Origin of the sequence: Streptomyces sp. NPDC015125, from assembly GCF_043080045.1 — a bacterium.
Classification (GTDB): Bacteria; Actinomycetota; Actinomycetes; order Streptomycetales; family Streptomycetaceae; genus Streptomyces.
On sequence record NZ_JBIBVF010000028.1, the window covers coordinates 57,068 to 114,738 of the forward strand.

42 protein-coding genes and 3 pseudogenes (1 of these 45 cut by a window edge) are annotated in these 57,671 nt (G+C 71.2%); 18 read left to right on the forward strand and 27 right to left on the reverse strand.

The features are described 5' to 3' along the window. Positions 1 to 83: 83 nt before the first annotated feature. The 4 genes from ACF088_RS36905 to ACF088_RS36920 form a co-directional block, all read right to left on the reverse strand. Positions 84 to 1,046 carry a hypothetical protein gene (locus ACF088_RS36905; protein WP_392380306.1) on the reverse strand — a complete coding sequence of 321 codons (963 nt, stop codon included), beginning with the start codon at positions 1,044 to 1,046 and terminating at the stop codon, positions 84 to 86. 152 nt (positions 1,047 to 1,198) lie between these two features. Further along, a complete protein-coding gene (locus tag ACF088_RS36910) occupies positions 1,199 to 2,026 on the reverse strand; it encodes an enoyl-CoA hydratase/isomerase family protein (protein ID WP_392380307.1) in 828 nt (275 codons plus the stop codon). Continuing rightward, positions 2,023 to 2,517, reverse strand: coding sequence for a Zn-ribbon domain-containing OB-fold protein (locus tag ACF088_RS36915; RefSeq protein WP_392380385.1), 495 nt, complete (start codon positions 2,515 to 2,517; stop codon positions 2,023 to 2,025). Before ACF088_RS36915 ends, ACF088_RS36910 begins: the two co-directional genes overlap by 4 nt. Before the next feature lie 117 nt (positions 2,518 to 2,634). Next, positions 2,635 to 3,786, reverse strand: coding sequence for a lipid-transfer protein (locus ACF088_RS36920; protein ID WP_392380308.1), 1,152 nt, complete (start codon positions 3,784 to 3,786; stop codon positions 2,635 to 2,637). 105 nt (positions 3,787 to 3,891) lie between these two features. Between ACF088_RS36920 and ACF088_RS36925 the strand changes: the two genes are divergently transcribed. Then, positions 3,892 to 5,565 carry a FadD3 family acyl-CoA ligase gene (locus ACF088_RS36925; protein ID WP_392380309.1) on the forward strand — a complete coding sequence of 558 codons (1,674 nt, stop codon included), beginning with the start codon at positions 3,892 to 3,894 and terminating at the stop codon, positions 5,563 to 5,565. A 259-nt stretch (positions 5,566 to 5,824) separates the two neighbouring features. On the opposite strand, the gene ACF088_RS36930 is transcribed toward ACF088_RS36925, so the two are convergent. From ACF088_RS36930 to ACF088_RS36950, 5 genes are all read right to left on the reverse strand, one after another. Next, positions 5,825 to 6,415 (reverse strand): TIGR03086 family metal-binding protein, encoded by a 591-nt coding sequence (locus ACF088_RS36930; RefSeq protein ID WP_392380310.1) that lies wholly within the window; start codon positions 6,413 to 6,415, stop codon positions 5,825 to 5,827. Between the two features lie 213 nt (positions 6,416 to 6,628). Continuing rightward, a complete protein-coding gene (locus ACF088_RS36935; RefSeq protein WP_392380311.1) occupies positions 6,629 to 8,179 on the reverse strand; it encodes a class I adenylate-forming enzyme family protein in 1,551 nt (516 codons plus the stop codon). Positions 8,180 to 8,387: 208 nt separating this feature from the next. Continuing rightward, positions 8,388 to 8,591 (reverse strand): hypothetical protein, encoded by a 204-nt coding sequence (locus ACF088_RS36940; protein ID WP_392380312.1) that lies wholly within the window; start codon positions 8,589 to 8,591, stop codon positions 8,388 to 8,390. 340 nt (positions 8,592 to 8,931) lie between these two features. Beyond that, positions 8,932 to 9,195, reverse strand: a complete 264-nt coding sequence (locus ACF088_RS36945) for a laminin G (protein WP_392380313.1) — start codon at positions 9,193 to 9,195, stop codon at positions 8,932 to 8,934. Positions 9,196 to 9,392: 197 nt separating this feature from the next. Continuing rightward, positions 9,393 to 12,335, reverse strand: a complete 2,943-nt coding sequence (locus tag ACF088_RS36950) for a BTAD domain-containing putative transcriptional regulator (protein WP_392380314.1) — start codon at positions 12,333 to 12,335, stop codon at positions 9,393 to 9,395. Positions 12,336 to 12,694: 359 nt separating this feature from the next. Between ACF088_RS36950 and ACF088_RS36955 the strand changes: the two genes are divergently transcribed. The 6 genes from ACF088_RS36955 to ACF088_RS36980 all read left to right on the forward strand — a co-directional run bounded on the left by ACF088_RS36955 (position 12,695) and on the right by ACF088_RS36980 (position 21,313). After that, positions 12,695 to 13,927, forward strand: coding sequence for an amidohydrolase family protein (locus ACF088_RS36955; RefSeq protein ID WP_392380315.1), 1,233 nt, complete (start codon positions 12,695 to 12,697; stop codon positions 13,925 to 13,927). A gap of 520 nt (positions 13,928 to 14,447) precedes the next feature. Beyond that, complete coding sequence (locus ACF088_RS36960; RefSeq protein WP_392380316.1) at positions 14,448 to 15,434, forward strand: TIGR03619 family F420-dependent LLM class oxidoreductase; 987 nt, start codon at positions 14,448 to 14,450, stop codon at positions 15,432 to 15,434. A gap of 282 nt (positions 15,435 to 15,716) precedes the next feature. Continuing rightward, positions 15,717 to 16,502 (forward strand): SDR family NAD(P)-dependent oxidoreductase, encoded by a 786-nt coding sequence (locus ACF088_RS36965; RefSeq protein WP_392380317.1) that lies wholly within the window; start codon positions 15,717 to 15,719, stop codon positions 16,500 to 16,502. A 122-nt stretch (positions 16,503 to 16,624) separates the two neighbouring features. Further along, positions 16,625 to 17,749: an LLM class flavin-dependent oxidoreductase gene (locus ACF088_RS36970; protein ID WP_392380318.1), complete on the forward strand. Its 1,125-nt coding sequence runs from the start codon at positions 16,625 to 16,627 to the stop codon at positions 17,747 to 17,749. Between the two features lie 41 nt (positions 17,750 to 17,790). After that, positions 17,791 to 19,614, forward strand: coding sequence for an amidohydrolase family protein (locus ACF088_RS36975; protein ID WP_392380320.1), 1,824 nt, complete (start codon positions 17,791 to 17,793; stop codon positions 19,612 to 19,614). A gap of 208 nt (positions 19,615 to 19,822) precedes the next feature. Beyond that, a complete protein-coding gene (locus ACF088_RS36980) occupies positions 19,823 to 21,313 on the forward strand; it encodes an aldehyde dehydrogenase family protein (protein WP_392380386.1) in 1,491 nt (496 codons plus the stop codon). A gap of 104 nt (positions 21,314 to 21,417) precedes the next feature. On the opposite strand, the gene ACF088_RS36985 is transcribed toward ACF088_RS36980, so the two are convergent. The 3 genes from ACF088_RS36985 to ACF088_RS36995 form a co-directional block, all read right to left on the reverse strand. Then, positions 21,418 to 22,380 (reverse strand): zinc-binding alcohol dehydrogenase family protein, encoded by a 963-nt coding sequence (locus ACF088_RS36985; protein ID WP_392380321.1) that lies wholly within the window; start codon positions 22,378 to 22,380, stop codon positions 21,418 to 21,420. A 179-nt stretch (positions 22,381 to 22,559) separates the two neighbouring features. Further along, the gene (locus ACF088_RS36990) at positions 22,560 to 23,465 is read right to left on the reverse strand and encodes a zinc-binding dehydrogenase (protein WP_392380322.1); all 906 of its coding nucleotides are present in this window, start codon (positions 23,463 to 23,465) and stop codon (positions 22,560 to 22,562) included. Positions 23,466 to 23,833: 368 nt separating this feature from the next. Next, positions 23,834 to 25,354 (reverse strand): CehA/McbA family metallohydrolase, encoded by a 1,521-nt coding sequence (locus ACF088_RS36995; RefSeq protein ID WP_392380323.1) that lies wholly within the window; start codon positions 25,352 to 25,354, stop codon positions 23,834 to 23,836. A 214-nt stretch (positions 25,355 to 25,568) separates the two neighbouring features. Here ACF088_RS36995 and ACF088_RS37000 point away from each other — a divergent pair, with 214 nt between their 5' ends. From ACF088_RS37000 to ACF088_RS37010, 3 genes are all read left to right on the forward strand, one after another. Next, a complete protein-coding gene (locus ACF088_RS37000; protein ID WP_392380324.1) occupies positions 25,569 to 26,393 on the forward strand; it encodes a TIGR03619 family F420-dependent LLM class oxidoreductase in 825 nt (274 codons plus the stop codon). Between the two features lie 594 nt (positions 26,394 to 26,987). Next, the gene (locus ACF088_RS37005; RefSeq protein WP_392380325.1) at positions 26,988 to 27,386 is read left to right on the forward strand and encodes a VOC family protein; all 399 of its coding nucleotides are present in this window, start codon (positions 26,988 to 26,990) and stop codon (positions 27,384 to 27,386) included. Positions 27,387 to 27,525: 139 nt separating this feature from the next. Then, the gene (locus ACF088_RS37010; RefSeq protein ID WP_392380326.1) at positions 27,526 to 30,174 is read left to right on the forward strand and encodes a bifunctional FO biosynthesis protein CofGH; all 2,649 of its coding nucleotides are present in this window, start codon (positions 27,526 to 27,528) and stop codon (positions 30,172 to 30,174) included. Positions 30,175 to 30,272: 98 nt separating this feature from the next. Here ACF088_RS37010 and ACF088_RS37015 read toward each other — a convergent pair whose 3' ends face one another. Next, positions 30,273 to 30,527 carry a hypothetical protein gene (locus ACF088_RS37015; protein WP_086720495.1) on the reverse strand — a complete coding sequence of 85 codons (255 nt, stop codon included), beginning with the start codon at positions 30,525 to 30,527 and terminating at the stop codon, positions 30,273 to 30,275. Between the two features lie 48 nt (positions 30,528 to 30,575). Then, positions 30,576 to 31,054: pseudogene (locus tag ACF088_RS37020) on the reverse strand (NAD(P)-dependent oxidoreductase); the annotation flags it as partial. Between the two features lie 240 nt (positions 31,055 to 31,294). Between ACF088_RS37020 and ACF088_RS37025 the strand changes: the two are divergent. Next, positions 31,295 to 32,416: an ADP-ribosylglycohydrolase family protein gene (locus tag ACF088_RS37025; protein WP_392380327.1), complete on the forward strand. Its 1,122-nt coding sequence runs from the start codon at positions 31,295 to 31,297 to the stop codon at positions 32,414 to 32,416. A gap of 291 nt (positions 32,417 to 32,707) precedes the next feature. Here the strand turns inward: ACF088_RS37025 and ACF088_RS37030 are convergent, their stop codons facing one another. Continuing rightward, positions 32,708 to 33,493, reverse strand: a complete 786-nt coding sequence (locus ACF088_RS37030; RefSeq protein WP_392380328.1) for an SDR family oxidoreductase — start codon at positions 33,491 to 33,493, stop codon at positions 32,708 to 32,710. A 145-nt stretch (positions 33,494 to 33,638) separates the two neighbouring features. On the opposite strand from ACF088_RS37030, the gene ACF088_RS37035 reads away from it, so the two are divergent. Beyond that, positions 33,639 to 34,568 (forward strand): hypothetical protein, encoded by a 930-nt coding sequence (locus tag ACF088_RS37035; protein ID WP_392380329.1) that lies wholly within the window; start codon positions 33,639 to 33,641, stop codon positions 34,566 to 34,568. A 216-nt stretch (positions 34,569 to 34,784) separates the two neighbouring features. Here the strand turns inward: ACF088_RS37035 and ACF088_RS37040 are convergent, their stop codons facing one another. The 3 genes from ACF088_RS37040 to ACF088_RS37050 all read right to left on the reverse strand — a co-directional run bounded on the left by ACF088_RS37040 (position 34,785) and on the right by ACF088_RS37050 (position 37,116). After that, positions 34,785 to 34,994: a DUF397 domain-containing protein gene (locus tag ACF088_RS37040; RefSeq protein ID WP_392380330.1), complete on the reverse strand. Its 210-nt coding sequence runs from the start codon at positions 34,992 to 34,994 to the stop codon at positions 34,785 to 34,787. 195 nt (positions 34,995 to 35,189) lie between these two features. Next, positions 35,190 to 36,056, reverse strand: a complete 867-nt coding sequence (locus tag ACF088_RS37045) for a helix-turn-helix domain-containing protein (RefSeq protein ID WP_392380332.1) — start codon at positions 36,054 to 36,056, stop codon at positions 35,190 to 35,192. Positions 36,057 to 36,354: 298 nt separating this feature from the next. Continuing rightward, the gene (locus tag ACF088_RS37050; RefSeq protein WP_392380333.1) at positions 36,355 to 37,116 is read right to left on the reverse strand and encodes a GPP34 family phosphoprotein; all 762 of its coding nucleotides are present in this window, start codon (positions 37,114 to 37,116) and stop codon (positions 36,355 to 36,357) included. A 225-nt stretch (positions 37,117 to 37,341) separates the two neighbouring features. Between ACF088_RS37050 and ACF088_RS37055 the strand changes: the two genes are divergently transcribed. Together ACF088_RS37055 and ACF088_RS37060 are read left to right on the forward strand one after the other, a co-directional pair. After that, positions 37,342 to 40,458 (forward strand): D-alanyl-D-alanine carboxypeptidase, encoded by a 3,117-nt coding sequence (locus tag ACF088_RS37055; RefSeq protein ID WP_392380334.1) that lies wholly within the window; start codon positions 37,342 to 37,344, stop codon positions 40,456 to 40,458. 453 nt (positions 40,459 to 40,911) lie between these two features. Then, a complete protein-coding gene (locus tag ACF088_RS37060; RefSeq protein WP_392380387.1) occupies positions 40,912 to 42,324 on the forward strand; it encodes a glycosyltransferase family 39 protein in 1,413 nt (470 codons plus the stop codon). A gap of 169 nt (positions 42,325 to 42,493) precedes the next feature. Here ACF088_RS37060 and ACF088_RS37065 read toward each other — a convergent pair whose 3' ends face one another. The 3 genes and pseudogenes from ACF088_RS37065 to ACF088_RS37075 all read right to left on the reverse strand — a co-directional run bounded on the left by ACF088_RS37065 (position 42,494) and on the right by ACF088_RS37075 (position 44,640). Beyond that, positions 42,494 to 43,318, reverse strand: a complete 825-nt coding sequence (locus ACF088_RS37065) for an ATP-grasp domain-containing protein (protein WP_392380336.1) — start codon at positions 43,316 to 43,318, stop codon at positions 42,494 to 42,496. Further along, a complete protein-coding gene (locus tag ACF088_RS37070) occupies positions 43,315 to 43,704 on the reverse strand; it encodes an ADP-ribosylation/crystallin J1 (protein ID WP_392380338.1) in 390 nt (129 codons plus the stop codon). The genes ACF088_RS37065 and ACF088_RS37070 overlap by 4 nt, the downstream gene beginning before the upstream one ends. A gap of 198 nt (positions 43,705 to 43,902) precedes the next feature. Beyond that, a pseudogene (locus ACF088_RS37075) lies at positions 43,903 to 44,640 on the reverse strand (ArsR/SmtB family transcription factor). Positions 44,641 to 44,703: 63 nt separating this feature from the next. On the opposite strand from ACF088_RS37075, the gene ACF088_RS37080 reads away from it, so the two are divergent. Then, a complete protein-coding gene (locus ACF088_RS37080) occupies positions 44,704 to 45,537 on the forward strand; it encodes an isocitrate lyase/phosphoenolpyruvate mutase family protein (protein WP_392380339.1) in 834 nt (277 codons plus the stop codon). 141 nt (positions 45,538 to 45,678) lie between these two features. On the opposite strand, the gene ACF088_RS37085 is transcribed toward ACF088_RS37080, so the two are convergent. Then, positions 45,679 to 45,963 carry a hypothetical protein gene (locus ACF088_RS37085; RefSeq protein WP_392380341.1) on the reverse strand — a complete coding sequence of 95 codons (285 nt, stop codon included), beginning with the start codon at positions 45,961 to 45,963 and terminating at the stop codon, positions 45,679 to 45,681. A gap of 298 nt (positions 45,964 to 46,261) precedes the next feature. On the opposite strand from ACF088_RS37085, the gene ACF088_RS37090 reads away from it, so the two are divergent. Both ACF088_RS37090 and ACF088_RS37095 read left to right on the forward strand, forming a co-directional pair. Then, positions 46,262 to 47,152, forward strand: coding sequence for a hypothetical protein (locus ACF088_RS37090; protein ID WP_392380342.1), 891 nt, complete (start codon positions 46,262 to 46,264; stop codon positions 47,150 to 47,152). Then, positions 47,149 to 48,423: a sensor histidine kinase gene (locus tag ACF088_RS37095; protein ID WP_392380343.1), complete on the forward strand. Its 1,275-nt coding sequence runs from the start codon at positions 47,149 to 47,151 to the stop codon at positions 48,421 to 48,423. The genes ACF088_RS37090 and ACF088_RS37095 overlap by 4 nt, the downstream gene beginning before the upstream one ends. 87 nt (positions 48,424 to 48,510) lie before the next feature. Here ACF088_RS37095 and recQ read toward each other — a convergent pair whose 3' ends face one another. Then, positions 48,511 to 50,658 carry a DNA helicase RecQ gene (gene recQ / locus ACF088_RS37100; RefSeq protein ID WP_392380345.1) on the reverse strand — a complete coding sequence of 716 codons (2,148 nt, stop codon included), beginning with the start codon at positions 50,656 to 50,658 and terminating at the stop codon, positions 48,511 to 48,513. A gap of 270 nt (positions 50,659 to 50,928) precedes the next feature. Here recQ and ACF088_RS37105 point away from each other — a divergent pair, with 270 nt between their 5' ends. Then, positions 50,929 to 53,028, forward strand: coding sequence for a SpoIIE family protein phosphatase (locus tag ACF088_RS37105; protein ID WP_392380347.1), 2,100 nt, complete (start codon positions 50,929 to 50,931; stop codon positions 53,026 to 53,028). A gap of 204 nt (positions 53,029 to 53,232) precedes the next feature. On the opposite strand, the gene ACF088_RS37110 is transcribed toward ACF088_RS37105, so the two are convergent. The 4 genes and pseudogenes from ACF088_RS37110 to ACF088_RS37125 form a co-directional block, all read right to left on the reverse strand. Continuing rightward, positions 53,233 to 53,550: a hypothetical protein gene (locus tag ACF088_RS37110; protein ID WP_392380349.1), complete on the reverse strand. Its 318-nt coding sequence runs from the start codon at positions 53,548 to 53,550 to the stop codon at positions 53,233 to 53,235. Positions 53,551 to 54,248: 698 nt separating this feature from the next. After that, a pseudogene (locus tag ACF088_RS37115) lies at positions 54,249 to 54,428 on the reverse strand (aldo/keto reductase); the annotation flags it as partial. Between the two features lie 149 nt (positions 54,429 to 54,577). Further along, on the reverse strand, positions 54,578 to 56,692 hold the full coding sequence (locus ACF088_RS37120) for a TIR domain-containing protein (protein WP_392380350.1): 2,115 nt from the start codon (positions 56,690 to 56,692) through the stop codon (positions 54,578 to 54,580). Positions 56,693 to 57,555: 863 nt separating this feature from the next. After that, positions 57,556 to 57,671, reverse strand: partial view of a GYD domain-containing protein gene (locus ACF088_RS37125; RefSeq protein WP_392380352.1) — the final stretch only. It continues 205 nt past the right edge of the window; 116 of the gene's 321 nt are visible here — the last part of the coding sequence; its start codon lies beyond the right edge, outside the window — the gene reads right to left on this strand; it ends in the stop codon at positions 57,556 to 57,558.

The window sequence follows — 57,671 nt, forward strand, 5'->3', positions numbered from 1 at the left end:
GTCGTGACCTGGCTTGGCGGTTGTGACCTGGCTTGGCGGGCGTGACGTGGCTTGGCTGTTGTGAGATCGCCGTGTCCGGCTCTCTACTCCCGGTCCTCCGGGGGCTGTTCGGTTCCCTCGGATGGTGCGGGCTGACCGGGCCGGCCGGGCTGGGAGGGGCGCGGTTGCCGGTGTTCCTTGGCCCACTCCACCGGAGGCGTGGGGGGCTGCTGATGGGCCGGCATGGTCGGCGGGTTTGGTTGCTGTTGCTGTTGCTGTTGCTGTTGCTGTTGCTGTTGCTGTTGCTGCGGCGGGGGCGGGGGCGGCTGCTGGTGCTGCGCGGGCGGTGGTGGCGTGACCGGCAGGGGAGCGGTGGGGGTGTCCTCGTACGGGCCGTGGGGGCCGTGGGCGCCGCGGTCGGGTCCGCCGGGCGCCGCGGGGCCTGCCGGGGGGCCGGTGGGGCCCGGGTCGGTCGGGTACGGCTCGGGGTTCCACTCCTCGGCCCCCGGGCGGCCCGCGTCCCAGGGCTCGGGTGTCCCCGGGGGGTAGGGCGTGTACGGGTCGTAGGGCGCGCGCCGGCCGTAGCGGTCGTCGTGCGCGGAGGGGCCGTAGCGCCCGTCGTCGTACTGCCGCTCGTCATAGCCGCGGTCACGGACCCGTCGGCCGCGGCCGCGCATGACCAGGGCGCCGAGCAGCAGCAGTGCGCCGCCGCCCAGTGCGCTGGCCACGCCCGCCCCGAGGCCGCGGGCACCGGCCGTCAGCTCGCTGGTGGCCTGCCCCTGGCGGACCATCCACAGGATCGTGAAACCGAGTACCACCAACCCCGCGACGGTGATCAGCGCCCGGGAGCGCAGGGCAACTCCGATCAGGGTCAGCAGGGCGGCGAACGCCATGGGCAGGAGAACGGAGCCGAAGAGCGCGGCGCCGTTGTGGGTGATGCCGTTGAAGAGGTCTTCGATCCGCACATCGCTGCCGTGACGGCCGTCGTACCAGGGACGGAAGGGGCTCCATACGGCGGCCGCCGCTCCGGCGAGGGCGATCAGCGACCCGAGAACGTTGCGCACCACGGGCGTAGCCTCGCTTCGAGTCGTCCGGTCATCCTCCGTGACCGACGCTACGCCGGACCCTCGGAGCTCGCGAGAGAAGTGCGTCTGAGAGAAGTACGCCCGAGAAGTAGGCCCGAGAAGTACGCCCGAGAAGTGCGCCCTCGGCGTAGGGGTCATCTGACCAGTGGCCCGCCGCCGCGGTCGCCATCCCGCCCGCCGTCCTGGCCGCCCCGCGCGCCATCCCGCCCGCCGTGGCGCGTGCGGGCGGCGAACAGTCCGGCCTGGCGTTCCGGGGGCAGATTGCCCAGCGCGATCAGTTGGGGGGCGTGTGCCAGGGCCTGCGCCCGGGCCGCCTCCTTGGCCGCCCACAGGGCACGTACGGTGCCCTGGACCGGCTCGGTCGGCTGGGCGGCGAGCACGGCCGCGCGGCGCAGCGCCACCTCGGCCGCGGCGCCGGGTGCGGTCAGCTCGGAGACCAGGCCGATCGCGTAGGCGCGGGGTGCGCCCAGCCGCTCCGCCGTTCCCATCAGGGCCAGCCGGGCGATCTCCCCGAAGGGCATCCGCTGGGCCATGGAGATGGACTCGTACGCGCTGACCATCCCGTAGGTGGTGTGCGGGTCGAAGAAGGTGGAGTTCTCGGAGGCGATGAGGAACTCGGCCTCGCCCAGAAGATAGAAGGCGCCGCCGCAGGCCATCCCGTCGACGGCGGCGATGACCGGCTTCCACAGGTCGTTGGCCTTCGGGCCGATGTGGAGCAGCGGGTCGTCGAGAGAGTAGGGCGAGGGCGGCTGGGGGACGTCGGCGGAGCGGTCGAGGCCGGTGCAGAAGGCCCGGCCGCCGGCGCCGGTGACCACCGCGGCCCGTACGGCGTCGTCGAAGCGGAGCGCCCGCCAGGTGGCGGCGAGTTCGGCGGCCGTGTCGAGGTCGATGGCGTTGTGCCGCCCGGGCCGGTCGAGGGTGACCAGGGCGACCCCGTCCTTGATCTCCGTGCGGATCGTCATGGGCGCTCCAGGAGCCAGCGGGGTACGGTCACGCCTCCCGGCATGGTGTGGAAGGCGGCCTTCACCGGGGCGCCGATGCGCAGCCGTGCCGGATCGATGGAGTTGAGGGCGGCATCGGCGTCGGCGACGAGATTGCCGACGAGGCGGATATGCGGGGCGTCGGCCAGTTCCACGACGATCGCGTTGTAGCCCGGCAGGGCGGCGTACGCGGGCAGCAGCGGCGGATGCGGCAGCACATAGGACCAGATGCGGCCGCGGCCGCTCATCCGCTGCCAGTGCGCGGCGAACGACTGGCAGTGCGGACAGCAGGGCCGGGGCGGGAAGCGCAGTTCGTCGCAGCCGGAGCAGGCCTGGATGCGCAGCTCACCTCTGGCGGCGTACTCCCAGAAGGGTGCCCCGTCGTCATCGGCGACGGGAAGCAGCAGGTCGGCCCCGCTGTCGGCCCCGCTGTCGGGCCGGTTGTCAGTGGCGGGTGTCACGATCGGGGTCATGGCATCGCGAACGGACTCGACGGACTCGACGGACTCGACGGACGCGGCGGGCTGGACGGCCTCGGCCGACTGGACGGACCCGGCGGACTCGACGGCTTCACGGGCGCTCATGGCGTCTCAACTCCTCAGCAGCAGGGCCGAGGTGGGGACTCCCTCGCCCGCGGTGACCAGGCAGGTTGCGGCGCCGGGGACCTGCGCGGTGCTGGTGCCGCGCAGTTGTTTGACGCCTTCGGTGATGAGGTTGAAACCGTGGACGTACGCCTCGGAGAGGCCGCCGCCACCGGTGTTGAGGGGGAGCCGGCCGCCGGTCTCCAGCGCGCCGCCCTCGGTGAAGGCCGCTCCCTCGCCGCGCCCGCAGAAGCCGTAGCCCTCCAGGGAGAGGGGGATCAGGGGGGTGAAGGCGTCATAGATCTGTGCCACGTCGACGTCCTGCGGTCCGAGGTCGGCGCCCTTCCACAGCTGCCGGGCGGCGGTCCAGGCGGGGCCGGTGAGCGGGTCGTCGTTCCAGTAGTTGACCATGCCGTGGTGCTGGGCGGGCAGGCCCTGGGCGGCGGAGTGGACATAGACGGGCCGCTGCCGGCAGTCGCGGGCCCGTTCGGCGGAGACCACGACACAGGCCAGCGCGCCATCGGTCTCCAGGCAGTTGTCGAAGAGGCAGAGCGGCTCGCTGATCCAGCGGGCGGTCATATACATCTCACGGGTCAGCGGGCGCTCGTACATCATCGCGGCCGGGTTCTGGTTGGCGCGGTTGCGGCAGGCGAGCGCGACGTTGAAGAGGTGGTCGCGGGTGGCGCCGTATTCGTGCATATAGCGGCGGGCCAGCATGCCGATCTCGTCGGCGGGGCGCAGCAGTCCGAAGGGGCGGGTCCACTGTCCCGGGGTGGGCAGCTGGACCTGGGTGTTCTTCCAGGGGCGCGGTCCCGAACCGCGCTTGCGGGACCGCCAGGCCACGCCGACGCTCGCCTGGCCGGTGGCGATGGCGGCGGCCAGATGGGCCACCGTGGCGCAGGAACCGCCGCCGCCGTAGCCGACCTTGGAGAAGTGGGTGACGTCTCCGGCGCCGATGGCCTTGGCTATCTCGACCTCGTCGGTCTCCTCCATGGTGTAGGAGGCGAAGGCGTCCACCTCCGAGGGGGCGATGCCGGCGTCGTCCAGCGCCGCGACGATCGCCCGGCAGGCCAAGGTCTTCTCGGAGGCGGGGAGTTGTCTGGCGAACGGGGTCTGCCCGATGCCGGCTATCGCCGTAGCGTCCTTGAGGGTCGCCCCCATCGCCACCTCCGCGGTCGGTCGTCAGTGCTGACAGCGGAGGAGGCTACCGCTAATCTGACGACCAGTCAGCTAGTGGCGCAGGGCTCTTCGGCGGGAGGCGACGCGATGCGCGACGACCTGGAGGCGCGGGCGGACCTGGAGGCGCGGGCCGGTCTGGAGACGCGGGCTGATCTGGAGTACGGCGCCATTCCCCGGCTGGTGCGTACCGCCGCCCGGCGGTACGCCTCCCGGGAGGCCGTGGTCGAGGGCCGCACCCGGGTCTCGTACGCCGAGCTGGGCGCGCGGGTGGAGGAGGCCGCGGCCGCCTGTATCGCCTCCGGGGTCGCACCCGGAGACCGCGTCGCCGTATGGGCGCCCAACACCCTCGACTGGATCGTCTCCGCCCTCGGGGCCGTCACCGCCGGAGCCGTCCTCGTCCCCGTCAACACCCGCTTCAAGGGCACCGAGGCCGCCTATGTCCTGCGCCGCACCCGCGCCAAGCTCCTCTTCGTCACCGGCACCTTCCTCGGCACGTCCTACGTCGCCTCGCTCCGCCGCGCCGCCCAGGAGGGCCCCGGCCGCGGCCCGCTGCCCGGGCTGCCGCGGCTGGAAAAGGTCGTGGTGCTCTCCGAGGACGCCCCCGCCGACTTCGCCACCTGGCCGGACTTCCTCGCCGGCGGCGCGGCGGTGTCCCCGGAGACGGTCCGCAGCCGGGCCGATGCCCTGCACCCCGACGCCCCCTCGGACATCATCTTCACCTCCGGCACCACCGGCCGCCCCAAAGGCGCGGTGATCACGCACGCCCAGACCCTGCGCGCCTACGCCGTGTGGAGCGAACTGGCCGGCCTCCGCGAGGGCGACCGCTATCTGATCGTCAACCCGTTCTTCCACACCTTCGGCTACAAGGCCGGGATCATCGCCTGTCTGCTGCGCGGCGCGACGATGGTGCCGCAGCCGGTCTTCGGCGTCGAGACCGCGCTCGCCAATATCGCCGCCGAGCGGATCTCCGTACTCCCCGGCCCTCCCACCCTCCACCAGCAGCTCCTCGACCACCCCGCCCGTGCCCTGTACGACCTCTCCGCGCTGCGCGTGGTGGTCACCGGCGCCGCCGTGGTCCCCCTGGAGCTGGTCGAGCGGCTGCGCAGCGAGCTGAAGGTCTCCACCGTGCTGACGGCTTACGGCCTTTCCGAGAGCTCGGGCGTCGTCACGATGTGCCGCCGCGGCGATCCGCCCGAGGTCATCGCCACGACCTCGGGCCGGGCCATTCCCGGCACCGAGGTCCGGGTCGTCGACGCCGCGGGCGGCCCGGTGCCGCCCGGCGACCCCGGCGAGGTGCACGTCCGCGGCTACCACGTGATGTCCGGCTACTTCGAGGACCCGGCCGCCACGGCCCGGGTGATCACCCCTGACGGCTGGCTGCGCACCGGCGATGTGGGCGTCCTCGACGCGGACGGCAACCTCCGGATCACCGACCGGATCAAGGACATGTTCATCGTCGGCGGCTTCAACGCCTATCCCGCCGAAATAGAGCAACTCCTCGGCCGCCACCCGGACATCGCCGAGGTCGCCGTCGTCGGCATACCCGACCCACGCCTCGGCGAGGTCGGCAAGGCCTATGCGGTCCGCCGCGCCGGCTCCTTGCTCACCGCCGACGATCTGATCGCCTGGTCCCGCCGGGAGATGGCCAACTACAAGGTCCCGCGGGAGGTCGCCTTCGTGACCGCGCTCCCGCGCAACGCCAGCGGCAAGATCCTCAAGACCCGGCTGCGCAACGGAGCCCCGGGACCGGCCCCGTCGTGATCCGGCCGCGGTACCACGCGGGCTGCCGTACTACCGGGCCGCGGTACCGCCAAGGCTGCCGTACTACCGGGCCGCGGTACCGCCAAGGCTGCCGTCTACCGAGGCCGCGGTACCGCCGATGCCCGCCGCCTGCGTTCCAGTCGCCGCACCGTCCAGGTCCCTGCCAACCCCTGCCCACGCCGCCCCACTGCCCCCACTGCCCACGCCGCCCCCACCACCCACGCCGCCTACCACCCACACCGCCTACCACCCACACCGCCTACGACCCCGGGGGCGCCCAGTCGGGTCGGCGGCCGCTGAGCGCGACCACCTGGTCGAGGAGCGGTGCATCCGCCGCCACCTCCACGGGCGGGCCGAACACCGGCACGCGGTCCGGGCCCTCGGCCAGCGGCGCGAGCAGCGTGTACGACACCCCGAGGCCGGCCGCGTCCGGCGTGTACTCCTGGCCGGTGGCGCGGGCCAGATCCCAGCCGTGCAGCACCAGCTCGTTCAGCGCGAACCGGCCCGCCATGGCGGCGGGCAGAGTCACCCCGCCCGCCTGGGTCTCGCCCTCCCAGGCCGCCGGATCGTGCCAGGCCTCGGCCATCCCGCGGAGGTTCCGGTCCAGCTCGGCCCGCCAGCCGGGCCCCACGTCCGGCACCGCCGCGTTCGGGGCGACACTCGTCATCGGCCCCAGGTCCTTTCGCGCCGAGTACTGGAACGCCGCGGCAAGGCCGACGAGGTGGCCCAGCAGCTGGCGCACCGCGTAGGCCTCGCAAGGGGTGGGGGCGTCGAGCTGTTCATCGGCGGTCTGCGCCGCCAGCTGCGACACCAGCCGGGCCTGCGCCGCAAAGTCGATCGTGTCGGTCATCGTCGGGGTCCTTCCGTCCTGCGGGGGTGTCCTGCGAGGGCGTCCTGCCGGGGCGCCCTGCCGGGGTGTCGTGCGGGTCCCACCGGAGGGGAGCCGTGACTCCTCCGGGGAGCCGTGCACTCCTCCGGGGAGCCGTGCACTCCTCCGGTGACGCTCCCAGTGAAGACTCCGCCGGCCCCCGGAACTCATCGCCACACCGCCGCGAAACCCCGGCTACTCCGTATACCGCTCCCGCAGCGATGCTTTGAGCACCTTGTTCAGCGGCCCGCCGCGTGGCAGCTCCCCGGCGATCTCCAGTTGCTCCGGCAGCTTCTGCGTCATCGTCCCGGCCGCCCGCAGATGCGCGGTCAGCCCGTCCAGGGTCAGTGGCGGCGCGGCCGGATCGGCGGGTGTGATCACCGCACACACCCGCTCGCCACGCTCCCGGTCCGGCAGCCCGATCACCGCGGCCTCCGCCACGGCCGGATGGGTGCGCACCAGATCCTCGATCTCCTGCGCGGAGATGTTCTCGCCCTTGCGGATGATGATGTCCTTCAGCCGCCCGGTCAGCACCAGGTGCCCGTCGGGCCGCAGATACCCCAGGTCACCGGTACGGAAGGAGCCGTCGGGGGCGAACGCCGCAGCGGTCAGCGCCGGGTCCGTGTACCGCCGGAAGAGCATCGCCCCCTTCAGCGTCACCTCGCCGGACTCCCCGGTTCCGGCCTCGCTCCCGTCCGGCAGGACGATCCGGACCTCCGCCCCCACCACCGGCTTGCCCACTGTCCGCGACAACTGCTCATCGCTGTCGTACGGCGTGCCCATCGTGATCATTGGGCACTCGGTCATGCCGTACCCGTGCACGATCGCGCAGTCCAGCTCCCGCCCGGCGGCCGCATACAGCTCCGGGGGCAGCGGCGCCCCGCCGCCGGACAGCAGCCGCAGCGAGGGAATCAACCGCCCGGCGTGCGGCTGCCGCTGCCGGTAGCGACGAGACTCATCGAGAAACGCCTGGTAGAAGGCGGTGCTGCCACCGGCCATCGTCACCCCGTGCCGCCGGTAGACGGCGGCCGCGCGGCCCGGCTCGAAGCTGTCCAGGATGACCGCGGGAAACCCGCTGACCAGCATGGCGATGACATAGTCCGGGCCGGCGATATGCGCGTAGGGGAAGGCGATCGAGCCGATGTCGTCCGCGGACATCCCGAGCGCGGTGGCCAGTCCGATGCCACCGGCGAGGAGAGTGGCGTCGGTGTGCTCGACGCCCTTGGGGGAGGAGGTGGTGCCCGAGGTGTAGTAGATCCAGGTGGTGGCCCCGTCGCCGCCGGGCACCGCATCGGGCAGCCCGGCCGGGTCGGCCGTGGGCAGCCCGCCCGCCACCGAGACCACCCGCACCCCGTCCCCGGCGAGCTTCCGCACCATCGCGGTGTGGTCGAACCCCCGCCACACGCCCGGTACGAGCACGAACTCCGCCGCCGACTCCGCCAGGATGAACGCGACTTCGCGCTCCCGGTGAAGCGGGATGACCGGAGTCTGCACGGCCCCGAGCCGGGCCAGCGCCAGCGAGGCGACCACCGTCTCGATCCGCGTCGGCAACTGCCACGCCACCCGGGTCCCCGCCCCGATCCCCAGCTCCCGGAACCCGGCCGCCACCCGCAGCGCTTCGTCGCGCACCCCGTCGAAGGTGACGCGCCGCCCGTCCCCGTCATGGAACATCGGCGCCCCGCCCGAGGCCCGTACCCGGTACTCGACCAGTTCCCAGAGCGTGTGGATACGGGCGGGTTCGAACACGGCGCGCCTCCTGGCTGTGAGCGGAGCGGGGCGGGGCCGGCCCGACGGCCTCGGCGGGCCTGAACGGCGCGACTGTAGCAGCAAATCTGATACGCCGTCAGCTCTGTGCGGCGGGTCCGAGCGGCAGACCGAGAGGCTGCCGGAAACAGGGCGGGCCCGTCGCGGCGCGACGGGCCCGGCCCCCGTGAAGGGGCGGTGCTGCGTTCGGTCAGTGCTGGACGGACCCCTGGGGCGCGACCGGTATGTGGTTGTCGGGAGTGGCCGCGTTGGCGGCTATGGGCATGGTGCTGTCCTGGGCGGAGAAGCCCGGGGTGGCGGGGGTGTGGCTGTCCGCCAAGGCCGGAGTCGCGGCGCCGCCGGCGGCAGCGGCCGCGAGGGCGACGGTGACGAGGGTGCGCGTGAATCGGCTCATCTGAACTCCTTGAAGGGGTGAGTCATGAACAACAGAAGCTTGCCGCTCATAGGCCGTACATTCGATCAGGTGTCCTGAAATAGCTGCAGAATGAGGGGAATTGCCGTTGTCGCTCGCCGCGGTGCACAGCGCCCGGCAAGGACCCTTCTGCACCGGCGCACGCGAAAGGGGCCGACTTCGATGACTCCCCCCTTGGAATGTCATCGAGGCTGGCCCCTTCGGTCCCCCTGTTCCCCCGTACGTCCCCCTGTTCCCCCGTACGTCCCCCGTGCCCCGGTCTCCCCCCGGGGCCGTCCCGGGTATCCCCCTGATACCCGGGCTCACTTGGTGCCGATGGCGACTACTTCGGGTCGATGATCGGCCGAGTGCTGTCCTTTGCCGTCACGGGGTGAGCGTCATTGGGGGCGCCAGCGCCGCCGGCGACGGGAGTGCGCTTGTCCGCCGGCTGAATCGGACGGGTGCTGTCCGGCGGCTGGATGGGGCGAGTGCTGTCCATGGGCTGGATCGGGCGGGTGCTGTCCATGGGCTGGATCGGGCGCGTGCTGTCGAGCGGCTTGACGATGTCCTTCTCGTCACCCGGGCGAGACTGGTTCTCGGTGGCCATACGATCAACTCCTACGTGTGGGCGCTTTTGGCGCACCCGCCCGGCAACTCCCCCGTGGGTCGCCGGACGGGCGAACCGCGGCCGAACACCTTATCGGTGGGGCTCGCTCACCGAGCCGCTTGCCCCCCGAGGCGGCGGATCGGTTGAGAAGAGACTGCCGTGTGGCGATGAACGATCGATAAACGCCGGATGCGGCGCTATGCGACCGCCACCGAAGTGGGAAACCGCTGCGAGCCGCTGCCCTGCGGCAGTCCCAGCCTCTTGTGAAGCGTCTGCACTTCCTGCTGGCAGACCTGTGCGCGCCCAGTGTGCCCGATCTCGCTCAGAGCGTTTCCGAGTACCGCGAGTGCGCTGGCGCGCCAGCGGTCTCCACCGCTGCTGCGGAGCGCTGCGACCGCCAGTTCAGCGTAGTTGGCCGCCTTGGCGGGCTGATGTGCCGCCAGTTCCACCTCTGCCAGACGCAGATACGTCATGCCTTCCCAGAACCGCTGCCGGGTGTCCTGGAAGCTGACAAGGGCCTCGGTCAGTTGCTGGGTGGCCTCCGCCAGCCGGTCGGCCAGCGTGAGGGCCATGCCCAGGTTGTACTTGCCGTTGGCCAGCCGTCGCGAGGCACCGCACTCCTCGTACAGCGCGACCCCCTGCTCGGCGAGCGCAACCGCGCTGTCCACCCGTCCGGTGTCCAGATGAACCCGGGAGAGGTTGCAGAGCGCGCTCGCCTCCGACTGCCGGTTGTTGATGTCACGGTAGGAGAGGAGGGCTTGGTTCAGATAGGCATCCGCTTCATCGAGCCGACTCTCGATACTGGCGATGATGCCCCGGTCGTTGAGTCCGTTGCAGGCGGAGAAGTCGTCGCCGGCGGCCAGTCCGCGCAGCGTGGCCAGCTTGGCGTGCTCATCGGCCTCGCTGAGCCGCCCGGACTGGGTGTAGAGGGGAGCGAGGATCCAGTGCACGCGAGCCGCGGCGTGCTGGTCGTCGGCCTTCAGTGCGGCGGCGAGCAGGGTGAGACTGGCTCGCTCGAACTGACGGTTGCTGGCACCGGAATCGGCCATGTCCCTGGTGAGCACCAGCAGATCGACGGCACGCCGTAGGGAGCCCGGTGCGGTGTTCTGCAGCGCGCAGGCGATCAGGCATCTGGTTTCACTGAACAGCCAGCTCATCGCCTCGGAGCGGTCCTCGAAGACCAGTCCGGGATAGTGCGGCGTCTCCATGTGGTCGACCAGGATGTCGCCGGGGCGTTCGAGAGGGTATCTGTGCGCAGCCGTCGCCAGATAGAAGTCCAGGAGCCGCGACACCGCCGCATCGCGCTCCGCCGGCGGCTGTTCGTCGCGCTCCGCGCAGGAGCGGGCGTAGAGGCGTACGAGGTCGTGGAAGCGGTAGCGGCCGGGTGCCGCGGATTCCAGCAGTGAGGTGTCGACGAGGGATTCCAGCAGGCTCTCGGCGGTATCGTCGTCCGTGTCGAGGAGGGCGGCGGCCGCGGCCAGGGAGATGTCCGGGCCGTCGGCCAGACCCAGCAGCCGGAAGGCTCGTGCCTGCTGGGGTTCGAGCTGCCCGTAGCCCAGTTCGAAGGTGGCTGTGACGGCGAGGTCGCCGGCCCGCAGCTCGTCCAGACGGCGGCGCTCGTCGGCCAGTTTGCTGGCGAGCACGGAGACCGTCCAGGTGCGGCGGGAGGCCAGGCGGGAGGCAGCGATGCGGATGGCGAGCGGGAGAAATCCGCAGGCACCGACCACGTCCATCGAGGCCTCGCGCTCGGCGTTCACCCGCTCTTCTCCGACGATGAGGGTGAAGAGGGTGAACGCTTCGTCCGGGCTCATCACATCGAGGTCGATCAGATGCGCACCGGCGAGATCTATCATGCGCGCGCGGCTGGTGATCAGCGCTGCACAGCCCTCGGTGCCCGGGAGCAGCGGGCGGATCTGTGCGGCGTCCCGGGCGTTGTCCAGCAGGGCCAGCACGCGGCGGCCGGCGAGGGTGGAGCGGTAGAGGGCGGAGCGCTCCTCCAGGCCGTCGGGGATCGAGGAGTCCGGGGTGCCGAGGGCGCGCAGGAATGCGCCGAGCACGGCCTCGGGTTCGGCGGGGGTGTGTCCGGCCCCCTGCAGGTCGGCGTAGAGCTGCCCGTCGGGGAAGTGCTCGCGGGCGGCGTGGGCCACGTGCACGGCGAGGGTGGTCTTGCCGACGCCGCCGATGCCGGTGAGCGCGGAGACCGCCATCACGCTGCCTTCGGAGGTGGCGAGTCGGTCGCCCAGCTCGGTGACGAAGGGGGTGCGTCCAGTGAAGTCGGCGACAGTGGCCGGAAGTTGCTGGGGCCGGACCGCGACATGGTCGGCGTGCTCCGCGCCGTCGCTGAGCGTCGGAGGTGCGTCCAGGTCGGCGTCCGCCCGGAGGATCCGCTGTTGGAGTTCCGAGAGCGAGGCGCGGGGCTCGACGGCCAGTTCCTCGTCGAGAAGCCGACGGGTGTCGGTGTAGACGGCCAGCGCCTCGGCCTGTCGGCCGCTGCGGTACAGCGCCAGCATGAGGAGTTCCCGCAGTCGCTCGCGCAGGGGGTGGCCGGCGGTGAGGGCGGTCAGTTCGGAGACCGCCTCGGCGTGGCAGCCGACCTCAAGGTCGAGTTCCAGGCGCGTCTCCATCAGGATCAGTCGCCATTCGTCGAGACGGGTGCGCTGGGTGTCGGCGTACGGGCCGGCGAGGCCGGCCAGGGGTTCGCCGTCCCACAGTGCGAGCGCGGCGTCGAGGAGTTCGCGGGCGCGGCCGCGGTCGCCTGCGGCCTTGGCCTTTTCGGCCTCGGCCGCGTACTGCTCGGCATGGTCCAGGTCCAGGTCCAGCGGGCGGCCGTCCACGGAGCGGATCGCATAGCCGCCGGACTCACTGGCCAAGGCGGCGGCGTCATCACCGAGCGCCTTGCGGAGCCGCGAGGCGTACGTACGCAGCGCGGCGAGCGCGGCATGCGGCGGCTCGTCGCCCCACAGCGCGTCGACAAGCTCGGGTGCGGTGGCGGTACGGCCGCCGCGCAGCAGCAGTGCGGCAAGCAACGCACGCTGCTGCGGGGAGCCCGCTGCCAGCGGCGTATCACCGCGCCAGGCCCGCACGGGACCGAGCACGGAGAAGCGGAGCCGCTCCCGCCCCTGTCCCGGACTGTGGTCCATGTGTCCCCCTGCCTTGTGCCATCCGTTCGTACCGTTCGCATCGGTTCACCGTGCGCAACGGCCAGTCTGCCTTGTCCCAGCCCCTTACGTCAGTAGGGGTCCGGAGCATGCACAAAGCCTCCTCGGGTGATCAGCAGGTGTATGCGCCAGTGCACAAGGAGGCGCGGAAGGTCCGCTTTCATGCGCCCTCTGGCCGGTAGCTGCCCCTGTGCACCTTGAATGCGCCCCGCCCTGCCCTTCCGTCGCTCGGCCCGCACGCCCTTCTTGCTACTGACTCTCCCGGCAACAACCCTCGTCCGCGATCCATGCCCGAGTACGCATTGCTGACGCATCGTCAGATCAGCGCTACCGTATCCGCCATGGAGACCTTCCCCAAGATCATTTCGGTGGACGACCACACGGTGGAGCCCCCCAGCGTCTGGCGGGACCGGCTCCCGTCGAAATACCACGACATCGGCCCGCGCATCGTCCGGGCGCCCGTGAAGGAAATGACGTTCGTGGGCGGAAAATTCGCCCCAAAGATGGGCGACGTGGGTGACGACGGGCCCATAGCCGACTGGTGGGTCTACGAAGATCTGCGCCGGCCGCTGACCCGCCTCGACACCGCCGTCGGCTACTCCCGCGACGACATCAAGCTCGAAGGCATCACCTACGAGCAGATGCGTCCGGGCTCGTTCAGCGTGCCCGAACGGCTGGCCGACATGGACGTCAACCACGTCCAGTCCGCGCTCTGCTTTCCCACCTTCCCCCGCTTCTGCGGACAGACCTTCACCGAGGCCAAGGACCGCGAACTGGGGCTGCTGGGTGTGCGCGCGTACAACGACTGGATGGTGGAGGAGTGGTGCGGCCCGCAGGCGCAGGGCCGGCTGATCCCGCTGACCCTCGTCCCCCTGTGGGACGCGGAGCTGGCCGCCGCGGAGGTGCGGCGCAACGCGGCCCGCGGTGTACGGGCGGTCTGCTTCAGCGAGATCCCGCCCCATCTGGGGCTGCCCAGCATCCACACCGACTACTGGGACCCGTTCCTGCGCGCTTGCGACGAGACCGGCACGGTCGTCGCCATGCATATCGGCTCCTCGTCGAAGATGCCCTCGACCTCGGCCGACGCCCCGCCTGCCGTCGGCTCCACGATCACCTTCGCCAACTGCTGCTTCTCGATGGTGGACTGGCTGATGAGCGGCAAGTTCGACCGCTTCCCGCACCTGAAGATCATGTACGCCGAGGGCCAGATCGGCTGGATCCCCTACGTCCTGGAGCGCGCGGACGTGGTCTGGGAGGAGAACCGGGGCTGGGGCGGCGTCGCCGACAAGGTCCTCCGCCCGCCGTCCGAACTCTTCACCGAGCACGTCTACGGCTGCTTCTTCGACGACGCCTTCGGGCTGCGGAATCTCGACGCGATCGGTGTCGGGAACGTGCTGTACGAGACGGACTACCCGCACTCGGATTCGACCTGGCCGAAGTCGAGGGAGGTCGGGGAGTCCCAGATGGGACACCTGGCACCGGACGTCGTGGAACAGATCGTTCGGGCGAACGCGATTTCGCTGCTGGGGTTGACGGGGGAGGGGCTGTGGGGGGCGTCGGCAGGGGGAGCCTGAGGGCTGGAGCGAGGGCTGGAGCGAGGGCTGACGGGTGCGGGTTCGGCTTCGAGCCCCCGTGGGTGGTCGTCCGCGGAGCGGGGTGGCGGCGCGATGAGCGAGTCGCATGCGGCGCGATTGCTGCCTTGGGAGGCCGGACGGTAGGACCTGCATCCTCGTGAGCGACGGCAAGGTTCACGTCTCCCGTGTCGCGGATGCATGAAGGCCGTACAGCGCGACATGGCGGGCGGCTTGCTCGGCCAAGCGGCCCACACGCTTGATGGGCACGACGTGACCGCTGCGCAACTCCGATGTCTTTCCTCTCGGTGGCTTCGGCATTACGGGATGGATGTGTGCCGAGTGGCGGAAAGCGGGGGATCGCGCCCGGCTGCGTCGGACTGCGGATGCGGCTGCGGCTGCGGCTCGGGCTGATCCTCCGGCCCCACCCTTGCCTGATGCACCCCTTGCCTGAGCACCCCTTGCCTGATGCCGCCAGAAGCACGACGATGTCCGGCGCAAGCTATATGACGATGTGTCAGATATGGCTGGAGGGCATGCGGTGGACGGTGTGCGCGGTGGAGTGTGGCGGCCGGAAGAGGGGCGGCTGGTGTACGGCATGCAGTTGCCGGTGCAGTCGCAGAGCACTCTTTTTGCGGAGAGCTGGGAGGCCGCGGCGGGGCCCGCCGAGCTGGTCGCGATCGCGCGGGCCGCCGACCGGTACGGGTTCGCGTACATCGCCTGCTGCGAGCACCTCGCGATCCCGCGGCGGCTGGCCGAGGCGATGAGCACCGTTTGGTACGACCCGGTCGCCACTCTCTCGCATCTGGCCGCCGTCACCGAACGGGTCCGGCTGCTCAGCCATGTGGCGGTGGTCGGGCTGAAGCATCCGCTGGTCACGGCCAAGCAGTACGCGACGCTCGACCGGCTCTCCGGCGGGCGGCTGATTCTCGGGGTGGGGGCCGGGCACGTAACGGAGGAGTTCGAGGTGCTCGGAGGGGACTTCGAGCGGCGTGGGGCGGTGCTGGACGAGACGATCGATGCACTGAAGGTGGCACTGGGGCCGGAGGAGTTCCCGAAGTTCGCGGGGGAGCGGTTCGCGTTCGAGGGGCTGGGGCAGGCGCCGCGGCCCGTGCAGACACCTCGGCCGCCGCTCTGGGTGGGCGGCTCCTCGCCCGCCGCCGTACGCCGGGCCGCGGTGCGCGGCGACGGCTGGCTGCCGCAGGGTGACCGGCGGGCGGAGCTGCCGGCGCAGATCGGGAAGCTGCGGAGGCTGCGGAAGGCGGCCGGTGTCGATACTCCCGTCGTGATCGGCGCCATCGCCGAGCCGCTGTACGTCGGCGAGCCGGGGTGGGAGGTCGGCCGGCGGGTCCTGTCCGGGGCGCCGGAGCGGATCGCGGAGTCGCTGCGGGAGTACCGGGCGATGGGAGTGGATCAGATCCAGGTGCGGTTTCGCAGCCGTAGCGGTGACGAACTGGTGGAGCAGATGGCGGCGTTCGGGACGGATGTCGCGCCGTTGCTGAACGATTGAGCGGCTGGGCGGCTGGGCGGCTGGGCGGCTGGGCGGCTGGGCGGTTGAGCGGTTGAGCGGCTACGCGGCTATGCGGCTTGCGCCTGGCGGCGGACGGCTGGCGGCGGACGGTATGTCGCCGACCACTGGCCGCCGGCCAACTGGCCGCTCACAGCTGTCCGCTCACCGCTGTCCGCTCACCGCTGTCCGCTCACCGCTCTCCGCTCACCGCTCTCCGCTCACCGCTCACGGCCGACGGACCGGAACGGGCGACGACGTACTCACCAGCAGAGGAGTGCAGGCATGGGCAAGCTCGACGGGCGGGTTGTCATCGTGACGGGTGCGGCGCGCGGGCAGGGTGAGCAGGAGGCGCGGCTGTTCGCCGCGGAGGGTGCGAAGGTGGTGCTCGGGGATGTGCTCGATGCGCAGGGGGAGGCGCTCGCCAAGGAGCTGGGGGAGGACCGGGCCCGCTTCGTTCATCTGGATGTGACGCAGGAGGCGGACTGGCAGGCCGCGGCGGTCGCCGCCAAGGAGGTCTTCGGGAAGATCGACGGGCTGGTCAACAACGCGGGGATTCTTCGTTTCAACGAGCTGGTGTCGACCCCGCTGGAGGAGTTCCAGCAGGTCGTCCAGGTCAACCAGGTCGGGTGCTTCCTGGGGATCCGCACGGTGGCGCCGGAGATCGAGGCGGCGGGCGGCGGCACGATCGTCAATACCGCCTCGTACACGGCGCTGACGGGTATGGCCTTCGTCGGCGCGTATGCCGCGACCAAGCATGCGGTCCTCGGGCTCACCCGGGTCGCCGCGGTGGAGCTGGCGGGCAAGAAGATCCGGGTCAACGCGGTGTGCCCGGGCGCGGTGGACACCCCGATGACCAACCCGGCCGCGCTCGACGCGGACGCCGACCCCGCCGAGTCGAAGCGGGCCGTGGACGCGCTCTACCGGAAGCTGGTGCCGCTGGGCCGGATCGGTCGGCCGGAGGAGGTCGCCAAGCTGGCGCTCTTCCTGTCGTGCGACGACTCGTCGTACATCACCGGGCAGCCGTTCGTCGTCGACGGCGGCTGGCTGGCGGGGGTCAGCATTTCCTGACGCAACGTCAGTCAACCCGGCGACGGCCCTTGACGCTCCCCGGGTGCGGTGGAACAGTCGGGCTCATCGAATCTGACGGTACGTCAGAAATGCCGAGATGGCTCAGAGGACGGTGAACCTCCTTGGAATTCGGGCTCTTTGTACAGGGATACGTGGGCAAGCGGGCTGAGACCGACCCGCTCGCGGAGCACAAGGCGCTGATGGAGGAGACCGAGTACGTCATCCAGGCGGACAAGTCCGGCTTCAAGTACGCCTGGGCGTCCGAGCACCACTTCCTGGAGGAGTACTCCCACCTCTCCGCCAATGACGTCTTCCTCGGCTATCTGGCCCATGCGACCGAGCGGATCCATCTGGGGTCCGGGATCTTCAACCCCCTCGCCCAGGTCAACCACCCGGTGAAGGTCGCCGAGAAGGTCGCCATGCTCGACCATCTCAGCGAGGGCCGCTTCGAGTTCGGCAGCGGGCGGGGCGCCGGCAGCCACGAGATCCTGGGGTTCCTCCCGGGCATCACCGATATGAACCACACCAAGGAGATCTGGGAAGAGACCATCGCCGAGTTCCCGAAGATGTGGCTCCAGGAGGAGTACGTCGGGTTCCAGGGCAAACACTGGCAGCTGCCGCCGCGGAAGATCTTCCCGAAACCGTACGGGGCCTCGCACCCGGCGATGTGGTACGCGGCCGGCTCCCCGTCCTCGTATGCCATGGCGGCGAAGAAGGGGCTGGGAGTCCTCGGCTTCAGCGTGCAGAAGGTCTCCGATATGGAGTGGGTGCTGGAGCAGTACAAGACGGCGATCCGGGAGGCCGAGCCGGTCGGCGGCTTCGTCAACGACAACGTGATGGTGACCTCGACCGCGATCTGCGCCGAGACGCACGACAAGGCGGTCGAGATCGCCGTGGGCGGAGGGCTCAACTACCTCCAGTCGCTGGTCTTCCGCTACCACGACACCTTCCCGCGGCCCGACGGCATCCCCGAGTGGCCCGAGCTGCTGCCCGACTACACCGCCGAGCTCATCGAGCTGCTGATCGCCGAGGAGCTGATGATCTGCGGCGACCCGGACGAGGTGCTCGGGCAGTGCAAGCGCTGGGAGCAGGCCGGGGCCGACCAGCTGAGCTTCGGGCTGCCGATCGGGATCTCGTACGAGGACACGATGAAGACGCTCAAGCTCATCGGCGCACACGTGATCCCGAAGATCGACACGGATCCGGTGCACCGGACGACCCGGTTCCGTCAGGCCGCAGGCAGCTGAGCCCGCGGAGTTTCCGCCCAGGGGAAGGGGACGCACCGCCCATGCTCGACCACCTGATCAAGGGCGCGACCGTTGTGGACGGCACGGGAACGCCCTCGTACACCGCCGATGTCGGCATCCGTGACGGCCGTATCGCCGTCGTCGTCCCGTCCGGAGCCGGAGCCGGAGCCGGAGCCGGAGCCGGAGCTGTGGCCGGAAGCGGCAGCGGAAACGGCACCGGAACCGGAACCGGCACCGGCATCGGCACCGAGGAGGCGAGGACGAGCGAGGACGCGACCGGTCTCGTCCTCGCCCCCGGGTTCGTCGATCCGCACACCCACTACGACGCGCAGCTGTTCTGGGACCCGTACGCCACCCCCTCGCTCAACCACGGGGTGACGACCGTGGCGGGCGGCAACTGCGGTTTCACCCTGGCGCCGCTGCACCCCGGGCGGCCCGACGACGCCGACTACACCCGCCGGATGATGTCCAAGGTCGAGGGCATGTCCCTGGTGGCGCTCGAAGAGGGCGCACCCTGGACGTGGAGCTCGTTCGGCGAGTACCTGGACGCGCTGGAGGGGCGGATCGCCGTCAACGCGGGCTTCATGGTGGGACATTGCGCGCTGCGGCGGTACGTCATGGGCGCGGATGCCGTCGGCGGGCAGCCGACACCCGGGCAGATGGAACAGATGCTGGCGCTCTTCCACGAGGCGATGGAGGCCGGGGCCTGGGGCTTCTCCACCACGCAGTCCGCCACCCACTCCGACGGCGACGGGCAGCCGGTCGCCTCCCGGCACGCCGGACCGGAGGAGCTGCTCGCGCTGTCGCGGGCCGTCGCCGCGCACGAGGGCACCCAGATCGAGGCGATCGTGGCGGGCTGCCTCGATCAGTTCGGCGACGGGGAGATCGAGCTGCTGGTGGCGATGAGCGCGGCGGCCGGCCGGCCGCTGAACTGGAACGTGCTGACGATCGACGCGGCGGTGCCCGAGCGGGTGCCGCGCCAGCTGATCGCGAGCGAGCGGGCCCGGGAGGCAGGCGGCCGGATCGTGGCCCTGACGATGCCGATCCTCACCCCCATGAACATGTCCCTGGGCACCTTCTGCGCCCTGAACCTCATCCCCGGCTGGGGCGAGATCCTGGGGCTGCCGGTACCCGAGCGCATCGAAAAGCTCCGCGACCCCGGCGTCCGGGACGAGATGCTGCGGCGCGCGGTCAGCAAGGAGGCGGGCGTCTTCCGGCGGCTCACCCACTTCGGCCGGTATGTCATCGGGGACACCTACTCCCCGGCGAACGAGGGCCTGACCGGGCGCGTCGTGCAGGACATCGCGGCCGAGCGCGGCCTGGAGCCCTTCGAGTGCCTGGTCGAGATCTGCGCCAACGACCACCTGCGGACGGTCCTTTGGCCGATGCCCACCGACAACGACCCGGCCTCCTGGGCACTGCGCGCCGAGACCTGGCAGCACGAGGACGTGCTGTTGGGCGGCTCGGACGCGGGCGCCCATCTGGACCGGATGTGCGGTGCGCCCTACACGACGCGCTTCCTGGGCGATTGCCTGCGCGGCAGGAAGCTGGTGGGCCTGGAGCAGGCGGTGAAGATGCTCACCGATGACCCCGCACAGCTCTTCGGGCTGCGGGAGCGCGGGCGCATCGAGGAGGGCTGGCACGCGGACCTGGTGCTCTTCGACCCGGCGCGAATCGATGCGGGCAAGGCCACGCTCGTACACGATCTGCCCGGCGACAGCCCGCGGCTGGACTCCCGGGCGATCGGCATCAATGCGGTGTGGGTCAACGGCGTCGAGACCATCCGCGACGACGTGGTGACCGGCGCGGTGCCGGGGACCGTACTGCGCTCGGGCCGGGACACGAGGACGGTGAGTACGAAGTGACGGGGGTGGGGCGGCGCACGGGGATGGTGAGCGTCAAGTGAGGCTGTTGATCGGGCTGGGGGATGGGGACGGTGAGCGTCAAGTGGGGGTGCGGGTCTGGGATATGGGGACGGTGAGCGTCAGGTGACGGTGCTGGCCTGGGGTATGGGGACGGTGAGTGTCAAGTGACGGTACTGGCCTGGGATATGGGGACGGTGAATGCCGCGTGATGGCCTCGGAGCGGCTGTTCATCGGTGGTGAGTGGGTCGAGCCCGACGGTGGTCACTACGAGGTCATCGACCCGGCGACGGAGGCGGTCGTCGGGCTCGCGCCCGAGGCGAGCCGGGCGCAGGTGTACGAGGCGGCGTCGGCGGCGCGCGAGGCTTTCGGGTCATGGTCCCGTACTTCGCCGCAGGAGCGTGCCCTGATCCTCGACCGGGCCGCGGAGGTGATGCAGCGCGACTTCGCGGCGCACGCCGAGCTGGCGCAGGCGGAGAGCGGGGCCACGACCGGGACCGCGCGCGGGATGCAGGTCGCGGTGGGGGTGGCGCGCTTCCGGCGGTATGCGAAGGGCGCGTTGGAGCCGGTCGAGCAGGGGCTGCCTCCGCAGATCAACGAGGCGGGGCATGGGGGTACCTCCGCTGCCCGCAAGGCAACGGGGGCGGGGAAGGCGGGGGTGCTGGGCGCTCTCGCCGTACGCCGGCCCGTCGGCGTCGTCACCTGCATCACCTCGTACAACAACCCGTGGGCGAACCCGGCGGGCAAGATCGCCCCGGCGCTGGCGATGGGCAACACCGTTGTCGTGAAGCCCGCCCCGCAGGACCCGCTGTCGGTGTACCGGATGGCGGCGGCGCTGGCGGAGGCGGGAGCGCCGCCGGGAGTGGTGAATGTGGTGAGCGGCGCTTCCGCGGAGGCCGGTGAGGCGGCCGTGGACTCGCCGGACGTGGACATGGTGAGCTTCACCGGCTCTACGGCCGTCGGGCAGCGCATCGCCGAGGTATGCGGACGAGGGATGAAACGCCAGCTCATGGAGCTGGGCGGCAAGGGCGCCGCAGTGGTCTTCGACGACGCGGACCTGGACTCGGCGGTGGCCGGTATCGGCACCACCTACTCCTTCTACAGCGGGCAGATCTGTACGGCGCCGACACGGGTGATCGTGCAGAGAGGGGTGTACGAGGCGCTGGTCGAGCGGCTGACGCGCTACATCGGGCACCTCAAGGTCGGCGATCCGCGAGCGCAGGGGACGGTGGTCGGGCCGGTGATCTCGGCCGTGCACCGCGACCGGGTCGAGTCGTATGTGGAGCTGGGCAGGAAGGAAGGCGCACGGGTCGTGGCGGGCGGTGCACGGCCGTCCGTTCCGGAGTGCGGCTTCTACGTCGCACCGACGCTGCTGGCCGACTGCACCCCCGATATGCGGGTCGTCCGGGAGGAGATCTTCGGCCCGGTCGTCGTGGTCGTGCCCTTCGACGAGGAGGACGAGGGGGTGGCCCTCGCCAACGACAGCGACTACGGGCTCATCGACTACGTGTGGTCCGGCGATACCGCCCGCGCCTTCCGAGTGGCCGGGCAGCTGCGGGCCGGCGGGGTCGGTGTGAACACGGTCGGCCGGAACATGGAAGCGCCCTTCGGAGGCTTCAAGCGGAGCGGGGTCGGGCGGGACGTGGGCTCGTACGCGCTGCATGCCTACAGCGAGTGGCAGGCGATTGTCTGGCCTGGGTGAGGGTGCGGGGTGCGGGGTGCGGGGGCGCGCGGGGTGTGGGGGCGGCCCGCGTTGTCGGGGAGGGAGACCGGCGGTCGGTTCCAGGGGCGGTTTCAGGGGCGGTTTCACGGGCGGAGGACCAGCTTTCCCCTCGTGCGGCGGCCGAGCAGGTCCCGGTGTGCGTCGCGCGCCCGCGCGAGGTCGTACTCCGCTCCGACCAGCGGCCGCAGGCGTCCTCGTGCCGTGAGGTCGAGCAGCTCTTCGAGCGCCGGCCCACCGGGCCCGTTCCGGGCCAGGAGCGGGATGAGCCAGAAGCCGGCGACGCCGATGTTCTCCACCGCGAGGCGGCTCGGCGCGAGGGCGGCGGCGGCCTGTCGGGACGAGGCGCCGTAGGTGACCAGTCGCCCGAGGTATCCGAGTGCGTCCAATGCGGAGTCGAGGACCGGGCCACCGATGGCGTCCAGGATGATGTCGACCGGGCGTCCCTGGTTGGCATCGAGGACCCGCTCCTTGTAGCCCTCCGCGTCGCCGTCGATCGCCGCGTCCGCGCCGAGTTCGAGGGCAAAGGCGCGCTTCTCCTCGGAGGACGCCGTGGCGATGACGCGTCCCGCCCCGAACTCCCGGGCCAGTTGGACGGCGAGACTGCCCGTCCCGCCCGCGGCGGCATGGACCACGACGCTCTCGCCGGGCCGCACGCGGGCGACCGACCGCAGCACATGCCACGCCGTCAGACCCTGTAGGAGCAGGGCCAGCGCCTCGCCCGCGCTCACCCCCTCAGGTAAGGCGACAAGGTCGCGGTCGGGGACGACCGTCTTTGCCGCATAGCCGCCCTGCGGGACATAGCCGAGGACCCGCCGGCCGTCCGCGGTCCGGCCGACGACCTCCATGCCGGGGATGCGCGGCAGCGGTCCCTTCGGCGCGTTCGGACCATCGGTGTGCTCGCCCGCGATGTGCTTGATGTCGCCGAAGTTGACGCCCGAGGCCTCCACTTCGACCAGGGTCCCGCCCGGGCCTGCCACCGGGTCCGGCACCTCGGCCTCGGTCAGTACTTCCGGGCCACCGAATCGCTCGAACTGCATGGCACGCATGAACGTCCCTCCCAGACTTGATCAAGGTTCCGCGGCTGAGCCTGGTTCCCGCAGCAGAGCCTGATTCCCGCGACCGGTCATGCTTCGCCGCGACCGATCAGGATCCCTCCGCCAAGCTACGTCGGCACCCGACGATCTCGGGGGTTTTTTCGCGGCGCCGGCTTATCCAGCCCGCATGTTCAGCCGATCGTCAGGACCGCCTTTCCACGGATCTCGCGGTTGATGAGGGCGGTGGCGGTCTCGCCGGCCTGTGCCCAGTCCGCCACCCGGTCCACGCTCGACTGAAGGCGGCCCTCGGCGACGAGGCGCACGAGATGGGCCAGATCGGGACCGGTGTTGCCGCCCGCCTGCATGCCGATCAGCTTCAGTCGGCCGATGACCAGTTGGTACGGCTGGATCGGGGTCGGTTCGGCCGAGGTGGCGCCGATGGAGATGACCGTGCCGTCCGGGGAAATCCGGCCGAGCAGCTCACCGAGCAGTGCGCCCCCGACGTTGTCCAGCACCACATCCACCGGGCCGCTGAGATCGGCCGCACCGGTCAGGACATGATCCGCGCCGAGTGCGGCCAGGCCCGCCCCGCGTGCCGGGCTGCCGACGAACGCAAACACCTCGGCGCCCGCCTGGTGGGCGAGTTGGACGGCGAAGCGCCCCACGCCGCCGGAAGCGCCGGTGATGGCGACACGCTGTCCGGGCAGCACCCCGGCCGTACGGAGTGCGCGCAGCGCCGTCAGGCCGGCCACGGGCAGGGCGGCCGCCGTGGTGAAGTCCACCGAGTCGGGCAGCACGGCGAGTTCATCGACCGGGACGGCGCGCAGCTCGGCCCAGCCGGCGTTCCAGCCCCAGGTGATGACGCGGTCGCCGGGCTTGGGGCCGCGGCCACTGGCGGCGGCCTGCTCGACGACACCGGCGGCGTCCCAGCCTGGGACGGTGCCCTCGGCGTCGTCGTCGGACTTGGGCAGCTCACCGTAGTTCAGCGAAATCGCACTGATCTTGACCAGTACCTCATCGGGCCCGGGAACGGGGTCGGTGACGTTACCCAGGGCAAGGCGGCCGGGTGCGGAGTGATCGACAACGAGGGCGCGCATCGGAATTCTCCCTAAGGGGTTTGGTGCTGACGCTGATGCCCTACGTAACCGGTGGGTTACTCCGGTTATTCCGCGCCAGCGCTACAAGTGCCTGAATGCCTCGGTGCCTCGGTGCCTCGGTGCCTCGGCGCCTCCGTGGCTCCGTGCCTGAGTTGCGGGGTGGGTGCCCGCCGGGCGATGGCCGACTGCCGGGCGATGGCCGACTGCCGGGCGGTGGGTGGTGCGGCGCGGTCGTGGATCCCGCAGCTCGCCGCATCGCACCGTCCTGTTGCCGAGCGCGCGTCCCGTTACCGAGCGCCCGCCCCGTTGTCGCGTACCCGCCCGGTCGCCGTTCCCGGTCCCGGCCCCTCGCCGTACCCTGGCCTTCCTCAGCCCCGGCGGCCCAGGAAGACCGGGTTGGTCATGGCCGCCATGGGGCCCGGCAGGCCCGCGGTCGTCGAAGGGTGGCGGACTTCCGCGCGTATGTAGGCGGCGTAATCCGCGGTGGTCTGCCAGCTGACGGTGCCGTTGCCTGAGACGGGGAGCGGAGTGGAGTACAGCCGCCCCTGGTCGATGACGAAGGAAGCCGTGCAGCCAGGGGCGCCGGAGACCTTCAACTGAGCCGTGACCTTCGCCGTACGGGGGACCTCCAAGCGCTCGGCGATCCCGGCGTGTTCGCCGCGCTCACCGGTGACGGAGAAGGCCAGATCGACCTTCGACGACTCGGCGATCCAGACCCGGCCCGCCCGGATGCCGTCCTGCAGAGCACGGCGCGAGAGATCGTCGGCGAGCACCACGGTCTGCGGCAGGCCCACCACATCCGGGTCGCGGTGGGCGTCGCTGTGGCCGACGGCCGGCAGCCAGTCCGCGCGGCCATGGGCGTGTGCGACCAGGGTGTTGTCCCATTCGGCGAGGGTGATCTCGTCGTCGGGGGTGTACGGACCGTTCCAGACCTCCACCGCATCGGCTTCGTTCAGCCCGAACTTCCAGTTGCAGCCGATGCAGGTGGCGTGCGGATGCGCCGGGATGACCAGGCCCCCGGCCCGCCGGATGGCGCGCGCGTACTTCCCGAAGGCGTTGTCGCGGGCCCGGTAGCGCCAGTCGATGAAGACCTCGGGGTCGGTGCCCATCGCCACCACGTGCCCATTGCGGGTGGTGACCTCCTCGCCGGTCAGGATCAGCAGGTCATCGCCCCACAGGCCGTCCCAGGCGCGGTGCGCGGAGGTGGTGTTGTGCTCGGAGGTGTTGATGAAGTCCAGCCCTGCGGCGCGGGCCAGCGCGGCGATTTCGGCGGGGGTGCGTCTGCCGTCGGAGTGGACGGAGTGCAGATGGCTGTCGCCGCGGTACCAGGCGCGGCCCCGGCCCCGGGCACGCTCGGGCGGATGGACGGGCGTGCGGGTGTGTCCCCGGGGTCCGTACCGCAAGGTGATCGTGACGTCGTAGGAGAGGCCCTGCGGCGCGACCGTGTACGGCCCCAGGGCGATATGCCAGGTGCCTGCGTTGACGGGGCCCGGCAGATAGCCGGGGGTGGCCTCGTCGGCGCGCAGGAAGAACTCCGTACGCGCCCCGCCCGACCAGCCACGGAAGCCGGCGCCGCCGAGGCCGGTGCCCCGCTCGTCGAAGATCCCGATGTCGCAGGCGTTGCCGGGGGTGCCCTCGGGGACGGTGGGTTTGTCGTAGCTGTAGGCAACGGCGATCTCGTGGACGCCGTGCGGTACCTCGACCGGCAGATACACGAAGTCCGGGGCGCCCGTGGGCAGATGGCCGGTCACCTGCCGGGTCTGCTCGCCCGGTCCGCCTCCGGGCTGCCCGGCAGCGGGCGTGGCGTCGGCGAAGCTCACCCGTCCGAGCGTGAGCGCGCCCGTCGCGCCCGCAACCGCCGAAAGTCTCAGAATGTCGCGTCGTTCCATCTCCGCCCCCCGTGCCGTGTCGTACTCGTCTCATGCACCTGTCGTGCCGTCTGTTCCGCCCGTGGTCGTCTCGCTCAGCTGTGCGGCCGGCTCGTTGCACCGCCTGAAAACTGTTGTACGCGGGTGTGACGGAGAGGGAAAGGCCTGTGGATAACCGTCGGGCGGTGAGGCAACATGCGGTCACTCACCCGCCTGACACGGAGGTGTCCCCCGCATGCGGATCGCGACCACGATCTTCCTCACCGACGAGACGATCCGGCCGGACCGGCTGGGCCGCGAACTGGAGCAGCGCGGTTTCGCCGGCCTCTATCTCCCCGAGCACACCCACATCCCCGCCAGCCGGGACACCCCCGCCCCCATGGGCGAGCCGCTGCCCCGCGAATACGGCCGTACCCTCGACCCGTTCATCGCGCTCGGCCAGGCCGCCGCGGTCACCGAGCGGCTCGCCCTCGGCACCGGCATCACCCTTGTCGCCCAGCACGACCCGGTCGACCTCGCCAAGCAGATCGCGACCCTCGACTTCCTCTCCGGAGGCCGCTTCACCCTCGGCATCGGCTACGGCTGGAACGTCGAGGAGGCCGCCGACCACGGCGTCGAGTGGTCGACCCGGCGGGAGCTGACCCGCGACCGGGTGGCCTTGATGCGCGCACTGTGGGCCGAGGAACCGACCGCGTATCAGGGCGCATTCGGGTCCGTACGGGCCTCCCTCGCCCACCCCAAGCCGGTACGCGGCGCGCCGCGCACCCTCCTTGGCGGCGCGGCCGGCCCCAAGCTCTTCGGGCAGATCGCCGAGTACGCCGACGGGTGGCTGCCGATCGGCGGCCGCGGGCTGACGGAGACCGTTCCGGTGCTGCGGCAGGCATGGTCGGACGCCGGGCGTACGGGCGAGCCGGTGGTGGTGCCCTATGCGGTCCAGCCCTCGGCCGGGAAGCTGGCGCACTACCGCGAGCTGGGCGTGCAGGAGGTGGTGCTGCAACTGCCGCCGGCCGGGGAGGCCGAGGTACTGCGGACACTGGACGACTTCGCGCAGTACTTGTGAGGCGTGCGGCAGACCTGCGAGGCAGAGGTGTGAGGCAGACGTGTGAGGCATTGGCGTGACCCAGGGGAGCCGGCCGTACGGGATGGGTGACGGACGGCGGAGCGGGAGAGACTCGCGGGCCCGGGGGAGTGCCCTCATGGGCATGCCCCCGGGCCCCGGCCAGACCTGGTACGCGCCCCGGCCAGACCTGGTACGCGCCCAGGCCACGGCCCCGGCCCGGCCTAGTACCAGCGGTGTAGGGCCCTTCCGCCCGGGTCGGGACCGGAGACCGATCCGCGCCGGCCTCGGGAGTCGTAGCGTCGAAGGTGCAGGGCCGCGGATCTCTCCGCAGACCGGCGGCCCGAGGAGAACGGTGAACGGCCAAGAAGATCAACGGTCCAAGAAGATCAGCGGTCCAAGAAGATCAGCGGTCCGAGGAGATCAGCGGTCCGAGGAGATCAGCGGTCCGAGGAGATCAGCGGTCCATGAAGGGCAGCGGCCCATGAAGGCCAACGGGCCCATGACGGTCAACCGGCCATCGAGGTCGATGGTCCGCGCGGATGCAGCAGATCAGGGACACGCTGATCGCTCGGCCAGAGAGATCAAGGAGATTCCATGCCTCGCCTCGACCACACGATCGTGCACAGCAAGGACCGTTTCGCCTCCGCCCGGTTCCTGGCCGGCCTGCTCGGCGCGCCCGAACCCAAGGCGTTCGGTCCCTTCGCGGCCCTCAAGCTCGACAACGGAGTGACCCTCGACTATGCCGAGCAGGTCGCCGACGGCGAGTTCGCCCCCACGCACTACGCGTTCCTGGTGTCCGAGGGCGAGTTCGACGCGATCTTCGACCGCATACAGGAGCGGGAGCTTTCCTACTGGGCCGACCCCATGCACACCAGGCCACAGGAGATCAACACCCGGGACGGCGGCCGCGGTCTCTACCTCGACGACCCCGACGGCCACAACATGGAGTTCTTGACCCGGACGTACTCCGACGAGCTGCTGGCCGGCATGTAGGGGTGCGGCACACCACCGCCGGGAAGCGGAAGTGCCCACTGAGGGCATGGACGGAACACCCGGCCGTAGTGATCAGTGGCACAGCAACCACCCGATCTCCGGCGGCGGCGCTGTCGGTGGGCGCTCGTATCCTCGGAGGATGACTTCCAGCGTGCAGGGACCTGACCAGGCATCGGAGCAAGGGACCGACCACGAAAGGGGCTCCGGGCCCGCCTCTCAGGGACGGCCGACGGCCAACGCCATGCGTCGTGCGCTCAAGAGGGCCCGCGACGGTGTGGCGCTGGACGCCGGCGAGGCCGCGGTGCTGCTGCAGGCGCGCGGCGCGGACCTCACGGACCTGTGTGCCTCCGCGGCCCGGGTGCGGGATGCCGGCCTGGAGGCCGCCGGCCGCCCCGGAGTCATCACGTACTCCCGCGGGGTCTTCATCCCCCTGACGCGCCTGTGCCGGGACAAGTGCCACTACTGCACCTTCGTCACCGTCCCCGGCAAGCTGCGCCGTGACGGCCACGGGATGTTCCTGTCACCCGACGAGGTGCTGGACATCGCCCGCCGCGGCGCCGAACTCGGCTGCAAGGAAGCCCTCTTCACCCTGGGGGACAAGCCGGAGGACCGCTGGCCCGAGGCCCGCGAGTGGCTGGAGGCGCATGGCTACGACGACACGCTCTCGTACGTCCGCGCCATGGCGATCCGCGTCCTGGAGGAGACCGGTCTGCTGCCGCACCTCAACCCCGGGGTGCTGTCCTGGACGGACTTCCAGCGGCTCAAGCCCGTCGCCCCGTCCCTGGGGATGATGCTGGAGACGACCGCCGAGCGGCTGTGGAGCGAGCCCGGCGGTCCCCACTACGGATCGCCCGACAAGGAGCCGGCCGTCCGGCTGCGCGTCCTGGAGGACGCCGGCCGCTCCAACGTCCCCTTCACCACCGGACTGCTCATCGGCATTGGGGAGACGTACGAGGAGCGCGCCGAGTCCCTGTTCGCGCTGCGCCGTATCCAGCGTGCGTACCACGGCATCCAAGAGCTGATCATGCAGAACTTCCGCGCCAAGCCGGACACGGCGATGCGCGGCATGCCGGACGCCGAGCTGGAGGAGCTGGCCGCGACCATCGCGGTGGCCCGGCACGTCATGGGCCCCTCGACCCGCATCCAGGCGCCGCCCAACCTCGTCGACGGCGAGTATGCGCTGCTCATCGACGCGGGGATCGACGACTGGGGCGGCGTCTCCCCGCTGACCCTCGATCATGTGAACCCCGAGCGTCCCTGGCCCCAGATCGACGCGCTGACCGAGCGCTGCGCCGCCGCTGGTTTCGAGCTGCGGGAACGGCTCCCCATCTACCCGGAGTTCCTCCAGCGCGGTGAGCCCTGGCTCGACCCCCGCCTGCTGCCCCATGTACGGGCGCTCGCCGACCCGGAGACGGGGCTGGCCGTGGAGGACGCCCCCGTGGTGGGCCGCCCCTGGCAGGAGCCCGACGAGGGCTTCACGGCGATCTCCTCGGGTCGTACGGACCTGCACCACACCATCGACACCGAAGGCCGCACCGCCGACCGCCGCGACGACTTCGACGAGGTCTACGGGGACTGGGAGGCGCTGCGGGAGGCCGCCGCCCCCGGGATGGCACCGGAGCGCATCGAAGCCGACGTACGGCAGGCACTGTCGCAGGCCGCCGACGACCCCACCCGGCTCACCGACGCGGAGGCGCTGGCGCTGCTGCACGCCGACGGGCCCGCCCTGGACGCCCTCTGCACCATCGCCGACCAACTACGGCGCGACACCGTGGGCGACGACGTCACCTACATCGTCACCAGGAACATCAACTTCACCAACGTCTGCTACACCGGCTGCCGCTTCTGCGCGTTCGCCCAGCGCCGCACCGACGCCGACGCCTACACCCTCTCCCTCTCCCAGGTCGCCGACCGCGCCCAACAGGCGTGGGAGGTAGGGGCGGTGGAGGTGTGCATGCAGGGCGGCATCCATCCCGACCTGCCCGGCACGGCGTACTTCGACATCGCGCGCGCCGTCAAGGAACGCGTCCCCGGTATGCATGTGCACGCCTTCTCGCCCATGGAGGTCGTCAACGGCGCGACGCGTACGGGCCTGTCCCTCCGTGAGTGGCTCACCGAGGCCAAGGCCGCCGGACTGGACACCATCCCCGGTACCGCAGCCGAGATCCTCGACGACGAGGTCCGCTGGATCCTCACCAAGGGCAAACTGCCCACCGCCACCTGGGTCGAGGTCGTCAAGACCGCCCACGAGCTGGGCATCCGCTCGTCCTCGACGATGATGTACGGCCATGTCGACCAGCCGCGCCACTGGCTCGGCCATCTGCGCCTGCTGGCACAGATCCAGCAGGAGACGGGCGGCTTCACGGAGTTCGTCACCCTCCCCTTCATCCACACCAACGCCCCCGTCTACCTCGCCGGCATCGCCCGCCCCGGCCCCACCACGCGCGACAACCGCGCGGTGACCGCGATGGCCCGGGTGCTGCTGCACCCCCACATCACCAACATCCAGACCAGCTGGGTCAAGCTCGGCACGGAAGGCGCGGCCGAGATGCTCCGCTCCGGTGCCAACGACCTCGGCGGCACGCTGATGGAAGAGACCATCTCCCGGATGGCGGGGTCGAGTTACGGCTCCTACCGCTCCATCCAGGACCTCATCGCCATCGCCGACCGGGCCGGCCGCCCGGCCCGCCCCCGCACCACGACATACGCCCCGGTCACCGAAGAACGCCAGGCCGCCGCCCTCGCTTCGGACGGCCATCTCCCTGAGCTGCTGCCCCTGGCCGACTAGAACGGGCGGCCGCGGCGATCCGCCGGGTGGCAACCCGCTGGGGGCAATCCGCTGGCGGGCGCCCGCGGCAGTCCAGGGTGGTCCACCGTCCGCGGCCCTCACTCGCCCTCGTACTCGGCCTCGTGCTGCAGGATGCACTGCTGCCACTGCGACAGTGCCTCCTCGCGGTCGCCTCCGCTGTCCTGGGCGGCGACGATCAGGGCATCGGCGGCCATGGCGGCGAGCCGTACCGCGATATGGCAGACATCGCTCTGGGGGAGCGGCCGGAGGAGTTCCACCGCGCCGTCGCTGTCTCCGGAAAGTGCGGAGGCGACAACAGCCATGGTGGTGCGATCCCACTCGTACTCGGACATGGGGAGAGCATGCCCAGCGCGCACCCCCGCCATCATCGAACGCTTTCTTCAGCCCAGTTGGCGGATCGGGCCGCCCGCCAGGAAGGCGGCGATGTCTTCGACCGCTTGCTGGAAGTAGTCCTCGTGGTTACGGCGGGTGACATAGCCGAGGTGGGGCAGGGCCGGCACGTTCGGGAGGAGGCGCAGGGGGTGGCCGGCAGGCAGCGGCTCGTGGTCGAAGACGTCCAGGCCGGCGCCGGCGATCCGGTTCTCCCGCAGCCCCCGGAGCAGCGCGGGCTGGTCGACGATGGCGGCGCGCGAGGAGGGACGAGGCTGCCGGTGGGCCGCATCCGGCGGAGCTCATCGGCGCCGGGCAGGCCGTGGGTGCGGTCGCTGAGGACGAGGTGTGCGGAGACGAAGCCGCTGGTCTCCAGGAGCTCGTCCTTGGTGGCGGCGGCCTGCACGCCCGCCTCTGCGGCGCGTTCGGCAGTGAGGTGCCGGCTCCAGGCCGTCACCTTCACGCCGAAGGCCGGGCCGATCCGGGTGACCGGCCCGGACGGGAGCTGTTTGGGCCACGCCATTTCGGCCACGCTGTTTCGGCCACGCTGTTTCGGTCATGCCGTTTCGGCCGAGCCCGTACTCATCGGGACCGTACCGGCCAAAAGCCGCCTTACGAGTGACTAGTCGCAATACCCACCTGGCCGGAAAGTGATCAATCCTGGTCGATTACAGTGCTGCGCCGGGGGCCCCGCAAGGCCCCGGGACGTAGTCGGTATCGGGAGGGCGCAGTGAGCGCAACGGGAGGCGGCGCCGCCATCTGGGGCCGCGCGGAGCAGCAGGACTTCCGTAGCCGGGTACGCGGCTGTCTGCTCGGCGGCGCCATCGGCGATGCGCTCGGTGCCGGTATCGAATTCGACTCGCTCGACGCGATCCGCACGGCGCACGGCCAGGAGGGCGTGGCCGATTTCATACCCGCCTTCGGGCGGCGCGGTGCGGTCACCGACGACACCCAGATGACCCTGTTCACCGTGGACGGACTGATCCGGGCCCAGGTACGCCGCGACACCGGCGCCTGGCATCCGCCCACCGACGTTCACCGCGCCTATCTGCGCTGGGCCGCAACCCAGCGTGACTGGGGCCCGGACGAGCGCAAGGAGGACGACGGCTGGCTCGCCCGCGAGGAGTGGCTGTACTCCCGCCGGGCGCCCGGCCGGGCCTGCCTGAGCGGTCTCGGCGACGAGGTGATGGGCACCCTCGAAGCGCCCAAGAACCCGGACTCGAAGGGCTGCGGCGCGGTGATGCGCTCCGCGCCGTTCGGCCTGCTGGTCGGCTGGGAACCGCAACTGGTCTTCCAGCTCGCCGCCGAGTGCGGGGCACAGACGCACGGCCACCCCACCGGCTACCTGGCGGCCGGCGCCTTCGCGGTCATCAGCCACTCGCTGGCCCGCGGCGAGGACCTCGACGGCGCCGTGCAGAAGGCGCTGGCGCATCTGGCCACCCGCCCGGGCCACGAGGAGACCACCGACGCCCTCAAGCGCGCGCTCGGCGCCGTACGGCAGGGCATGCCGACACCCGCCCGGGTGGAGTCGCTGGGCGAGGGCTGGACGGCCGAGGAGGCGCTGGCGATCGGCGTGTACTGCGCGCTGGTCGCCGAGGACGTCCGGCACGGCCTGCTGCTCGCCGTCAACCACAGCGGGGACAGCGATTCCACCGGCGCCATCTGCGGCAACCTGCTGGGGGCCCTGCACGGTGAGACGGCGCTGCCGCCGGTGTGGCTGGTCGAGCTGGAGGGCCGGGAGACGATTCTGCAGCTGGCCGACGACTTCTCGATGGAGATGACGCAGGGTCCCGCGCTGCACGGCCCGGCCGGCTCGTCGCCGGGGTGGCTCGCCCGGTACCCACGGGCCTGACCGGCCGTTCCGGCGTCGGACCGGCACGGGCACGGGCACGGCGGCGGGTGCCGGCGCTCCTCGATGCGCTGCAGGCCCCGGGCCGCGCGAACCCACCGGAACCGGCCAGGCCCGCGAGCCCACGGAACCGGTCAGGCCCGCGAGCCCACGGAACCGGCCAGGCCCGCGAGCCCACCGGAACCGGCCAGGCCGCGAGCGCCCGGGGGACGGCGCGGCGTACGGAGCACCCGGGGCGTGGCGCGGCGTACGGAGCGCCCGGGGCATGGTGCGGTCTACGGAGGGGCGGGGCCGCTACCGCATCAGCTCGCCCGCGTTGACCAGCAGTGACTGGCCGGTGATGGCACGCGCCCGGTCGGAGGCCAGGAAGACCGCACACTCGGCCACGTCCGCGTCCGTCGCCAGCTCGGGCAGCGCCATCCGCTCCGTCAGCCGGCCCAGCACGTCCGCTTCCGGAACGCCTTCACTGTGCGCCTGGAACCTGACGTACGCCTCCACCGGCGGTCCCCACATCCACCCGGGCTGCACGGTGTTGACCCGTATCAGGTCCGGTCCCAGCTCGCGCGCAAGCGAGTACATCGCCGAGACCAGCCCGCCCTTGGACGCCGCATACGCCGCCTGCTGCACCTGCGAGGGGGCGGCGACCGACGACTGGGTGCCGATCATCACCACCGAGCCACCGCCGCGCGCCACCAGGGACGGCAGGCAGGCGCGGGTCATCCGCAGGGTGCCGAAGAGATTGACGTCCACGACGCTGCGCCAGGAGTCGAAGTCGGCGTCCCGCAGGCCTCCGAAGAGCGAGTCCAGCGCGGCGACATGGACCACCGCATCGATCCCACCGAACCGCTCCACGGCCAGCGCGGCCAGCGCCTCGCACTGCGCCTCGTCACCGATATCGGTCGCCCGCCAGGCCGTACGCTCGCCCGAAGGGTCGAGCTGCGCAGCCGATTTGGCGAGATTCGCCTCCGTACGGGCGCCCAGTACCACCGAGGCGCCGTCCCGCACACAGGCCGCCGCGACCTGATGGCCGAGCCCTGCTCCCACGCCCGAGACGATGACGGTCTTGTTCCGCAGCAGCATGTGTGCCTCCCGGCCGGGCCCTCGACTCGTTCCTGATGGCGCGTCAGGTTAGGCCCAGGGGTCAGGGAAAGCCAGAGCTGCCGCCGCCAGGAGCACTCGTCCAGGCCCTCCCCATATGACGCATCGTCAGCTACACCTGTCTGTCATGACCGCAGACAGCAAAGGAACACCGGCGGAGGTGGCCGCCACCGACACGGGGACCGCCACCGACGTGGGGACCGCCGCCGATACCGGGGCCGCCACCGGTACCGGGAGTGCCGCCTACGCCGAGCTGGCCGCCGTCGGCCCTTACGGCGTGCGCCCCGGACATGCGCTGATCACCATGGTCGAACCGCATCCGGGGCACGAATACGCCTACAACCGCTGGTACGAGGACGACCACTACATCGCGGGCGCGATGGCGATGCCGTGGATGTTCGCCGGCCGCCGCTGGGTGGCCACCCGTGACCTGCAACTGCTGCGCCGCCCCGAGAAGTCCGCCGTGGCCCGGCCGGTCACGGCAGGCTGCTATCTCTCCACCTACTGGCTCACCGAAGGCCGTTACGACGAGCACATGAAGTGGACCGTCGGCATCAACCAACGCCTCAACCGGGACGGCCGGGTCTACCAGAGCCGTACGCACGTCTTCACGGCCTTCCAGGAGCAGGTGGCGACGGTCTACCGGGACGGTGCCGCCGGCCCCCGTGACTTCCATGCGCTGGACCACCCCTACGCCGGGCTGGTGCTGGAGGTGATCGACGCGGAGGGGCCGGAGCGCCGGGCCGAACTCGTCGAGTGGCTGTGTGCCCGCCACCTTCCCCGTCGGCTGGCGGGTTCACCGGCGGCGATGGCCCTTGTCTTCCGGCCGACGCCGCTGCCGGGGGACCGGATGTCCTATGTGGAGCAGGTCGCGGGTGTGGATACCCGGCTGACCCTCCTCTGGTTCCTCCAGGAGGACCCGCGCGACGGCTGGACGGCACACTTCGCCGGCCTGGAGGAGGAGGTCGCGGATGCGGGGCTGGGGCGGGTGGAGTTGGTGGCGCCGTTCATCCCGACCGTGCCCGGGACGGACCGGTACGTATCCGAACTGCGCTGAGCGGCTGCCGGTGGCCATGCGCGGCCGCGGGCTGCCCGCCGGCTCCCCCTCGGCTGCCCGCCGGGCAAGGGGCACGGGCAAGAGGCACGGGCAACGGACATGGGCACGGGCAGGGGCACGGGTAAGAGGCACGGGCATGGCCGAGCCCCCTCGGCCGGGACGGCGATCCAGTCGAGAGGGCTCGTATCTGCAGACTGCGGACGGTGACGGCTCAGGTCACGCCAGGTCGAACGCGCCACCGGCGACGTCCGACACAAAGCGGGTCCAGGAGGAGTTGCCGAACGTGAGACGCGGACCGTCGGGGTCCTTGGAGTCCCGCACTGCAATCGCGGTGACGGCGGGCACGGCGATTTCCACGCAGGCGCCATTGCCACCGGAGTACGAGGACTTGGTCCAGGAGAATGCGGAATTGGGCTGCACGGCCATGTTCACTCCAACTCACTCTGAGTTACCGCGGATTCGGTAGTGCTGACGCTACGCGCCAACATCACGAGCCGCAGAGGCCGTTCACCCGTCCGAATGGCATATTTCTTGATCCCTATTCACGGGGGCGGCCACAGGTGTACCGTGCCACCCTCTCCGCAGGAATGCCGGTTCCGTACTCTTTCTCCCCGGTGCGCCTCACCCCGCGGCATCCGCATGGGATTTCGCCGCCGCGGCGATGAACTCCCGGCTCTGCTCGGCACTCAAGGCCTGTGCGCGCAAATGCTCGTACATGATCGTGTACTTGTGCACATCGTTGGTCTTCTCCAGATAGAGGTCGCTGGTGACGCCCTCGATGTACACCACGCTGGAATCGGCGGCATCGTCGAATTCGAGGATGGAGAACGTTCCCGACATTCCGGCGTGCGCACCGGTGTCGTACGGCAGGATCTGGACCGTCACATGCGGCAATTGGCTCATCTCGACAAGATGGTCCAGTTGCTCGCGCATGATCAGGTGACTGCCGACCACCCGCCGCAGCGCGCTCTCGTCCAGTACCGCCCACAGTCGCAACGGGTGCTCGGAATCATTGATCCGGTCCTGGCGCCGCATCCGCACCTGAATGCGCTTCTCCAAATGGTCGGGCGCCAGCTCGGGGACCGTACCGGGAATGACCGCCTCGGCGTAGCCGGGCGTCTGCAGCAGACCGGGCACCAGCAGGGATTCGTACACCCGCAGCGAGGCGGCCTCGGTCTCCAGGCCGATGTAGACGCTGTACGGGATGTCGCCGAAGGCGTGCCACCACCCCTGTTGGCGTGAATCCTTGGCCATCTGCATCAGCGAATCCACGATGCGGTGGTCTTCGACTTCGTAGACCCCGCACAGATCGCGGACATCGCGCTGGCTGATGCTGCGACGCCCGTTCTCCAGTCTGCTGATCTTCGACTGCGAGACGAGCAGCCGGTCCGCCACCTCTTCTGCCGTCATGCCTTTGGTCTCTCGAAGCCTGCGCAGCTCCTGGCCCAATCGGCGTCGCCTGACGGTGGGGTTGACGTTGGACGCCACGCTAAGTGCACCTCCGGCTCCGTACTGCTGTTTTCTGGTCAGCAGACTGCCACCAACGGTCCACGCCGCGCTGGCAAATGGCTGGACAAGGTGGTCACGTTGGAAATTTGGGGCCGGAATCGGGAAAATGCGCCCGCGCAGGTGCGCGGGGTGGCGGGCCGGCCGTCGTCCAGAACGGCCGGCCCGCCACCCCGCGCTTCTTGCTGCGGCTCCCGAACGGGATCGTGGGGACTGCGGTGCGGTGGTGGTGCGTTGGTGTAGCGGTGGCGCGTGAGGCGCCGCCGGGTGTCTCACGGCGTCAGCGGGCGCCCACCCGGGCCATCCGGCCGTGGCCGTGCCGCGACTGGCCCGGCGCACCGGCCGGTTCCGCCGTGGCCCGGGCCGCCGGTTGCCGTACGGCTCCCGCGGCGGCGGCCTGCGGCCGCCGTGGTTGTACCGCGACGCCGTTCTGCACATCCATGACGGCGTGTGCGACCAGCCCGCCCATGGGGTCGTGCCGGATCAGATCCCGGAGACGGGAGCGTGATGAGCGCCCTTCGTTCCCTGGATACAGGTGCTTGCCGAGACCGACCGCATGGGCCAGCGCGGCGAGCGCCGCGGTCCGCGGGTCCGGGGGTACGCCGGTGCGGATCGCGTTGTCCAGCCGGGCCCTGATTTCCCGGCTGATGGCTGTCTCCGTCGCCTGGTAGCGCGTCGTCGGCAGCACCCCGCACATCTGTCCCGCCACGGCATGCACCATGCCGCACCGTTCCAGGTGCGTGAGGTAGGTCTGGCGCAGCCCCAGCCGGGGCCCGCCGATCCAGTGGACCGCGCGCACCGGACTGCCGCGTCGGCGCAGCAGTTCGAGCGCGGAGTCCAGAGTTGGATCTCCTGTCGGCCGTGCCATCACCACGGCGATACGATCCCCGTCTGGGGCTATCCGTCCTGCCAGAGCCAGCTCTACTAGCTGGGCCCCGGCCAGGCCGAGGTCGAGCGACTGCGGCTGCGCTGTGGTACCCGTCGTCGGGTCCAAAGCGAGCAGCAGAAGCTCCTCCGGAATTGTTCTGCGGCTCCTGCCCATCCATGCCTCCCCGCGTGGATGAATGACAGGGTGACCCCTCTCACATTCATCTGTCGAGGGTGCGTGGGGGGTTCGGTAGGGAACCGGTAGGTATGTCGTTCTCGTCTTGCACGTAGGCGACATCTTTCTGTGGGGTGCGGCGCCTACCGGTACGCGTGGCGGCGAGATGGTGCTGCGCATACACAGGACACTTGGAAACACTGGGCCAGGCAGGCAGTGCGACAAATGAAGGAGACATCGGTGGCGGGCGAGTCCCCCGACAAGTCGGACAAGAAGCAGTCGTCGGGGGAGACGGCGCGGAGCAAACGTGATCCGCGCCTGTCGGCCTTCCGCGGAGAGCCGGACAAGCCGGCGAAGAAGCAGGAAGCGGGGGCGGGGGAGGACTCACAGTCCGAGGACGCGCCGAAGGCCGCTGCCGGGACGAAGTCCGGGGCGGGGTCGAAGCCTGCGGCGAAGGCGAAGTCCGGGGTGAAGCCGGGGGCCGCTGCCGGAGGGAAGGCCGTGGAGTCGCCCGAGGCGGAGGCCGAGGGCTCGTCCGAGGCGCCGGAGGGCGGCGAAGCGGCTGAGGCTTCTGAGGCGCCTCAGGGTGCCGCTGAGGCCGGTGCGGCCGGGGAGGGTGGCGACGACCGCCTCCGCGCCGCTGTGGCCGCCTGGGTCGCCGGGACGGACGACGACGCCGAGGATGACGGCGACGGCGATGGCGGCGGCGATGGCGACGGCGACGCGTCTGCGCGGGAGAAGCCGGGGTCGGCGGACGACGCCAAGGCGGCCGATTCCGACGCAGCCGATTCCGAGGCGGCTGATTCCGGTGCGGCTGAGGCGTCCGGTGAGGGCGACGCTGCCGTGGACAAGGCCCCCGAGAGTGCCGCCGCAAAGCCGGAAGCAAAGTCGGCAGCAAAGTCGGCAGCGAAGCGGAAAGCGGAGCCGAAGGGTGCCGGCCGGTCGGATGCGACGGTCGGTGAGAAGGCTGCGGCCGCGTCGGACGGGAAGTCGGGCGGGAAGCCGGACGGGAAGGCTGCGGCGAAGGTCGAGTCCGAGTCGGAGGCTGGGTCGGGGCCCGAGTCGGAAGTCGAGGACGAGTCCGCTTCGCTGCCCCGGCAGGCCAAGGCCGTCGACCAGCCGACCGCTGTGTTCAAGACCGTCGGACCGCAGAAGGGCGGGTCCGCGAAGGCGGCCGACGCCGGGGGCGAGGGTAAGGGCGACGGCAAGGGCGACCGCAAGGATGCGGGCGACGGTGGCGACGAGGAGGGCGCCCAGGAGGCGCCGGCCGATAACGCGACCCGAGTGTTTTCCATTGCGAAGCTGAAGGGTGAGGGTGCGGCGGCCGAGCCCGTCGACCAGGCGACCACCGCGTTCAAGATCAACCCGCCTGCTCGGGACAAGGACGCGGCCAGGGGCAAGGACGCGGCCAAGGGCAAGCCCGGGAGCAGCGGCAAGACCGAGGCCAAGAGTGCTGCCGACGGCGAGAAGGACAGCGAGGCCAAGAAGGACAAGGACGGGGACGCCGGGCAGGACACCGGCGGCAAGAAGGACGCCGACACGGCGAAGGGCGCCGATGGCAAGGCCAAGGGCGCACCCGAGCGTGACTCGGAGCGGACCAGCCAGTTCGTGGCGCTGAAGTCGGACGACGGTACGTCGGGCAAGTCGCTGGGCAAGACGGCGCCCCGGACACCGGCCCGTACGCCCGGCAAGCCCGCGGACAAGTCCATCGACAAGCCCACGGACAAGTCCATCGACAAGCCCACGGACAAGGCCGGGGACAAGCCCGCCGGCAAGCCTGCGGGCGAGACCTCGGACAAGGCCGCCGGGAAGACGGCCGACAAGGCTGCGGAGAAGCCCGCGGAGAAGCCCGCGGAGAAGCCTGCGGCCAAGGCTCCCGGCGCGCTGCCCGCCGCCGCGCCCGCCAAGGCCGAGCCGGCCGCGCCGCCCAAGTCGGTCGGCCGGACGGGTGCGACGCCATCCGCCGCGGAGGCCACGGGCGCCGCCGCTCCCACCGCGCTGCCCGACTCGGAGCGGACCAAGCAGGAACCGCTGCCGCCGCTCGACCTCCTGGCGCAGCTCACCAACACCCCGCCGCCGCCCGAGACCCCGCTGCGCACGGTCGTCCGCCGCTTCAAGATCTGGACCCCGCTGGCGGTGCTGCTGGTGATCATCTTCGTGGTCGCCCAGGCGGTGCGCCCGCTGCCCAACCCGACGCTCACCCTGGGCGACGCCGCATCCTCGTTCACCTTCGAGGGCGGCAAGCTCGCCATCCCGTGGCCCGCGCACGGGCAGGCGGCGGTCAAGGTGGTGGGCTCCGGGGACCTGGGGACGTTCGGCGAGCAGAAGCCGGTGCCCACCGCGAGCGTTGCCAAGATCATGACGGCCTATGTCATCCTCCGGGACCACCCGCTCAAGAAGGGTGAGAAGGGCCCGCAGATCGAGGTCGACGACAAGGCGGTGGCCGAGGGCGGCTCCCGGAGCGAGTCCCGGATCGAGGGGCTCAGGGCAGGGCAGAAGTTCAGCGAGCAGGACATGCTCAAGATGCTGATGATCCCGTCCGGCAACAACATCGCCCGGCTGCTCGCCCGTTGGGACACCAAGTCCGACACCGAGGCAGCGTTCGTCAAGAAGATGAACGCCGCCGCCAAGGGCCTGGGCATGAAGAACTCCACCTACACCGACCCCAGCGGCCTGGACCCCAAGACCGTCAGCACCGCCGTCGACCAGCTCAAGCTGGCCGAGGCCGTGATGAAGTTCGACGCCTTCCGGCCGATCGTCGCCACGACCAACGCCGACATCCCGGGCCTGCCGGAGCGGATCAACAGCAACATCGACAACCTGCTGCTGGCCGGGCTGAGCATCAAGGGCATCAAGACCGGCTCCAGTACGGCGGCCGGCGGCACGCTGTCCTGGGCGGCCTACAAGACCGTGGACGGCAAGGACCAGCTGATACTGGGCACGATGATGGACCAGCACTTCAAGGGCCAGGACCCCAACGGCTCCAACAGCCTCACCCTGGTCAAGGACAACAGCCGGAAGGTCATCGAGGCCGTACGCAACGCGCTGACCTCGGCCACGGCGGTGAAGAAGGGGCAGGTCGTCGGGTATGTCGACGACGGCCTGAACGGGCGCACGCCGGTCGTTGCCACCAAGGACCTGAAGGCGGTCGGGGCCCCGGGCCAGAAGCTGGAGTTGAGCGTCGGTGACGGGGGCAAGACCGTCCCGCACACCGCGAAGGCCGGTACCGAGGTCGGTGTGCTGACCGTCGGCAACGGCGAGCGCAGCCAGAAGGTCCCGGTCGCCCTGCAGCAGGACCTCGTCGAGCCGTCCTTCGGAGCGAAGCTGATCCGCATTACCTGAGCGGGCCGGGGGCTGCGGGCGTCCGGCCCGCGGTCCCCGGTTCACCGCCCGCGGTCCCCGGGTTCACGGCACGCGGTCCCCGGTCCCCGGTTCACGGCATGCGGCCCTGGGGTCACCGCCCGCGGCCCCGGATCACCGCACGCAGCCCCTGGTTCACCGGCCCCGCCGGGTTCCAGGGGCCTGATCCCCTCATGTCCCGCGGCCACCGCGTGCGTTCCTTCCCCGGTCGCTGCCCGTGGCCGCCGCCCCGCTCGCCCGTCTGGTCGCCCACCGGCCGCCCGCTCTATCGTGAGCCTGCCTTTCTGACTGTCTGTCCGTCCGTCCCGTGCGTGACCGGAGTCCGTCATCGACGTAGCGCAAGCACAGAAGACATCCGCGTCCGCCGCGTCCGCCGCGGCCGCCCGCGGTGCGTGGGTGGCGCAGGGCGCGGTGGTGCTGGTGCCCTCCGGACTGATGCTGTTCCTGGGGGCGTGGGGCATCCGCCGGCAGGGCGCCATATGGCGCGACGAGGCGGTCACCTACGACATGGCGCACCGCAGCCTGGCCGAGCTGTGGCCCACGCTCCAGCATGCCGACGTCGTCCACGGCCTGTACTACGCGCTGATGCACAGCTGGTTCCTGGTCTACGACGCCACCCTCGGCGAGGCGCTCGGCGCCGCCATCGGCCTGCGGCTGCCGTCCGTGGCCGCGATGACGGCCGCGGCCGCGGGGGTCGCCCTGCTGGGGCAGCGCCTGGTCGGCCGGCGGGCGGGGCTGCTCGCCGGCCTCACCTTCGCGCTGATCCCCGTCGTGCAGCAGTACGCGCAGGAGGGCCGCTCGTATGCGATGGTCTGCGCGCTGGTCGTCTGGGCCGGCTATCTGCTGGTAGTGGCCGCCGACCGCCCGCGCCGGAATCTGTGGCTCGGCTACACCGCGCTGATGCTGTGCGCCTGCCTGCTGCACGAGTTCGCCTCGCTGGCGCTGCCCGCGCACGGCGCCGCGGTGGTCCTGGCGCGGCTGCCCCGCCGGGTGCTGCGCGCCTGGCTGCTCTCCTCGGTCACCGTCCTCGCCGGGCTGGCCCCGCTCGCGGTGTTCAGCACCCGGCAGTCCGCGCAGATCAGCTGGCTGATGTGGCCGGACCCCGTCCAACTGCTGACCTTCGCGGTGCTGGCGGTCCTCGGCATCGCCTGCGCCCGCGTCCCGGTCCGCTCCCGGGGCCCGATCGGACTACGCGCCCTCGGCGTCCCCCTGCTGCTCCTGCCCACGCTCCTCCTGCTGCTCCTCTCCCATGTCGAACCGGCGTACGTGGACCGCTACGTCCTGTACTACGTCGTCGGGTTCGCGCTGCTCGCGGGCGCCGCACTGGCGCGGCTGCTGCGGCCGGCCGGTGAACAGGGCCAGACCCGGGGCCGGCTGCTGCGCCGGACGTCGGCGGTGGTGCTGGTCCTGGTGGCGCTGCTGCCCGTCAACGTCCATCTGCGCAGCCCGGACAGCCGGGTCGACGATGTCACCGCGATTGCGCACGCCGTACGCGAGGTGGCCGAGCCCGGCGACGGCCTGTTGTTCATGCCGTCCCGCAGGCGGATCTGGCGGGCGACCCTGCCGGACGACTTCCGGGGGCTGCGCGATCTCGCCCAAGCCAAGAGCCCGCCGGCCTCACACACCCTCTACGGCACCGAGCGGTCCGGCGAGGCGATCCACGACCGGATGCTCGCCGTCCGCCGGATCGTCGTCGCCGGCGACCCCGACGGCCAGCCGGCCGATGACAACGACCAGGAGATCGCCAAACGGTCCACGCTGCGCACCGCGTTCGAGATCTGCCGCACGCTGCAGGTCAGGGGCGCCCGGATCACGGTGTACGCGCGGCCGGGGGCGTGCGGGCGTTGAGCCCTTTCGTGGGCCGGGGCCGGGGCCGGGGCCGGGGCCGGGGGTTGGGGGCGAGGGTTGGGGCCGAGGGTTGGGGCCGGTGGTGGCGGATGCCGGCCGTGAGCCGTGAGCCGTGAGCCGTGAGCCGTCAGCCGTCAGCCGTCGGGCCGTCAATGGGCCCGTCAGGCCGTCAAGGGCCCCAAAGGTCCGCAGGGTGCCGAGGGCCCCCAGGGGCGCGCAGGAAACGACGGTCGCTGTCCTGGACGCGCGCGTACGGTCCTGCCGCCCGCAGTGCCACGTCCAGTACGGCCGCCGGGTCTGCGGCGTAACAGTGCGCGAAGTACGGCATATTGGCCTCCACCACGGCCCATCCGCCCCCGTCCAGCCGCCCCACGTCGACCGCCGCCGCACTCGGCAGCGGGGCGAGTGCCGGCAGCCGGGCGGCGAAGGCGCGGACGTCCGGGGCATACGGGTCGTCGCGCAGCGGCGCGGGGTCCAGGAGGCCGTGGACGGCGTAGCGGGTGGCGGTGACCAGGGCGCCGTCCAGGAGGAACAGCCGGTACTCGGCGACGAAGGAGACGACCTCCGAGACGAGCACCGGAGTCTGCGGGGCGGCCGGCGGCAGTTGCGCCCCGGAGGCCACCACGCCCGGCGGGAAGGACTTGTCGCTCGGCGGTTTGACGAAGAACGGCCCGGTACGCCGTGACGCTTCCCCGTGTGTCGTCAACTCGACCTTGCGAAGGGTGAGTTGAGGTGGAAGCCGGGCCAGCCAGTCGTCCGGAGGGTCCAGCAGACCCAGTCGCAGTGGTCCGGCGATGCGGTCGGCGGTGCGCGGTCCGCCGTACCAGTGCACCGCCCGCCCGGCCAGCGCGCACAGGGTGTCCGGCCCGGTCAAGGTCACCGTTTCGAGGCCGCGCCGGGCGGCCGCCGCGTTCAGCAGCCCGGCGGTGCTGGTGCGCTGTGCCGAGGTCAGCAGGACGGGAGCGGTGCGGCCGCAGCGCTGGGTCGCTGTCATGACTCCTGCGGCGGGCGGAAGCTGCGGACGAGCTCGATACGCCCGACGATATGCCGGTTGAACTCCTCCAACTCCTCCGCGGGAACCCACAGTTCGAGGATCGTCTCGCCGCCCGCCTGCCGTACCGGATAGCGCTCGGCGAAGTCCGCCTCGATCTCGAAGCGGGTGACATGGCCGACTCCGGAGGCCGGCACATTCCAGTCGCGGGCGATCCGTATCGCGTAGTCCTCGTTGAGTACGGGATAGAAGATCGGCTGGTCGGGCAGGCGCGGCGGCCAGGCGCGCCAGCCGGAGGCCTCGACCAGGGCGAGCTCCTCGGGGCCGGTGGGGCGCCAGAGGGTGCGGGTGGCGGGCGCGGTCCCGTCCGGGTGCGGCGTTTCCTTCATGTTCGAACGGTACGGGGGAGGGGAGGGCGGAACATCGGAATTTCGGGGCTCGGGCGCGAGCGGCTCGGGCATAGGCGGCGCGGCCGCGGGCGGCTCGGGCGCAAGCGGCGCGGGCGCGGGTTGTTCGGGCGCAAGCGGCGCGGGCGCGGGTTGTTCGGGTACGGGTTTTTCGGGTCTGGGTTGTTCGGATCCGCCCCCTCACATCAGATCGGCTGCCGCCCCGTTGATCTCCAGCAGGTCCCGCAGCTCCGTCGCTCCGTCCGGGGTGAGGCACACGGCCCGGCCGCTGCCGATCCGGCGGACCCGGCGCCGGTCCAGCAGCCGGTCGCAGAGCCGGGCGCCGACCGTGGCCGCGAGATGGGCCCGGCGCTCGGTCCAGTCAAGGCAGCCACGGACCCGGGGCCGCCGCCCCGTGCGCAGCATGGCCGGCTCCTCGATCCCCAGGCCGTCGGTGAGCCACTCCCGCCCGGCGTCGGTGAGCGCGAACCCGCCGTCCTGGTCGAGCAGCCCCCGCGCGGTCATGGCGTCGGTGATCGTCACGCCGAGCCGGCCCGCCGGGTGGCCGTCACGGGTGCGGCCCCGGGCGAGCGCGGCCCCGGGCGAGCGCGGCGGAGGCGCTCACCGCACGCAGCCCGCGGGGCCGCTCGGCCGGCGGATCGAGATGTGCGATCAGGGGCTCCAGCAGCTCGGCGACGCGCGGACCGGCGAGCTGGACGTAACGGTGGCGGCCCTGGTGGCGCTCCACCAGCAGCCCGCCGTCGGTGAGCCGGGTCAGCTGCTCGCTCGCCGTCGAGGGGGCGACGTGCGCATACGCGGCCGGCTCGCCGGCCGTCCAGGCCCGGCCGTCGAGCAGGGCCAGGCAGATGGACGCCCGGTCCGGCCCACGAGCAGGGCGGCCAGCCGTGCGAGCTCGGAGCTGTACGCCGGAGTGGTCATGACTCCATTGTCCGCCGCGAGTCTTCGGCGCCTACCGAAGGGACTCCGGCCTACGGTGCCCATATGAGTACCTCCCCGGAGTACGCCACCTTCCACTTCCATGCGCTGCACCATGCCGACCAGCCGCTGCTGCTGCCCAACGCCTGGGATGTCATCTCGGCCGTCGCGCTCGCCGGGGCCGGATATGCGGCGGTCGGCACCACGAGCCTGGGCGTCGCCGCGGCCCATGGCTATCCGGACGGGCGCGGGCTCGCCGAGGCCCGGGACGCGACGCTGGCCCTGGCGCTGCGGCTCAATGGCCGGCTGGCCTGCCCGTACACGGTCGATGTGGAGGGCGGATTCGGCGGCGACCCCGGACAAGTGGGGGACCTGGCCGCCGAGTTGGCGGAGGCCGGGGCCGCCGGGCTGAACCTGGAGGACGGGCTGCCCGGCGGCGAGGGGCTGCAGGACCCGGTACGCCAGGCCGAATTGCTCAGCGCGGTAAAGGAGCGGGCGCCGGGCCTGTTCCTCAACGCCCGGATCGACACCCACTGGCTGACGGACAGCCCGCCGCCGCTGTCGGTGACGCTCGCGCGCGCCGAGAGCTATCTGGCGGCGGGCGCGGACGGCATCTTCGTGCCGGGCGTCATCGCCGACGAGGAGGTGTCGGTTCTGGTCGCCGAGATCCCCGCGCCGCTGAACATCCTCTTCGCTCCCGGACGGCACACCGTCAGCCGCTTGGCGGACCTCGGCGTACGCCGCATCAGCACCGGTTCGCTGCTGTTCCGTACGGCGCTGCAGGCCACACTCGCGGCGGCGGACGCGATCCGTACGGGCCAACGGCCCACGGATGCGGCCGGGGCGGGCGGCGAGGTGCTGGGCTACGAGGAGGTGCAGCGGTTGGTGGGGGAGGAGTAGCCGGGCGGAGGGGGCCAAAGCTGCCGGACCGGGGAGTCGGCCGCCCCCGCGAGGTGCGGTGCCCGGCTTCGCGGGCCCACGGAGATCGGAGAGGTGGCCGTGGGGGCACCTCCAGGTGCCCCCGGAACTCCTGGGGCAGCTCTAGGCCTGGCGTCCCCGGCTGCCGTGGCGTCGACGGTGCACGGCGAGCACCGCGCCGGCCACGCCCAGCGCACCCGCACCGCCTATCACTCCGGCCTTGGGCAGATGACCGGCCTTCTCGGCCAGTCCGGCCAGCCCGTTGTCGGGCAGCATGATCGATTTCCGGCTCTCCGTGGGCGCGGTGGAGTCGGCGGCGAAGGCGGCACCCGCGGGAAGCAGGAGAACGGCCAGCGCACCGGTCGCGACGGTGGCGGTACGGATCACGGAGCGGTGCTGGGCCCGCATGGGTACTCCTCGTCGTGGGCGGCTCGTGCCGCCGTAGGGGCATGGTGACTAAGGAGCACGCTACGGAGCGTCCTTAACGGTAATCCGTACGTTGTGTAACAGTCGCCGAGATCTCTGGGAGCGGTCGTGTGAAGGAACACCCGCCCGGTGGGGCAAAGGCGCCGAAAGCCGCCGGAATGGCCGATCCAAAGATTCCGTACGCCGTCGTCTTGGATAGCTTGGTGTCAGGTTACGTCCTTATATATGGCGTTTTCTGTGCGAGTGATCACGTCGGGTGATCGGCTCCACGGGGCGTTCCGTGCGGCGGGCAGGGCCGCGCAGCGGCAAGGCGCGCGGCGGCAAGGCGCGCGGCGGCAAGGCGCGCGGCGGCAAGGCGCGCGGCGGCAAGGCGCGAAGGCGCGAAGGCGGTGGCGACGATATGCGACGGCTGCGACCCGGCACGGCGCTCACCCCCCGCTCCGCCCGCTCCCCCTCCTTCGCCCGCTCTGCCCGGTCCCCTCTCTTTGCCCGCTCTGCTCACCCCGCCCTCTCCGGCCGTTCCCCCCTCTCCGTCCGCTCCCCCCTCTCCCCCCTCTCCGTCCTCGCCGGCCTCACCGCACTTGCCTCGCTCGCCCTCCTGGTGACGGGATGCGCGGGCGTGGAGGGGCTGCAGAGCGAGGGGCGAGCCCGGGATGTGGATGCGCCGCTGGTGCTGTGGCCGGACTATTCGCCCGCCCCGCCCAGCCGTGACGAGAATCCGGCGGCCCTGGTGCCCGTACGGCACGTCCCGCGGATCCCCAGCGGCACCATGGCGGACGCGAACGCGCTCGCCGTCCTCGACGCGGACATCGCCGCGCAGGGCGGGAAGCCGCCCGCCCCCAAGGCGGTACGCCGTCCCGAGCTGCACGACCTCACCGGCGACGGCAGACCGGACCTGCTCATGGCCGTCAACCTCACCCCTCGCGACAGCGAGCTGCGGGTGTACAGCGTCCGGGACGCGGTGGTGACCCGGGTGCTCGTGCTGCGCGGTGTGCTGGCCGGCGTCGAGCTGGCGGCCGGCCATCTCGCCATCCGCGAGCCCACCAAGGATCCCCGCTACGTCAGCGTCACCGACTATCTCTGGGACGGCGATTCGATGAGCCTGTGGAACCTCACGCTCGATGACGCCCGCACCTCCCAGACCCCGCAGGCCGGCGGCGGCAGCCCATGAAACGCCTGGCGGTCTCCCTCCGCTGGAAGATCGCGCTGACCGTGATGGCGGTGAGCTGCGCGGTCGCCGCCGTCCTCGGGGCCCTCGTCCACAATGCGGTGGCCCGCCAGACCGTCGGCCAGGTCCGCAAGGAGACCAGCGCAAACCTCGGCACCGCCCTGGACCTCTTCGAGTACGGCACCTCACGCGAGGGCCTCAACTCCCTCCTCGACCCGCCCCAACTACCCGCCGAGCTGCGCCGGTTGGCGCACTCCGGCCAACACGGCACCATGGTGGGCTCGTACCGCGGCCGCCTCGTCATGTGGGCGGCGGCGCCGGCCGACAGCCACGTCATGGCCGTCTGGTCGCCCTACGGCAATACTCGCCGCTCCCTTGAGATACTCGACACCGCCATCCTCGGCTCTGCCGCGCTCGCCGCCGCGGCCGTCGCCCTCGCCGGACTGTTCCTGGCCCAGCGCATCAGCCGGCGGCTGGCCACCACGGCGGCGGTCGCGCGCCGTATCACTGCCGGAGACCTGGATGCCCGGGTCGGCAACGGTGCAGATCAGGCGCCGGGCGGCGGCTCGGCCGGGCAGGACGAGGTGGCGGCGGTGGCCGCGGCGCTGGACTCGGTGGCGGGCTCCCTGCAGAGCCGGCTCCAGGCGGAACAGCGCTTCACCGCCGATGTCGCACATGAGCTCCGTACGCCGCTCACCGGCATCCTCGCCTCGGCCGAGCTGCTGCCGGAGGGCCGCCCCAAGGAAATGATCAACGACCGGCTGCGGGCGCTGCACCGCCTCACCGAGGACCTGCTGGAGATCTCCCGGCTGGACTCCGGCACCGAGCGCGCCGACCTCGACGCCTATGACCTCGGGACGCTGGTCGAAAGCTCCGTACGCGCCACCGGCCTGGACACCGTCGTGCGGACCGCCGCCGACAGGGTGGTCGAGACCGACCGCCGCCGGCTCGACCGTATCGTCGCCAACCTCGTCATCAATGCACACCGGCACGGCAAGCCCCCGGTCATCGTCACCGTCGACGCCCCGCCCGGCGCCCCGGCGACCATCGAGGTACGCGATCACGGTCCGGGTTACTCCGCCGACCTGCTGGATCACGGACCGCAGCGCTTCCGCACCGATGCCCCGGGCCGCGGGAAGGGCCACGGCCTGGGCCTGACCATCGCCGTCGGCCAGTCCGGCGTCCTGGGCATCGACATCCGTTTCGCCAATGCGCCCGACGGAGGCGCCCGCACGATCCTCCGGCTGCCTGCTGCCGCCGGCCGTGTTCCCTGACCCGCCCCCCCGCACCGGTGGGCGCATTCCAGGGGGCGGGCCGTTCAGCTACCCGGCCGTCCAGCGACACCGATCAATGCCATCCGGCTACCAGTCAATGTCATCCGGCGGCTCCGGAAACGCCTCCTCGTCGTCAGGCTCCGGCCCCACAGGAGCATCCCCCGGCGCTCTGCCCGGCCTGGCCGCCCCGGCAACCCCGGCCGTCGTCGCGGGCCCGGTCGGCGCCGTTGCCCCGGTGGCTGCCGTTGCCCCGGCCGCCGCCGTTGCCCCGGCCGCCGCCGTTGCTCCGGCCGCCGCCGTTGCTCCGGCCGCCGCCGTTGCTCCGGCCGCCGCTGACGCGCCGGCGTCTTCTCCGCCGGGAGTCTCCCGGCCCGCGAGCACATCCAAGATCTGCGCTCCGTACTTCGCGAGCTTGTTCTCGCCGACCCCGCCGACCGCGCCCAGCTCGGCCGTGGTCGTCGGCCGGACCGTGGCGATCTCCCGCAGCGTCGCATCGTGGAAGATCACATACGCGGGCACGCCCTGCTCCTTGGCCGTACGCCCCCGCCAGCCGCGCAGCGCCTCGAAGACCGGCAAGGCCTCTTCCGGCAGGTCCGCCGGTGCCGCACGCTTGCTCTTCGCCTTCGCCTTGGCAGCCCGCGCCGCCTTCTCCGGCTCCCGCCGCATCGGCACCTCGCGCCGGCCGCCCAGCACCTCGCCGCTCGCCTCCGTGAGCACCAGCGTGCCGTAATCACCTTCGACGGCGAGCAGCCCCTGAGCCAGCAACTGCCGGACGACACCCCGCCATTCGGCGTCCCGGAGGTCGTCCCCCACGCCGAAGACGCTCAGCCCGTCGTGATCGAACTGAATGACCTTGGCGGTTTTCTTCCCCGTCAGGATGTCGATGATCTGGCCCGCGCCGAACTTCTGCCCGCGCTCACGCTTCAGCCGGACGACCGTGGACAGCAGCTTCTGTGCGGCCACCGTGCCGTCCCAGGTCTCCGGCGGGGCCAGGCACGTATCGCAGTTGCCGCAGGCGCTGCTCTCCTGCCCGAAGTAGGCCAGCAGCCGGACCCGCCGGCACTGCACCGTCTCGCACAGCGCCAGCATCGCTTCGAGATGGGCCGACAGCCGCCGCCGGTGCGCCTCGTCGCCCTCCGACCCGTCGATCATCTTCCGCTGCTGCACCACATCCTGCAGCCCGTAGGCCAGCCAGGCCGTCGACGGTTGTCCGTCACGCCCCGCGCGCCCCGTCTCCTGGTAGTAGCCCTCCACCGACTTCGGCAGATCCAGATGCGCCACGAACCGCACATCCGGCTTGTCGATGCCCATCCCGAACGCGATGGTGGCGACCACGGTCAGCCCGTCCTCACGCAGAAAGCGGGACTGGTGCTCGGCACGCGTCCGCGGGTCGAGCCCCGCGTGATACGGCACTGCCGCGATGCCGTTCTCCACCAGGAACTGTGCGGTCTTCTCGACCGAGGCCCGCGACAGGCAGTAGACGATCCCCGCGTCCCCTGCATGCTCGTTCCGCAGCAGCTCCAGCAGCTGCTTCTTCGGCTCGTTCTTCGCCGCGATCCGGTACTGGATGTTCGGCCGGTCGAAGCTCGCCACGAAATGCCGGGCGTCCGCCATCTGCAACCGCGAGGTGATCTCGGTATGGGTCGCCTCGGTCGCGGTGGCGGTCAGCGCGATCCGCGGCACCTCGGGCCAGCGCTCGTGCAGCATCGACAGCGCCAGATAGTCCGGCCGGAAGTCATGGCCCCACTGCGCGACACAGTGCGCCTCGTCGATCGCGAAGAGCGAGACCTTCCCCCGGTCCAGCAGGCTCAGCGTCTGCTCGACCCGCAGCCGCTCGGGCGCCAGATACAGCAGATCCAGCTCCCCGGCCAGGAACTCGGCCTCGACCAGCCGACGCTCCTCCAGATCCTGTGTCGAATTGAGGAACCCGGCCCGCACCCCGAGCGCCCGCAGGGCATCGACCTGGTCCTGCATCAACGCGATCAGGGGCGAGACGACCACCCCCACACCGCCTCTGACCAGCGAGGGAATCTGATAGCACAGCGACTTGCCGCCACCGGTCGGCATCAGGACGACCGCGTCCCCGCCCCCTATGACGTGCTCGATGATCTCCTGCTGACTGCCGCGGAACGACTCGTACCCGAACACCCGGCGCAGTACCTGCACCGCCTCGCTTGCGTCCGAAGCGCCTTCCACATCCATGTCCACGACCGTTTCCACATCCGCCAGAGCCATTCCAGAAGCCTACGAGTTCCGCGGGGGTCGCCGTCGACCCTGTGGATAACTCTCCTCGCTCCGGACACCAGATCCGTGGCCACGCGCCGCGCCGGCCACCGCCCCGGCCGGCCGGCAGCCGGACCGCTCCGTGGCTCGCCCGGCGCATGCCCCTCCTCACGCCCTGCAGGGTCGCCCGGGTCCGGGGCACCATGGAGGCACTGCGAGGTGCAGGGGACACAGGCCACAGCCTGTCGCAGGCCGCGCTCACAGGCGGAGGGAGTGCCCGGGATGAGGACAGCCGGCCCCTTCGGATCCGTGGGCGATCAGCCCGACGCCGGACCGCCGCAACGCAGCGGGCTGCTGGATCTGCTCGGTGTCGCGGCGGTGGTGCTGGACTCGGACGGTCATATCGTGCTGTGGAGCCCGCAGGCCGAGGAGCTGTTCGGCTACACCGCGAAGGAGGCCCTGGGCCAGTACGCAGGGCGGCTGCTGGTCCATGAGCGGCATCTGGACCTGGTGATCAGACTCTTCACCGAGGTGATGGGCACGGGCAGCAGCTGGGCCGGTGCCTTCCCCATCCGGCGCAAGGACGGCAGTACCCGGCTCGTGGAGTTCCGCAATATGCGGCTGCTGGATGTCCGGGGTGACCTCTATGCGCTGGGGATCGCCACCGACGAGGCGGTGCTGCGGCAGGTGGAACGCGATGTGGCCCTGTCCACACGGCTGGTCTCGCAGTCCCCGATCGGGCTGGCCGTCTTCGACACCGACCTGCGCTACCTGGCCGTCAACCCGGCGCTGGAGCGGATGAACGGCGTCCCCGCCGAGGACCATTTCGGCCGGACGGTCCGCGAGGTGCTGCCCTTGATGGACGTCGATGCGCTCGAGGCCGCGCTGCGGCAGGTGCTGGCGAGCGGCAGCCCCCTGGTCGATGCGTACACCATGGGACGCACCCCCGCCGATCCCGGCAACGAGCACGCCTGGTCCGTCTCCTGCTACCGGCTGGAGGACCCCGGCGGGCGGATTCTCGGGGTGGCCGGCCTGATCGTGGATGTCACCGACCGGCACCGTGAGGCCACCGAGACGGCCCGCGCCCGTCGGCATCTGGCCATGATCGCCGACGGCTCCGCCCGTATCGGCACCACGCTGGAGGTGGAACGGACCGCCCGCGAACTGGCCGACGTCGCCGTGCCCCAGCTCGCCGACGTGGCGGCGGTGGACGTCCTGGATTCCGTCCTGGACGACCGGCGCCCCACGACACCCGGCGACCACCATGCACTGTTCCGCGCCCTCGCGGTGCGCGCCGCCCACCCGACCGAGGCGGTCCGCGCCGCCGATCCTCCCGGCCATCTCGCCAGCTACGGGCCCGACCGGCTGGTCACCCAATGCGTGCGCACGGGCCGTCCCATCCTGGTTTCCCACGTCGAAGAGCGGGACCTGACGCGTATCGCGCGGGACCCCGAGGCGGCCGCCCTGCTGGCCCGTGCCGGCATCCACAGCTACCTCACCACGCCGCTGATAGCCCGCGGCGAGGTACTCGGCGCACTGTGTCTCACCCGCGCCCGCAACCCACTGCCCTTCGACGAGGACGACCTGACCCTCGCCGCCGAACTGGCCGACCGTGCCGCGGTGTGCATCGACAACGCCCGCCTCTACCAAAGCCTGCGCAATACGGCGGTGACCCTCCAGCGCAGCCTGCTCCCGGACCGCCCACCGCACCGGACGGGACTGGAGATCGCCACCCGCTACCAGCCCGCCGGGACCACCAGCGAAGTCGGCGGGGACTGGTTCGATGTCATCCCCCTGGCCGCGGACAAGACCGCCCTCGTCGTGGGCGATGTGATGGGCAGCGGCATCAACGCCGCCACCACCATGGGGCGCCTGCGCACCGCCACCTCCACCCTGGCAGACCTCGATATCCCGCCGAGCGACGTACTGCGGCACATCGACAAGATCACCGTCGGGCTGGAGCACTACGCCACCTGCGCATACGCCGTATACGACCCGCACCGCGCGGTATGCGACATCGCCATCGCCGGACACCTGCCCCCGGTGCTGATCCGCACCGGCAAGCCCCCCGAACTCCTCAACCTGCCCACCGGCGTACCCCTCGGCGTCGGCGGCGTCCCCTTCGAAGCCACCACCTTCCCCCTGCACCCCGGCGACCGGCTGGTCCTCTACACCGACGGTCTGGTCGAGACCCGAAACCACCCCATCGACGCGCGCCTGGACCTCCTCCTCCGCCTCCTCGGCACCCCCGACCGCTCCCTGGAGGACACCTGCGACCGCCTCCTCGACGCCCTCCGCGACCCGGACGGCCACGACGACGTCGCCCTTCTCATCGCCCGCCCCTGCCGGTTCGAAGGGCCGGTTCCCCGCAGCCGGACCTGAGGGCGTCACGGCGGGGTCACGTCGGATCAACACCAGGGCCATGGTCGGCCTTCCACGCTGGTGGAGATACCCACGTAGGCCGTCCGCCCAAGGAGGCATCATGGTGAAGGGCATCCGGAAACACCTACCCAGCGTGATCGGCGCGTCCATCCTGACGGTGGCGCTCGTCGGCACGGGGGGCGTGATGAGCGTGCAGGCGGCACCTCAAACAGCGAAGACCGCCTCGACATCGTCAAGCGCCGCGCCGAGCGTGCTCTGCAAGCTCGTCCGAGACCCCACTACCGGCAGGGTCCTCGTGGTGAACGTCAGGAACGGCAGGGTCGTCCAGAACCCGAGGCTGTGCACCTTCGTCGGCGGCGGGGGCGGCAGCGGTGGCGGCCGCACAGGAGGCGTCACCACGGGCGCCACCACCACGGGCGCCACCAGCACGACGACCGGCGCCAGTGTGACGACGGGCGCCACCACCACGGGCGCCACCAGCACGACGACCGGCGCCAGTGTGACGACGGGCGCCACCACCACGGGCGCCACCACGACGACCGGCGGCCAGACGACTCAGGGTCAGGCCACGCAGGGTCAGACGACCCAAGGCGGTGGCACGGTGGCCGGTGCCCCCACGGTTGGCGGTGCCACGGTTGGCGGCCTCACGGTAGGCGGTGCCACCACGGCGCCCCCCACCACGGCGGCTCCGACCACGGCTGCTCCCACTACGGCTGCTCCCACTACGGCTGCTCCCACTACGGCAGCTCCGACCACGGCGGCTCCGACCACGGCTGCTCCCACTACGGCTGCTCCCACTACGGCAGCTCCGACCACGGCGGCTCCCACTACGGCAGCTCCCACCACGGCGGCTCCCACTACGGCAGCCCCCACCACCGGCGCCATGAAGTAGGACCTGCAGCAGAAGGTCCATGACGGGCGGCGGCGAACACCACCAGCAACGGGGGCCGTGCGCAGCGGGGAGGGCTCGGTACGAGCAGGCGCGCACGGCCACTGGTGGCGGTCGTCGCCCATCGGCATCGGCCTTGGTGCGACAAGGCATCCCACGACGATGCCCGGGCATGACGACGCTCCGGGCATGACGACGCTCCGGGTATGACCCTGCCCGGTGGCTGCGGCCGTGGAGCACCCCGGCCGCAGCCACCGGGCTGCGCGGGAGGATCAGGCACCGCAGATCAGGTGCCCGTAGATCAGGCCCCGTAGATCAGGCGCCCCGCAGATCAGGCGTAGAAGTTGCGCTGCCACCGGTGCTTGGCCAGCACGGCCAGTTGCTCAGCGGTGAGTGGACGCCCCTCGCTCAATGCCGTGTTGCGCTCGACGTTGCGTACGCTGCGCATTCCGGGAATGACAGTGGAAACCGCCGTCGAACTCAGCACGCACCGCAACGCGGTCTCAGCGACCAAGACCGTCTTGTGCTGCACGGGGGAGGCCGGGTCCCGACGCGCTGTGGCGGTCTCGTTCTGGGAGGGGGCGCCGCCTCGCGCCGTGGCGATCTCGTTCTGGGACGGGGCGCCGCCTCGCGTGGCGGCGAGCGTCTCGGGAGCTTCTTTCATTCAGCGACCGCGGTGAGCAGATCGGCTCCCGAAAGTTCCCCCAGACTGACCGTGACGTCGGTGAGGGGCTCGCGCAAGGCGGCCAGGGCACCGCGCATCTCTGCGGCGCGTTCCCAGCGGCGTTCGTGCTCGATGCTGCTCATGGTGACGGGCCGGGTGGCTTCATGGACTTCCAGCGCCGGGTGCCAGGTGCTGAGGAAGGGGCGCAGCAGGTCATTGACGAGGCCGGCGACCAGTTGCGGCAGACGGGAGGCAGAGGCTTGCGGGCCGAGACGGTGGAGGCCGTCCCGTGCGGTGGTGAAAACGGAGTGGAGCGAGGTGAGGGCCTCCCGGAGAGAGCCCTGGCCGTCGGCCAGCGGCTGTACTCCGACGCGCAGCGCCAACTCGACCTGAAGGTCGAAGGCGACTACCCGCTCCACGTCGTTGGAGGAGTGCGGCGGCTGGGAATGCACGGGAGACTCCTGCGGTGTGGTCGGAGTGCTTCGAGGTTCCAGCATAGGAGCCGTCCACGATTCCACGAGGATGCCGAGCAAAGCCTGACGCAGGTCTTCCTGCCGTGTGATGTCCTCGTCGTGACGCCGCACGGCCCGCGCGACGAGAGGGTGGATGCTCCATGCGTGGTCGCCGGGGCTGGGCGGCCGGACGGTGCCCTCACCGATCAGGTTGTCCGTCCCCTCCGCGACGCGGTGCACCGCTTCGGCGGGGCGGAGCCCGTCGACGCGGGACAAGGCCTGCTCCATGGGGCCTTCGCCCAGCGCGGTGGGATGCACCACGGCAAGCATGCGGAGCACGTCGTTGGCCGGGGTGCGCGACTTGATGCTGCGCGGCAGCAGCGCGGACGGCAGCGGGGGCCGGGTCGCCGAGCGGCCGGAGGAGGTGGCGCGTTCCCAGCGCAGCAGGGCATCGGTGCTGTTGCTGTGCAGCAGGCGCCGCAAGCGCGCCGCATTCTCATGAGCCATCCGCTCGGCGACCAGGTCCAGGGCGACGGGGTGCCCGCCCAGATCGTCGAGTATGTCCCTGGCGACCTCTTGCTCCTCTCGGCTCGTTGGCCGACGGCGCGAGAGGAGGAGGTCGTAGGCATCCGGATCGGGCAGTGGGCCCAGGTCGAGCGGCTCGGCGGATCTGCCGTAGTGGCGTGATCGGGTGGTGAGAAGCGTGGCCGCGAGCCGGTGCGGGCCGTACAGGAGGGCGAGTTGTTCGTGCGAAAGCCCGTCAGGAATTCCGTCGAGCACCCACAGGAAAGGCATATTGCGTTCGCCCAGTGCGAGGGCCAGGTGACTCAGCAGAGCCGGCAACGACTCGGTGTCGGTGGGGATGCCGAGGGCTGACGCCACGGTGCGCACTTGGCGGAAGTAGCCGTCCAGCGTGTGGTCTGCTGCGTCGGGACCGCTCGTGTGCAGGTCGAACCAGTAGACCCCGCCTGGGAAGGACGAGGCGAAGTGCAGGGCGTACTCCTGCGCCAGCAGCGACTTACCGATACCGGGCATCCCCCGGACGACCGCAGCACGCCCATGGCCGACCTGGGAGACGAGCGGCGCACGATGGCGGTGCAGAGCCGTGTGCAGGTGCCATTGCTCGGCCAAGCGTCCGGTGAACCACCGTGAGCCGGACGGCATGGGGGCCGGCAGCCACGTCGGCTGTGCCGGACCGGGAGCACCTCCCAACGGCCCCGTCAGCTCGTCGAGGTACGAAGAGACCCGGGCCGCCAGCAGGTCGGCGGCGCCTTCTTCCCGGATGCCGGGCCAGTGCCTGGCATCGCGCAGCTCCAGGGGATGGACGTGGTCGGCCGTGCGTTCCGGGTTGATGATCAGGATGCGCCGGCGGGGGTCTCCTTCGCGCTGCCCGGCCTGGAACGCGTAGGTCAGTTCCCACTGGCAGGCGCGTCGCCGCGGGTACTCCTCCGAATACAGCGCGAGCAGTGCCTTCGATCGGGCGAGGGCCTGGGAGATGGTGGCCGTGATGCCGGCGAAGTCCTCGACCGCGGTGTCGTCCACGAAGACACGCAGCCCTCGGTGGCGCAGGGCACGGGCCAGAGGGGCCACGAGGTCCGCGTCGGACCGGCTGTAGCTGACGAAGACATCCCACTCCGCCTCGCCTTGTTGCCGATCCATGCCAGTCCTTTCCCGTTGCCGTGCCCGGACGTAGTTTGCCCGAGCGGAGACTCCGTCCAGTATCGTGGCGGCCCAGTCGGAGGGTGCGACACGACGTGGGGGGATGGCGTGCCGAGGCGGAAGCGCATGGGGCGACCGGCGGAGGTCGCCGTCAAGTTCTCCGTACCGTTCGTCGGAGAGGTCAGCGGTACCTGGCGCCCGGACGATGCGGAGCGGAAAGCTGCCTGGGAGCTCTACGTCGAATTGATCACCCGGGTGAGCGTGATCGAACTCGGCCCGTCCGAAGGCGTCCTGAGAGAGGCGCTGTCGTCGCAGTACACGCTGTTCCACACCACCCGTGACATTCTGCGTCGCTACGGTCCCGATGTCGCTCCCCGGAGCAGGCAGGGCGAGATCACCTTCGGATCGCTCGCCGTCACCGTCCTCAACGCCGTCGTGCGCCCCCTTCTGACCCGTTGGCACCCCGCCCTCGCGGAGCACGAAGCGGCGAGGCTGCCCGGAGTCGCTCCTCAGCAGCACGAACAGGGGTGGGAGCACGAAGCCGAGCTGCGACAACAACTGCGGCTCGCACGGGGCACCTTGACGGATTTGGCCCGTGTCCTCGCAGAAGTGGCGGGAGCCGCGGACCTCTTGGCCCCCACCCCACCGCGAACCCCGAATCAGCCGGGGGGGGGGCTTAGGAAGCGGGGGTGCCGGGTCACCCGCGAGCGGCGATCCGGCGTAGGCAGCGGGCGTCGCTCACCTGCCGTCGCCGATAACCGTCTTCGGCCGAGTCTTCGGACAAGCCCCCGGTCAAGGACGGGAACCTGTAGTGGGAGCCTCGTGTGACTTCCTCGGCCTGGAGGGCGACCCCCGCCCTCGCCCTACACGCTGGGGGCGCGGAAGGGGACCTGCCGACGGACGGCCTCGTCGATCTCCTCGACGGTGAGGAGGGGAGTGGCCCGGGTGTGCAGGGCCCCGCTGGCCTTGACGGTGAGGC

Coding starts and splice junctions, on each gene's coding strand:
- ACF088_RS36960 (WP_392380316.1), top strand. CDS start 14,448: ATGGCTGGAGGGCATGCGGTGGACGGTGTGCGCGGTGGAGTGTGGCGG.
- ACF088_RS37030 (WP_392380328.1), bottom strand. CDS start 33,493: ATGCTGCTGCGGAACAAGACCGTCATCGTCTCGGGCGTGGGAGCAGGG.
- ACF088_RS36950 (WP_392380314.1), bottom strand. CDS start 12,335: ATGGACCACAGTCCGGGACAGGGGCGGGAGCGGCTCCGCTTCTCCGTG.
- ACF088_RS36925 (WP_392380309.1), top strand. CDS start 3,892: ATGCGCGACGACCTGGAGGCGCGGGCGGACCTGGAGGCGCGGGCCGGT.
- ACF088_RS37120 (WP_392380350.1), bottom strand. CDS start 56,692: ATGGATCGGCAACAAGGCGAGGCGGAGTGGGATGTCTTCGTCAGCTAC.
- ACF088_RS36945 (WP_392380313.1), bottom strand. CDS start 9,195: ATGGCCACCGAGAACCAGTCTCGCCCGGGTGACGAGAAGGACATCGTC.
- ACF088_RS37000 (WP_392380324.1), top strand. CDS start 25,569: ATGCGGATCGCGACCACGATCTTCCTCACCGACGAGACGATCCGGCCG.
- ACF088_RS36920 (WP_392380308.1), bottom strand. CDS start 3,786: ATGGGGGCGACCCTCAAGGACGCTACGGCGATAGCCGGCATCGGGCAG.
- ACF088_RS37070 (WP_392380338.1), bottom strand. CDS start 43,704: ATGAAGGAAACGCCGCACCCGGACGGGACCGCGCCCGCCACCCGCACC.
- ACF088_RS36940 (WP_392380312.1), bottom strand. CDS start 8,591: ATGAGCCGATTCACGCGCACCCTCGTCACCGTCGCCCTCGCGGCCGCT.
- ACF088_RS36915 (WP_392380385.1), bottom strand. CDS start 2,517: ATGACCCCGATCGTGACACCCGCCACTGACAACCGGCCCGACAGCGGG.
- ACF088_RS37005 (WP_392380325.1), top strand. CDS start 26,988: ATGCCTCGCCTCGACCACACGATCGTGCACAGCAAGGACCGTTTCGCC.
- recQ (WP_392380345.1), bottom strand. CDS start 50,658: ATGGCTCTGGCGGATGTGGAAACGGTCGTGGACATGGATGTGGAAGGC.
- ACF088_RS37060 (WP_392380387.1), top strand. CDS start 40,912: ATGCTGTTCCTGGGGGCGTGGGGCATCCGCCGGCAGGGCGCCATATGG.
- ACF088_RS37010 (WP_392380326.1), top strand. CDS start 27,526: ATGACTTCCAGCGTGCAGGGACCTGACCAGGCATCGGAGCAAGGGACC.
- ACF088_RS37035 (WP_392380329.1), top strand. CDS start 33,639: ATGACCGCAGACAGCAAAGGAACACCGGCGGAGGTGGCCGCCACCGAC.
- ACF088_RS36980 (WP_392380386.1), top strand. CDS start 19,823: ATGGCCTCGGAGCGGCTGTTCATCGGTGGTGAGTGGGTCGAGCCCGAC.
- ACF088_RS36995 (WP_392380323.1), bottom strand. CDS start 25,354: ATGGAACGACGCGACATTCTGAGACTTTCGGCGGTTGCGGGCGCGACG.
- ACF088_RS37095 (WP_392380343.1), top strand. CDS start 47,149: ATGAAACGCCTGGCGGTCTCCCTCCGCTGGAAGATCGCGCTGACCGTG.
- ACF088_RS37050 (WP_392380333.1), bottom strand. CDS start 37,116: ATGGGCAGGAGCCGCAGAACAATTCCGGAGGAGCTTCTGCTGCTCGCT.
- ACF088_RS37055 (WP_392380334.1), top strand. CDS start 37,342: ATGAAGGAGACATCGGTGGCGGGCGAGTCCCCCGACAAGTCGGACAAG.
- ACF088_RS37080 (WP_392380339.1), top strand. CDS start 44,704: ATGAGTACCTCCCCGGAGTACGCCACCTTCCACTTCCATGCGCTGCAC.
- ACF088_RS36955 (WP_392380315.1), top strand. CDS start 12,695: ATGGAGACCTTCCCCAAGATCATTTCGGTGGACGACCACACGGTGGAG.
- ACF088_RS37065 (WP_392380336.1), bottom strand. CDS start 43,318: ATGACAGCGACCCAGCGCTGCGGCCGCACCGCTCCCGTCCTGCTGACC.
- ACF088_RS36985 (WP_392380321.1), bottom strand. CDS start 22,380: ATGCGTGCCATGCAGTTCGAGCGATTCGGTGGCCCGGAAGTACTGACC.
- ACF088_RS36910 (WP_392380307.1), bottom strand. CDS start 2,026: ATGACGATCCGCACGGAGATCAAGGACGGGGTCGCCCTGGTCACCCTC.
- ACF088_RS36965 (WP_392380317.1), top strand. CDS start 15,717: ATGGGCAAGCTCGACGGGCGGGTTGTCATCGTGACGGGTGCGGCGCGC.
- ACF088_RS36990 (WP_392380322.1), bottom strand. CDS start 23,465: ATGCGCGCCCTCGTTGTCGATCACTCCGCACCCGGCCGCCTTGCCCTG.
- ACF088_RS37040 (WP_392380330.1), bottom strand. CDS start 34,994: ATGGCCGTGCAGCCCAATTCCGCATTCTCCTGGACCAAGTCCTCGTAC.
- ACF088_RS37105 (WP_392380347.1), top strand. CDS start 50,929: ATGAGGACAGCCGGCCCCTTCGGATCCGTGGGCGATCAGCCCGACGCC.
- ACF088_RS37085 (WP_392380341.1), bottom strand. CDS start 45,963: ATGCGGGCCCAGCACCGCTCCGTGATCCGTACCGCCACCGTCGCGACC.
- ACF088_RS37015 (WP_086720495.1), bottom strand. CDS start 30,527: ATGTCCGAGTACGAGTGGGATCGCACCACCATGGCTGTTGTCGCCTCC.
- ACF088_RS36930 (WP_392380310.1), bottom strand. CDS start 6,415: ATGACCGACACGATCGACTTTGCGGCGCAGGCCCGGCTGGTGTCGCAG.
- ACF088_RS36975 (WP_392380320.1), top strand. CDS start 17,791: ATGCTCGACCACCTGATCAAGGGCGCGACCGTTGTGGACGGCACGGGA.